The 57671-nt window shown below is 37.4% G+C and carries 34 protein-coding genes (1 of these 34 running past the window's edge); 11 read left to right on the top strand and 23 right to left on the bottom strand.

What is annotated here, in order from left to right; all coding sequences use genetic code 11:
- The 18 genes from R0J88_RS11600 to R0J88_RS11515 form a co-directional block, all read right to left on the bottom strand.
- Window positions 1-1962 carry the 5' portion of a TonB-dependent receptor gene (locus tag R0J88_RS11600; protein WP_410899974.1) on the bottom strand. 1146 nt of this gene lie to the left of the window's left edge, so the window shows 1962 of its 3108 coding nt (coding positions 1-1962); it begins with the start codon at window positions 1960-1962; its stop codon lies off the left edge, out of view.
- Between the two features lie 387 nt (window positions 1963-2349).
- Window positions 2350-2922, bottom strand: coding sequence for a gluconate 2-dehydrogenase subunit 3 family protein (locus R0J88_RS11595; protein WP_410899973.1), 573 nt, complete (start codon window positions 2920-2922; stop codon window positions 2350-2352).
- A gap of 10 nt (window positions 2923-2932) precedes the next feature.
- Window positions 2933-4639, bottom strand: a complete 1707-nt coding sequence (locus tag R0J88_RS11590) for a GMC oxidoreductase (RefSeq protein ID WP_410899972.1) — start codon at window positions 4637-4639, stop codon at window positions 2933-2935.
- Between the two features lie 22 nt (window positions 4640-4661).
- The gene (locus R0J88_RS11585) at window positions 4662-5357 is read right to left on the bottom strand and encodes a DUF1080 domain-containing protein (RefSeq protein ID WP_410899971.1); all 696 of its coding nucleotides are present in this window, start codon (window positions 5355-5357) and stop codon (window positions 4662-4664) included.
- 136 nt (window positions 5358-5493) lie between these two features.
- Entirely contained in the window at window positions 5494-8661 is a 3168-nt protein-coding gene (locus R0J88_RS11580) for a BNR-4 repeat-containing protein (RefSeq protein ID WP_410899970.1), read from the bottom strand.
- A gap of 383 nt (window positions 8662-9044) precedes the next feature.
- Complete coding sequence (locus R0J88_RS11575) at window positions 9045-11144, bottom strand: multiheme c-type cytochrome (protein WP_410899969.1); 2100 nt, start codon at window positions 11142-11144, stop codon at window positions 9045-9047.
- A 23-nt stretch (window positions 11145-11167) separates the two neighbouring features.
- On the bottom strand, window positions 11168-12919 hold the full coding sequence (locus R0J88_RS11570; protein WP_410899968.1) for a sulfatase-like hydrolase/transferase: 1752 nt from the start codon (window positions 12917-12919) through the stop codon (window positions 11168-11170).
- A 52-nt stretch (window positions 12920-12971) separates the two neighbouring features.
- Window positions 12972-14162: a hypothetical protein gene (locus R0J88_RS11565; RefSeq protein ID WP_410899967.1), complete on the bottom strand. Its 1191-nt coding sequence runs from the start codon at window positions 14160-14162 to the stop codon at window positions 12972-12974.
- A gap of 4 nt (window positions 14163-14166) precedes the next feature.
- Window positions 14167-15099 carry a hypothetical protein gene (locus tag R0J88_RS11560; protein ID WP_410899966.1) on the bottom strand — a complete coding sequence of 311 codons (933 nt, stop codon included), beginning with the start codon at window positions 15097-15099 and terminating at the stop codon, window positions 14167-14169.
- Window positions 15100-15520: 421 nt separating this feature from the next.
- On the bottom strand, window positions 15521-16159 hold the full coding sequence (locus tag R0J88_RS11555; RefSeq protein WP_410899965.1) for an RpiB/LacA/LacB family sugar-phosphate isomerase: 639 nt from the start codon (window positions 16157-16159) through the stop codon (window positions 15521-15523).
- Window positions 16160-16878: 719 nt separating this feature from the next.
- Window positions 16879-18342 (bottom strand): sulfatase, encoded by a 1464-nt coding sequence (locus tag R0J88_RS11550; RefSeq protein ID WP_410899964.1) that lies wholly within the window; start codon window positions 18340-18342, stop codon window positions 16879-16881.
- Between the two features lie 16 nt (window positions 18343-18358).
- Window positions 18359-19237: a DUF1961 family protein gene (locus R0J88_RS11545; RefSeq protein ID WP_410899963.1), complete on the bottom strand. Its 879-nt coding sequence runs from the start codon at window positions 19235-19237 to the stop codon at window positions 18359-18361.
- Between the two features lie 348 nt (window positions 19238-19585).
- Window positions 19586-21280 carry a hypothetical protein gene (locus tag R0J88_RS11540; RefSeq protein WP_410899962.1) on the bottom strand — a complete coding sequence of 565 codons (1695 nt, stop codon included), beginning with the start codon at window positions 21278-21280 and terminating at the stop codon, window positions 19586-19588.
- A gap of 109 nt (window positions 21281-21389) precedes the next feature.
- Window positions 21390-23951: a heparinase II/III family protein gene (locus R0J88_RS11535; protein WP_410899961.1), complete on the bottom strand. Its 2562-nt coding sequence runs from the start codon at window positions 23949-23951 to the stop codon at window positions 21390-21392.
- A 53-nt stretch (window positions 23952-24004) separates the two neighbouring features.
- Window positions 24005-25222, bottom strand: coding sequence for a glycoside hydrolase family 88 protein (locus R0J88_RS11530; protein ID WP_410899960.1), 1218 nt, complete (start codon window positions 25220-25222; stop codon window positions 24005-24007).
- Between the two features lie 373 nt (window positions 25223-25595).
- On the bottom strand, window positions 25596-28430 hold the full coding sequence (locus R0J88_RS11525) for a family 78 glycoside hydrolase catalytic domain (protein WP_410899959.1): 2835 nt from the start codon (window positions 28428-28430) through the stop codon (window positions 25596-25598).
- Between the two features lie 144 nt (window positions 28431-28574).
- The gene (locus tag R0J88_RS11520) at window positions 28575-29807 is read right to left on the bottom strand and encodes a glycoside hydrolase family 105 protein (RefSeq protein ID WP_410899958.1); all 1233 of its coding nucleotides are present in this window, start codon (window positions 29805-29807) and stop codon (window positions 28575-28577) included.
- Window positions 29808-30129: 322 nt separating this feature from the next.
- Window positions 30130-31491, bottom strand: a complete 1362-nt coding sequence (locus tag R0J88_RS11515; protein ID WP_410899957.1) for a sulfatase-like hydrolase/transferase — start codon at window positions 31489-31491, stop codon at window positions 30130-30132.
- Between the two features lie 539 nt (window positions 31492-32030).
- Here R0J88_RS11515 and R0J88_RS11510 point away from each other — a divergent pair.
- The 4 genes from R0J88_RS11510 to R0J88_RS11495 all read left to right on the top strand — a co-directional run bounded on the left by R0J88_RS11510 (window position 32031) and on the right by R0J88_RS11495 (window position 38710).
- Window positions 32031-33821 (top strand): glycoside hydrolase 43 family protein, encoded by a 1791-nt coding sequence (locus tag R0J88_RS11510; protein ID WP_410899956.1) that lies wholly within the window; start codon window positions 32031-32033, stop codon window positions 33819-33821.
- 439 nt (window positions 33822-34260) lie between these two features.
- Window positions 34261-34782, top strand: a complete 522-nt coding sequence (locus R0J88_RS11505; protein ID WP_410899955.1) for an RNA polymerase sigma factor — start codon at window positions 34261-34263, stop codon at window positions 34780-34782.
- 64 nt (window positions 34783-34846) lie between these two features.
- Complete coding sequence (locus tag R0J88_RS11500) at window positions 34847-35827, top strand: FecR family protein (RefSeq protein WP_410899954.1); 981 nt, start codon at window positions 34847-34849, stop codon at window positions 35825-35827.
- Complete coding sequence (locus R0J88_RS11495; RefSeq protein WP_410899953.1) at window positions 35828-38710, top strand: TonB-dependent receptor; 2883 nt, start codon at window positions 35828-35830, stop codon at window positions 38708-38710. It begins immediately after the preceding gene.
- On the opposite strand, the gene R0J88_RS11490 is transcribed toward R0J88_RS11495, so the two are convergent.
- The gene (locus R0J88_RS11490) at window positions 38707-40497 is read right to left on the bottom strand and encodes a metallophosphoesterase family protein (protein ID WP_410899952.1); all 1791 of its coding nucleotides are present in this window, start codon (window positions 40495-40497) and stop codon (window positions 38707-38709) included. The genes R0J88_RS11495 and R0J88_RS11490 overlap by 4 nt on opposite strands.
- A gap of 175 nt (window positions 40498-40672) precedes the next feature.
- On the opposite strand from R0J88_RS11490, the gene R0J88_RS11485 reads away from it, so the two are divergent.
- Together R0J88_RS11485 and R0J88_RS11480 are read left to right on the top strand one after the other, a co-directional pair.
- Window positions 40673-41734, top strand: a complete 1062-nt coding sequence (locus R0J88_RS11485) for a Ca2+-dependent phosphoinositide-specific phospholipase C (protein WP_410899951.1) — start codon at window positions 40673-40675, stop codon at window positions 41732-41734.
- A gap of 21 nt (window positions 41735-41755) precedes the next feature.
- Window positions 41756-44479, top strand: a complete 2724-nt coding sequence (locus R0J88_RS11480) for a TonB-dependent receptor (protein ID WP_410899950.1) — start codon at window positions 41756-41758, stop codon at window positions 44477-44479.
- Between the two features lie 190 nt (window positions 44480-44669).
- Here R0J88_RS11480 and R0J88_RS11475 read toward each other — a convergent pair whose 3' ends face one another.
- The 4 genes from R0J88_RS11475 to R0J88_RS11460 form a co-directional block, all read right to left on the bottom strand.
- On the bottom strand, window positions 44670-45812 hold the full coding sequence (locus tag R0J88_RS11475; protein WP_410899949.1) for a replication protein A: 1143 nt from the start codon (window positions 45810-45812) through the stop codon (window positions 44670-44672).
- A 3956-nt stretch (window positions 45813-49768) separates the two neighbouring features.
- Window positions 49769-50764: a hypothetical protein gene (locus tag R0J88_RS11470; RefSeq protein WP_410899948.1), complete on the bottom strand. Its 996-nt coding sequence runs from the start codon at window positions 50762-50764 to the stop codon at window positions 49769-49771.
- A gap of 6 nt (window positions 50765-50770) precedes the next feature.
- Entirely contained in the window at window positions 50771-51967 is a 1197-nt protein-coding gene (locus R0J88_RS11465; RefSeq protein ID WP_410899947.1) for an AAA family ATPase, read from the bottom strand.
- A gap of 359 nt (window positions 51968-52326) precedes the next feature.
- Window positions 52327-53391, bottom strand: coding sequence for a replication initiation protein (locus tag R0J88_RS11460; protein WP_273606471.1), 1065 nt, complete (start codon window positions 53389-53391; stop codon window positions 52327-52329).
- Between the two features lie 777 nt (window positions 53392-54168).
- Between R0J88_RS11460 and R0J88_RS11455 the strand changes: the two genes are divergently transcribed.
- The 5 genes from R0J88_RS11455 to R0J88_RS11435 all read left to right on the top strand — a co-directional run.
- The gene (locus R0J88_RS11455) at window positions 54169-54639 is read left to right on the top strand and encodes a hypothetical protein (RefSeq protein ID WP_410899946.1); all 471 of its coding nucleotides are present in this window, start codon (window positions 54169-54171) and stop codon (window positions 54637-54639) included.
- Window positions 54640-54725: 86 nt separating this feature from the next.
- Window positions 54726-55205, top strand: coding sequence for a DUF6438 domain-containing protein (locus R0J88_RS11450; protein ID WP_305401881.1), 480 nt, complete (start codon window positions 54726-54728; stop codon window positions 55203-55205).
- A gap of 750 nt (window positions 55206-55955) precedes the next feature.
- On the top strand, window positions 55956-56348 hold the full coding sequence (locus tag R0J88_RS11445) for a hypothetical protein (protein ID WP_410899945.1): 393 nt from the start codon (window positions 55956-55958) through the stop codon (window positions 56346-56348).
- Window positions 56349-56473: 125 nt separating this feature from the next.
- Window positions 56474-56764 (top strand): hypothetical protein, encoded by a 291-nt coding sequence (locus R0J88_RS11440; protein ID WP_410899944.1) that lies wholly within the window; start codon window positions 56474-56476, stop codon window positions 56762-56764.
- Between the two features lie 706 nt (window positions 56765-57470).
- On the top strand, window positions 57471-57671 hold a 201-nt coding region (locus R0J88_RS11435), incomplete at its 3' end, for a replication initiation protein (protein WP_410899943.1).

The raw sequence follows: 57671 nt of genomic DNA, 5'->3' as shown, positions 1-57671 counted from the left end.
TTCATATAAGCCCGAATCACCAGCTTTAATACCACCTTCAAGTTCTGCTATTCCATCAGTCAAATTTGCAATGTGAGATAAGTTATCAAACGTTCTCCAGCCGGTATTAGCACCAAATGTGCCTGGGAAATTGCCGTTGAAAAATTCACTTTGTCCATCAGACAAAAGTGAATCACTAATCGCAGAGTTTCCTACTGCGCTAGCATTTACGCCAGCCGCGCCAATTTGTTGGTCATAGTTTTCAAGTATTTCACGGCTGTATCTTGCGCCAAATTTTAATGCGCCAACTTTGAGGGTATCTCCTAACCCAAAATCTACATAACGCTTAGCATCAAACTCACCGCTAGTCATTTTACGAATGGGGTTATCTATCCTACCGGTAATGTAATGACTTAGTCGTCTGTTGCCATTTAATGGATCAGCTGTTGTTAAAGATAACGCATTCAAAGCTGTAGGGCTTTGCCAATTTACGTCATAGTTGTAATTGTCCCAGCCTGTTGCATTAATAAATGCACGATCTAAGTTACCTTCGCCTGAATCTAATTGGATGTCGATTCCTGTTGGAACAGTGGTAACATTTACACCATTAACTTTAGTTTTAGCTTTGTGATGACCTGTATGTCTAAAATCTAAACCAATATTTTGAAAGTTATTCTCTGACTCGGAATGAGTAAGCATTGCATTGAAAGTCCAGTCATCTACGATGTAATCACCATATAAAAATAAACCTTTAGCTTCTTCAAAAAACGTAGTTTCACGATTTGTAAACAGATACTCGCCATCAGTAATCGCTGTTTTGCTTACAGCATAAACTGGAGTCCCATCTTCAAGCGTGTCGTAAATAAATGGAGCCGTATTAATATCGGGCTCAATCATGTAAAACCGGTCACTGTTTTGAGGTTTGTTTTGGTTATAGCCTGCGCTAAATTGCGCATCTTGTTTTGTACCGCTGTCTAAGTCACGCTTTGTATATAATAAATGAGCACCCACAGTCATGTCGCTAGTAGGGCGCCATTCAATATTACCTGTAAATGAAAACCGATCACCTTCGCTGTACTCAGATACATTTCTTAATGAAGAAGGGCTTCGTAGTGCAGCGTCTTCAGGAATACCGTATTTAGCACGATAGGCGTCCACAGTTTGTGAATTTACACGTAATTTATCATCAAGCCCAGCATCGGCAGCACCTATAAGTGGTGCATAATTTGTAAAGTTTGCAGTATCACGGCGAAAAGTTTGACCTGAGCCTGCGGCTTTAAATGCAATAGCAAGCTCATTTTCAATAAGGTGTTTGCTCATTGAAAACTTAACAGATTCATCCCACTTTTGGGTTAACTCTTCGTAACGCCCACCGACACTAACATTATATTTACCATCAGGTTTTGCAAGCGCTCGTTGAAGTTGCTTATCTACAACACCGGCTATACCACCTGCTTGCATATCTGCAGTGGCGGCTTTAACAACAGTTACACCATCAAATACACTGGCTTCAAATGCTGAAAATGGGTTGCTTGAACCGACATCACTAAAACTACGGCTAGGGGTCGCAAAGCTTTGACCTGCGGCAGTCGTTTTAACAAAACCACCACCTAAGCCACGTAAACTAATTTCAGACTGACGGCCTTCGCCTGAGCGTTCAATTTGAACACCTGGTACAGCCTGAAGCGCTTCACCTAAATCTAACGCAGGTAAAGCATTTATGTCAGATGCAGAAATAGCATCAACAATAGAGGACGCATCTCGCTTGGTGTTTAGTGCATTTTCCAATGCCCCACGGATACCTTGTACTTCAATCACTTCAAAGTCAGCTTTAGCTTTTTCAACTTTAGCGTCTTGGTTTTCGTTTATAGCTTGCTTAACTTCTTGAGCCAAAATTGAAGGAGCAAATAAAGTTAAAGCTATACCTAACGAGCCACCAATTAATTTCGTCGAGGCGAGTTTTTTATTTTCTTTATTAAACATTGTTATCCCCATTTACATTGTGTGTGTCTGCTATTTTTACAAATTAGCTTGTTGCGTGTATGTCAAATTAACAGCCGAGACTTGCTAATTAACAATACGGTAACACAATAAATAACACTTTCAAATCAAAAATAATCAAATTCAATCTTTTTAAGGTTAAACCCATTTAAATCAATATATTAATAGATACCCACTAATTAATAACTTATACATAAAGCCACATAATTAAAATTTATGGCGAATATAAAAGCAATTGATTTAAATAAGACAACACAAATGAGCGGGATTGATTGATTATGATCAATCATGGTTAAGCGCATTGAAAAGAGAGAAGCACGACTTAATAGTGATAAAAGTGTAAAGCCGTTTATTAAATGGCTTTACAAGTTAAGAAACTCTTTTTTTAAGATTATACAACTCCATTTGATTCTTAGTAATATCTCCCTTATAGGTGCCAGGAACTAACATAAAATAGGGATTGGCCTCTTCTGAAGTGTAGAAAATATGAAATATCATCTCTTTAAGCTTACGGTAGCTTTTTGACAACTCAGTCGAGCGTTCAGCAAAAGAACGCTGATCAAGCTCATTGAGCAAAAGCTCTCTATCTGCTTTCGATGCACTTTGGTAATTAACTTTAAAACTTGATTGGGCAATTAAATCTATCTGTTTAATAATAAACTTATACTGTTGCTTAGTTTCATTTCCAGCCCAACTGAGCATGAGCGCATCGAGAACATCTATAACCTTTGCATCAGTAGCTCCTGGGGTATCTGTTCTGGGTATCATTATTTCAGCCGCATCGCTCAAAATAGTCATTTCTTTTGCAGTAAAGAAACGCCCATTTTGAGAAAAAACAGATAATGAATTTACAGTATTGAAAATAGATGCCCATACAGGGGTAGCTACAAAATATACTGATGCTCCGATAAACAAACGACGACTTATATTAACTTTAGACATAATCCCCCCTTTACACTCGGTCTTTAAAAATTAGTTTTGCTGCATAATCGACAGCTCGAGCGGTAATAGCCATATAAGTCAATGAAGGGTTTTGAGTTGCACAAGATGACATGCAGGCACCATCAGTCACAAACAAGTTATGAACATCGTGGCTTTGCGCCCATTTATTTAAAACGGATGTTTTAGGGTCTTCGCCCATACAGGCACCTCCCATTTCATGCACTCGATCGCCAACAGCAATTGGCTTTGTTTCAGGAAATTCATTTACTTTAATATCCACGCAGCCGCCTGCAGTCAGTATTTCTTTAATATCTATAGCTGCTTGCTTGATCATCTTGCGTTCGTTTTCTCTTATTCGCGCATCAATATGTAATATAGGAATACCCCATTGATCTTTTTCTGTAGGGTGCAACCGCGCATGATTTTCAAACCTTGGCAGCATCTCACCGTACATTATTGCTCTAAAGCGCCAAGGACCTGGCCGGTTACTATTCATTTTAACCTCAGCGCCAATACCTACTTTTTTTGCAGTGGTACCAGTATTGCTGCGGTGCTGGGCTGTACCTTGAAAACCAAATCCCCTAATAAAATCGGCATCTTCTTTTTGTTCGTGTCGATAATTTGGGATATAGGTAGCAATAGGTCTGCGTCCAACTGAATATTTGTCATCAAAACCTGGTACTTTTGCATCCGCTATAACACCAGAAAAATGATCCATAATATAATGCCCAACAGCACCACTCGAATTAGCGATTCCATTAGGGAACGTTTTAGACTTAGAGTTAAGGAGTACTTGCACAGAACCTAATGCTGAGGCGCATAAGAAAATAACCTTTGAGCGATATTGACGTTTTTCTTTAGTATGGGCGTCAACAACCGTAACACCCGATGCTTTGCCTGATTTATCATCGTAATCAACTGTTTCAACTATTGAGTCTGTTACAACAGTTAAATTACCTGTCTTTTTGGCTGCAGGTAATGTTGCTGAAAGCGAGCTAAAATATCCACCAAATGTACACCCTCTATTACAATATGAGCGAGCTTGACACTGTCCACGCCCTAGTTCGGTTTGCTCTTTAGTAGGCTCTGTAATATTAGCTGAACGACCTACAATTAAATGCCTGTCTGAATAAGCCTTCTCTAAGTTCTCAGCTATAAACTTCTCAGCACAACTCATCTCCCACGGCTTTTGAAATATACCATCGGGTAACGTATCTAACCCATCTTTATTCGCAGATACACCAATAAAAGACTCTACATAATCATACCAAGGCGCCAAATCGTCGTAGCCTATAGGCCAAGGGACACCATTACCATCTTTGGCATTGGCTTGGAAATCCTTCACCCCCCACCGAAGGGATTGTCTACCCCAAGTTAATGAACGGCCACCTAATTGGTAGCCTCTAATCCATTTAAACGGACTCTCTTTTGGATATGAGATAGGATGCTCTTTGTCATCAATAAAAAACTGTTTAGTGGCATTTTTGAAATAGCCTTTTCGCTCAATCATAGAGTATCGGCCTTCTTCACTAAGAATTTCAGGGACTTTGTTCCGGTTCTCAATTTGCCAAGGCATTTGCATATCAGTATATTCTGGGCCTTGATGTTGAATATTACGCCCTCGCTCTATTACAAGTGTTTTAAAGCCTTTTTCACAGAACTCTTTTGCCGCCCAACCACCTGTAATACCTGAGCCCACTACAATCACGTCATACATATAGTATGCTCCATTTTATTTATTATTTTAGCTCTTGAATGAATATATTTTTGAACCTAACCACATTATCCCTAAGGCCCGACTCTTTATAAGACTTGCTTCCGTGATGCTGAAGACCTATCACACCTTCATCATCTTTAATGTCCTCTACATGGGTAGTAAGTATTCCATTGAGAAAAATTTTTATTGACGAGCCATCGCAAACGACTCGTAATGAATTCCATTCATCTGGCTTATAAGCTCCGGCTTGCAGCTCTGACCAAGCGGGTAAGTGACTTTTTATAAAGTCATCGTCTTTGTGTGATCTTTGAGGGTGTTCGGGGTAGAGCCATTTTCGTCGGCCTTGATCAAATAATCCTCCGCTCCAGCGGCGTGGGCTCGGATCTATTTCAGCTTGATAGCCAACAACGCGTTTACCGTCTTTATCCTGCTCAATTTGGCCTCTAAAAATAATACCCGAATTACTATACTCATCAACATTCGGCATTTTTATATCGGCAGTCAAAATAAAGTTGCTGTAACGCTGCTTTGTAGTTAAAAACCAATTGTTAGGTGAAATTAAATGCAACTCACCACCTATGAAGCGTGCTTGCCCAAACGAGTAAACATTATCAAAACGGCTAAGCTGAGGGTCTAGCAAATCAACTCTTTGCGTTGTTGTACATGCTGTAACCGAAAAAACAAAAAATATAGCTAAATATGATTTAATACCAGTCAACGTGTTCTCCTTACTAACACTTTGTCGCGATATACTTAAAAGCAGATGTAAATAACCTGCATTAAAAGTACTTTTTTGGAAAATCGCTTTGCACTAAAGTCCAATCGTTTAGTGAAAAGCGATGCTTAACCTGATGTTAGTTTTCAAACAATACATTAAACTCTGATATATCAGGCCAGTTACCAATCGCTTTTAATTTAACAAAACGTCCTTCTCTATAAAAAGTAGTTGTACTTGGCTGATTGTTAACGTCTCTGCCCTTATGCTTTGCAACTTTTTTATATCGACCATCAATCGTTTCTGATACATAAATTTGATACTTAATTGCTTTATCGTTTGCAGTCCAAAGTTGGGTCCCTGTAATAGATTTTAACTCTCCTAAATCAATAACTATTGATTGAGTTCCATTTTTGTCCGCACGCCAACTTGAGCTATCAGAAAGGTCACCGTCTAACACATTAGACGCCGGGTATTGCTTCTCCTCAGATGATACATAGACAAGGTTAGGGTTTACTATTAAGCGTTTTTCTGCGCTTGAAGATTTCCCTTTACTATCAGTTGTTACCGCTTTTAGAGCGTACTCACCTGCGGCTAAACCAAGGAGCTCAGTTGAATACTCTTCGTTACCCCAGGTAAAAGGAGGCTGCCAAATATCACGCACTAAGGTGTCGTTCAAATAAAGCTCTACCCGCTCTATATCAATGCTACTTAATGCAGACTCACTATGAACCGATACACTTAGAGACTCATACCCTACTGGCACTTCTATCTCGGGTTCTAAAAAATAAACATTTGGAGCCGGTGTTTCTTCTACGATAAGTGTAATACTCGCTTCCCCTTCTAAACCTTGGGTATCTCGCGCAATTGCAGTGATAGTATGGCTTCCTACCCCCAAAGGCGACGGATTTGGCTCGTGCCTGTCTAACCAACCCATTGCACCTAGTTCATAAGGTGCATATGAATGGCCAAAATTCCAGACAGGCTTGGTATCGGTACGCACAAACTCACCATTAACATATAAAGTTACAGATTGAATATCACGATTGTCGGGAGATACTGCATCTATTGTCACACCTAACTTTTCGTATCCTTCAAAAACAGTAATGGTTTCATTAGGGAAAGAAACCACTGGCGGTTTAGGCTCACCTTCAACGTTAAGAGTCATTGTCGCTATGCTTTGAGCGCCTTCACTATCTATGGCAACGGCTTTAAAAGTATAAATTCCTGCACCGAGTGGTAAGGGGTTGGGAGAGTGTGTTTCTAACCACCCCATAGCACCTGTTTCGTGCGGTTTAAACTTATGGCCAAAGTTAAAAGGAGCTTTGTCGTCTGTCCGTATTAAATTATCGTTAATGTATAAAGTAACAGATTCAATTGTTCTATCAGCAACAGGACTTGATGCTTGCAACGTAAATGTCAGCTGCTCAAAGCCCTCTTTTACAGTTAGTTCGTTATCAGGAAAACTAATGATTGGCGAATCGGATTGAACAAGCAACTGCATTGTGGAAGAGCCAGTGACACCTTCACTATCAGTTGCAACTGCTTCAAAGGTATGATTTCCAGCCCCTAAGCCTAGTAGCTCTAATGGCTTGTTTTTATGACCCCATACAAAAGGGTCTGCATTGTCTGAACGAATTAGCGTGCCATCAACAAATAAATCAACTTTGCTGATACTGCGATCAGCTACTGGACTTACAGCCGTTACTTTAAACGACAATTCGCTGTAACCTTCCTCTACAGTAATGCTTGTCTTAGGAAAAGAGACGCTAGGTGAGTTAGTTTCACTTTCTATATCTAAATCTATTACTTGCAAATGAAGTGGTAACGCGCTCCCTGCCCCACGTTCCATTAGGTAGTAGTAAACTTTGCCATCTTTGATGTAAATAGTGCCATGATCAAATACTGGCCCATCAGTTGCTTCGTATACGCGCGTAAAGTTATTTGTGCCACCTTGCGCTTTTTCAACGTAAGGCCGTCCATTGTTTAAACCAATAATATATACGTTATCACCAGCCGTATAAATTTCACTTGCGCCAACAAAATCTGTTGACGTAATAAACTCTGTTGCGCCAGCTGGCTTATAGGAGTGTAAATAAACTTCCTGATAATCAGGACGGTTTCTATCGGTTGAGCGTACTTTACTTATAAAATGCACATCTCCCTTTTTAGTCACTGTCCAGTCAAAGCTACCTACAATATAAACAGAGTTAGCTTCTTGATGATCTATGTAGTCACCCGGTTCCAGTACTTTTATCTCATCTGAATTTACAAGCGGCCATGTCATTGGCTCGCCTTGATGGTTTTTCCATTCACCTATACCATCTGGGTGGTCTGAATAGGCGTAAAAAACACCATTTTGATATTTATATCTATCGTTATTATCGTTGCTTCGCTGCTGGTAGCCTACTCGAAGTTTGCCATTAACATACTTCATATTGCCATAGAGGCCCCAGTTATAAGCATTACCATAACTTTTTTGGTTATTGTGATTAAATTTAGTGAAGCTTGACCACTTTTTTGTTTGAGCGTCATAGCGATTAAATACATAGGCACCGTTATTGTTACCGCCCAAGCGCATATAAAGCAGCAATGTACCATCTGTATTTGTAAAAAACTTGGGATAAGTTAAACGCGCAAAATTTGCTTTATCGGCTAAATTACCTGTCATTGTTAAATGCTTATAGTCATCAGCCCCTTGGCTGACACTACTGGTATCTTTAACAAACCTATTAAGAGTAAACTGCTCATCGGGTAAGTCAGCAACCCCTGCTTCGCTAAAAGAATAACGGAAGAAGTCATCTTTGAATTTACCGCCATGATTATTATCGTCGTAGGCGTGCATATCGTACACCATATGAATAGTGCCATCGATAGGACTCACTGCTAAGCCAATTGTATTATGCGACTCCCCAACTAAAGGGTCTCCCCTAAAACCGGTATGGCGATGTGGAAATTCTATAGTTGCCAATGTTCCCGTTAATGTATTGTAGCGGCTCAACATAACATTTCGCTCTTCCTTGCCGCCTTTATACCAAGTCATAAATACATAATGTTTATATGCTTTAACGGCATCGCCATGTGCAGAGATATTTCGACCAAAAAAGAAGTCGTATTGCGTCCCCGTGTCTGGGTTAGCTACATTACTAAAATCTAAATCTTGTCCATCAAAGTGTAAGCCTGTATCTGAAATTTTAACTTGTTGCTCTAATTCAACCACTGCGTGCCCTGAGGCAGCATAAAATGCAGAAGTTAACAAAAGCAGAGATGAAAGCGTGTGTTTCGCTTTTATTGTGTGTTTTTTCATATTGATCTCTGTGTATTAATGTTGTCGTTATAAATCATTTTAATTCAATTATTTGTACTGATTTTAACTTTGAGTTTTGCGCATAAAGCAACCTACATTGTTTTATTTTTGTTAATAAAAACTACATTAAAAACCAAATACAATCAATAAAAATCAATAGCAGTCAAATTAAGCACAAAGAAAAGATCCAATCTGATATAAATTTGATTAGTAAATGAAAGTGATTGGGATGGAATATAAGTGACTATGGGTACAATTCTATATCATTAAGATAATTTTTAGCCCCAACATCTTATGATTAAATAAGTGTAGATAAAGCCTTGCACATACTAAATAGCGCTTGTTTAGCAAGCGCTATTTAGTGAAGTTAACAACGAAATGAGTTACCTTAATTTACCTTCAAAACTATTTGCAAGCTCCATAAGTTGACGGGCGTTACTATATTTTCTTAGATTTTGTTTTAACTCATCAAGCGCTTTGGCAGTTAAACCGGCATTATCTAAGGCTAGGTAATATAAATATGCGTATTGCATATTGTTAGGTTCAAGCTCCATCGACTTTTTAAAATACTCTATTGCTTCAACTTTTTTATTACTTCTTATTTTTGCCATTCCATTTGCATAATTTAATGCAGCAGAATTAGGTATTGCAGCCAACCCTTGATCAAGCACAGCCTGCATTTTTTCTTGACTCCCTTGACGAAAATAAATATCAGACAAATTTACATAGTTAGGATCAAAATATGGGTCTACATCAATACCTTTTTTTAAATACCTAATTGCCGATGTAACATCTCGCTTATTTAATGCGAGCATACTTTGATTAATATGACCTTCTCCACGCCAAGAGTTAACTTTATTGGACTGTGCCAGCTCAACAATAGCCCCGCTGAGCTCGCCCGACGGATTATTTTGATAACTCAGATTTTGTGCGGCGGCAACCCTAACCGCCTTAAATTTATCTGTTAACAACTTGCTGTAACTTTTAAAACGTTCACTTTCAGGCAGCATATAGCCTATTTTAGCAATCGCTAATCGTATAAGTGGCAGTGGCGAGTTTACCCACCTAGATATAATTGCATCATCTATTACTGAACCAGTGCTTGCCAAATAAGTAATTGCACTTGCTCTATCAATTTCACTCAATGAAGTATCATTAATCAATCCAAGGTGAATATTTAACGGCACACTATTGGCCGATCGAAGTGCTAACATTGCATGCTCTTTGTTAGACAACGGAGCGGCCTTGCCATGCCAGCTTTCTAGCGCAGTGTTAGCCCATTCATTTGTTTTATCATCGTGACACTGAGTACACGCATTAGGCGTATCATAAATGATAGAAATATCAGGGCGCGGGATTTTAAAACTATGATCTCTTCTATCATCTACCCCCATATACCTATTAGTAGGCATATGACAATTTACACATTGGCTACCTTGCGACGCTTGCTTATGCCGGTGGTGCTTGGGCACATCATATTCACTACTTTTATGACATTGAAGGCAAAGGCCATTCGTTTGTGATTTAATTTTCATCGTGTGTTTGTCATGACAATCCAGGCAATTTACACCGGCTTCATACATTTTACTTTGCTTAAAAGAGCCAAATACATAAACCTCTTCCTTTATTTGGCCATCAGCATGATACAAATTTGGCTCTAAGAAAGAGGGGCTGAATTGATCTAAAAAATGCTTATCACTACTAAACCCGTCTGTTAGTGGACTGCGCAATGAATGACAGGCATAACAGGCTTCCATAAAGCTGTTATCACGTTTAGCACCCTGCCAAGTAGCAATGTTGCTTTTATCCGTTATTTTCCAACCAGACATATTGGTCGGTTTCACCTTATTTGTTTTTGGTAACGGGTTAGTTTTGTGATCTTTTGATAGGTCAGCATGGCAAGAAGCACATCCCACATTTATATTTGAAAAGTGCGTATCAAACACATCTTTTTCTACATCATAATTACGCTGTAAATTATCAGAATGACAATCTGCACACATCCCATTCCAATTTTGTAAAGGCTGTAACCAATGCAAACGATCATTTGGTTTTACATCTTCAGTTTCATAATTTGCATACCAGCGCTGCCCACCATCTTTGGTATCGCGACTATCCCAAGCAAAAGGGAACACTTGGTATTTCCCCTGCTCTACTTCAATAAGGTATTGCTGAAGTGGGGTAAAACCAAATACATAACTTACTTTATAAGTCTGCTTAGTATTGTTCTCAGTTAAATCGATTAAAAACTCATTATCTTTAGTGTAAAACAATGCTTTTTGAGAGAAATGTTCAACAATTACACTATTAAAGTCACCTAATACTTTATCTGATGTTGCTTGGGCCATTGCACCTGCATGGTGAGACTGCTGCCAATCAGACACCTCCTTGCTATGACATGAAGAACACTCCTCATTAGCAATAGAAAAAAAGCTGCTCATCAAAAGCGTTACAACTACTATAATCTTGAATATTTTTATCATTATTTTTCTGCTTTAAAACGCTACTAGTATTGTGAGTAATTAATTTTATCAGGGTCGTAAATAACGCTATCGCTTTCACTAAAACCAATTCTATGAGCAACGGCTTTCACCGATGTTGCTTGATCTAATTTAAAGGGCCCTTTGTATAATTGCCATAATTCAGGAGGGGTGATGTTACCTAATTGATAAGAAATCACCGCACCAGGCGTTGGGCTACTTATGTGTATTATGCCATTACTGATTTTAAATTGTGGCTTTGCGGTTACTGGCTGTAATTCACTTCCCGCCCACAATTGTTTAATAAGTTGGGATTCCGCAAGCCGTGGTTCATCGTTAATTTCTCTTAACCAACGGTCCATTTCTGCACTAAGCTCAGCGACCACTTTTTTATAGCTGGGGTCGGTAATAATATTATTTAACTCATGAGGATCATTGGCTAAATCAAAGAATTCTTCAGGGTCTTTTTTACCTCTAAACCATAAAGCTTGTGCCGGTGTAAGTTGCTCTGCATCTCGTAAACGTAATAGCTCCTGCATGGTAGGTATTTTTTCTCGATAGACTACTGGCAAATAATAACCTTGTTCTGGACGGTAATTTCTAATGTATTTAAAGCGCTTATTTTTAACAGCCCTTATTACATCTGTAAAACCATCAAACCTATCTGCTGCAGCATGGATGTATTCACGTTTTGCAGTTTGTTGTTTACCTAAAAAGCTTCTCCCATGCATATGCACGGGCTTATCTATACCAGCTAGGTTCAAAAGCGTTGGGGCAAAATCAACAAAGCTAACCAGCTCGTCATTTTTTTTGCCTGCATGCTTTGCATTGGGGTAACGAACTATAAAAGGGACCTTGAGGCCGCTATCGTAAATTAACCGCTTTTGCCTTGGTAAAGGTCCGCCGTGGTCTGAGTAAAACATAATAATAGTATTATCGTATAAGCCATCGTCTTTTAATTGCTGTAATACCGCAGCAATCTGTTTATCGGCTTCTGCAAGATTATTATACATTTTCCATAGGTCGCGCCTAACAAGAGGAGTATCAGGCAAATATGGCGGAATAGGGAAATCAAGATCTTTAGGCACATGCTCAGGTGTATTCGCCTCAGATGATTTTTCAGCATGATGTTGTGGTAGTTTTGCAATTTTCTTTCTATTGTCAGAAAAGTAGTGCCGAGATTCTATTTTTCTAAACCCATAAGGTTCAAATAATCCAGATTCGTGTGTGGTGGTAAAGTTAACAACGGCATAAAAGGGCTGCCCGGGCTTTCTATTACGCCAATGAGCGAAAGGCCCACTTTCATCCCATGCTGCTTTTGGCGCTTTGAATTGGTAATCAGTTTTTAAGTTATTTGTTGTGTAGTAGCCTTCCTCGCGAAGGTATTGACTAAGCATTTTCGCATTTTCAGGGGGTACAGCCTCATATTTTGGCAAACCTGTTTGCTCAGTATTAGAGGTTGTTCGCATATTATTTGCACCAACCGAAGAAGGATACATTCCCAGCGCTATAGCTGCTCTGCTTGGCGAACACACACCTGAAGTTGAATACACATTCGTATAAGTCACCCCTTCATTTGCAAGTTGAGTAATGGAGGGAGTTTTTATAGTATTATCACCATAGGGCTCAATAATAGGGCTCATATCCTCAACTACTAGCCATAAAATATTGGGTTTGTTAGACACGTCATGCTTTGCAATCCCGCCTTCCACTGCCTGTGAACTACAAGCGCAACATAACAATATCCACATCCAAACTTGCTTGTAACCAAAACTCATACAACACATATGCCACCTCTTTGTATTTTTGTATGGTCAGAATAGCGATTCATTAATCATTTCTGCTAAACACCAGCGCTCGCCATCGTCCTCTGGCAAATGCGGTACCTCCGTTCTCAGGAATTTTGCCATTTGTGACTGCTTTAGAGGAAACTCGTATAATATCGTCTTTAGCGAGTTCAACACTCTTCATGCTAAAGTATATTTCTTCGTAATCATCACTCGTTTCTGGATTAGTAAACTCGCCAATTTTTTTATTATTTATTGAAACAATATAAGTCGATTCACCGTCTGTTTCTGCTAGTGTGACCAAGTCAAGAGTATGGCTGCCAACGTCTTTGGCCTGCACAATATATTCTGCGTGTGCAAACTTATTACGGTAAGTAGTGTTCACCGCATTTATTGCCAAGGCATTCTCTGCTTTATGCTGGTAATAGGGAATTTCGCCCGTATTTTCAATGGTAAAATCGTCCACTGCGTATAGAATCCGGGTGTAGTCCGTTACCTTTAATAACTGAGTTTTTTCTTGTAATTGTTTAGGTTTATTCAGTGTTTCTGGCTTATCTTTACCTACAGGTATATAGCCCTTTTCTTTCGTTAGGAGTAATTTATCAAGCTCAAAGCCATCCTCACGCATTGATACCATAATGGTATGAACACCTTTGCGTGGTATCTCGATATAAATGGTGTTGGGAGTACCACAATGATTCGTGTTTACTCGTTGAGCAGAAGACCATGTCCATGCATGTTTACCCTCACATAGTTGCAAGCGCTGTGCAGATTCTGGCCATTGCCCATTTATACCTAAATGCAGGCCATTATCTTCACTTCCGGTGCTGTATGCTCTTGCCCAAACGTAATATTTCCCAGGCGTTTCAAAGTAAACCGGATAGCTAAGCACAGCCATTGTGCCGGCTTTATTTGTGAAGTTCTCATGTCTAACTAACGCTTCGTGATGGTTACTGCGGGTATCAGGTAGTATTTCAATATAAGACCCGTTGCTAGCGTCATGATAATGGGCTTGGTCTGCATCAGCGAAATTATGAACTGGCGTATTTTTTGAAAACACCAACCATCGCCTCTTAGCATCTAAGTGCTGAGTTGAAAATTTTTCTGCTTCTATAACCACGAAGCCTGAATCTTCATAATAATTCTGCATCGCATTAATATTGGTTGTTGAAGCTGCAAAGCTGGCTACAATAATCGGTAGATAAAGGGCTAATTTCGTGTTTAATAGTCTCAAATTTTTAGCCCCTATTTACCGCATTAAGCAGTAAAACTTCTTTTATCTCTTTTGGTGTTGAGTGCTTATTACCGCCATTATCAGCGCCCGTTATCCACCAATAAATCATTCCTGCATCAGAGCAATCAAATTTATTAGTTTGAAATGGAACAACACCGTCTTTCTCAGCATAGGCCATCATTTCCCAAATAAATGCAATACCGCTATCTGAATGGTTTTTGGCCCAGTCCCAATCAGCTATTGGCCCCTGAAGCCCCACATTCTGATCTCCTATTTGATGCTCTCTTACACCAAAGTCTAGAATTTGCTGCCAAGTAAAAAAGTCACCGCTATTGTCATTTGCAGGGTGATGAGACACCACGTGAACATGTTGCACCTTATTTTTTTGTGCAGCTTCCAATGCATAGCCTATAAGGTCGGGCTCACCTGCTTCAACTATCCAAAGCGGATTATCAATAGATGATGCGTTGATTGCATCGACTAAATCTTGTGTTGCTCCTGCTTGATCAACTCGGCAATTATAAAAATCACGTAAATTGTTAAATGGTCCAAATAAATCGATACCTCTAGCACTTAATTCATCTAGTTTATTTTGCCGACGCATTTCATTTTCGGCATCAATTTGATACCGCGCTTTGTTTCTAAAAGGGTCTAAATCGCAAGAGTGAGATAAATGAACAAGTCGGCTAGATAACCCAGTGTTTTGTATAAGCGCCAACATAACAGGTGTAGCACCAATATCATCGGGATCAGGGGAATTACCATCTATGACTACGGCCAAACGACCTATAGGCGGGTTAAGAGCTTCAAATTTGCCTTTTATTGATTGATTTGAGGCACTCTCTTTCGTTTTACCTTCAATACGTGTTGTGCTTTGACTACAAGCTACACTCAAAAAAGTGCTTAAAATAATCAAAGGCAGTAATAGTTTTTTCATTATTTGTTTCTCTATCTTGATAAAGTCGGTAATTTGTAATCGCTACTTTCTATTAAGGGATTTTTGAACACCCTGTTCGTCTCTGTAAATCATCAAGATAAGAACAATTATGCATAACGACTTAATATGAGTAAAAATGATTGTAAATGAAATTTAATAAACTAACAAACTATCAACATTAATCTTTGAAAATAGATTTAACTCTATTTCACTTAGAAGTACGTGACTGTTAAACAAACGGTAAAAAGAGAGAAAATAAACAAGGTAGTTTCAATTAACGCAAAGGTATTCTGAGGGATAGCACCAGCTAAAATCGGCAGCAAGTGGTTGTGATGTTCAAACTTTATAAGTAATAACCCTTAAGTTAATAGTAACTCAAGGGATATTACTTACTGACAATTCTCCGAATGCGAGTCAGTTATTAAGCTAATAATGACTTAACATAATCAATAAGGTCTTGATCTAGGCCGTTTTCAAATAAACATGCATGAAAACGCTCACCCGAAACTGCGGTTTTAACTAATTCTTGATCAAGGTTTTTTAATGAATCAACATAGCTGCGACTAACTAAGGCTGACTTTACTTGCGTTAAAATTGATGCGTTTCTCACCTGAGGCTCCCTGCGCTCAACAGGGTAACCCGCACCGCGCTCACCGGTAAGTGCTTTTTCAAAAATATAACGCGCGTTTAACTCAGCACCCCAACCAAATCCTTTAGCAAACGGCAGTGCTAATGCGTTACCGTTATTCACTTGGTTAAACAAAAAGGCATCTGAAGGGTCAATACAATAGCCGCAGAAAACACCATCATGAGCATTTAACGACATCATCGCACCTTGGCCAGTGCCACATCCTGCAAATACAAAATCAACGGCTTTAGCGTTCAGTAAAATCCCCGCCATAATGCCTAAATGAACATACGTCAGGTGATGATCGTTTTCGCTATTCATACCCACGTTAAACACACTGTGTTCCAACGGTAAGGCAACACTTTCAAGTTCGTTTAAAATAATTGGATTTTTAGCCGCTTGGCTATTTTCAAACATTAATGCTATTTTCATGATTGGTTTTACACCTTGGTGAGTGAATTTGACTTTAGTGTATCATTTGTTTAAGTAGAAATTAACATATAAAGAGCGAAGAAAAGCTCATTAAACCGTTTATGTTACTTCAACTAGAATTTTTGAAATAATAGAGCAGTTTTAAAGCGCTAAGTAAAATAAGAAATCAGTTAGCGGCGATTAGACTTCCTAGCTGGGTGCAAATAGTTGTTAATTTTATAGATAATAACTACAAAACCTGAATAACCGAGCATAGTAATTTCCGAAATAAAAGATCCACCTTATAATGAACTGGTTTAATTGAATAGGGCACTTTAATAATGGAAAATGTTCTAATATTGAGGTGTTAAATGACAAAACGAAAAAACAAAACTTGTACAACCGAATTTAAACAAGAAGCAGTTGTTTCGGCCGGTTTACCGTGATTTTCAGGTTTCTTTTTATTCATGAGACAAGGTCACTTTCTCCAACTTGGAAAGGACCTTGCCACTGTTTTGTATTGTAGTTATACGCTGCTACATAAGGGTAAGTAAACAGTACTAGGTAAGCAGCTAGATGTTGAACAATGGCTAGAGGCTCACTAAGCGCATTGTCAGCAAAGTATTCAAACGGCCTCAGGGGGAGTACTTTGACAGCAACTTAGAAGATAAAGCAGCGACAGTGCCAATACAGGCTTTGATATTTGTTTTTTCATTCTCAATATCTATATACAAATTTTATTATTGCGTTTGGCACTGCTCTTGCTCCATACATACCGCTAATTTAGCCCTCAACTCCGCCACTTGTGCTTGATATTCGGCTTGATTAACCACATTAACAGTTTCATGAGGATCTTTTTTCAAGTCAAACAGCATCTCTTCTATTTGACTGTTTTCAGCTTGATACGAAGTAAAAATAAAATCCTCAGTGACGACTGAATCCCCCGCTTTAAATCGGCTATATATGTGCCTTTTATGGTTAAGTGAAGGCGTTTTAAGTACCGCAGTAAAGCTTTTTCCAGCTATATTAACTGGTGGGGTAACCTGAGTAATCTCAGCAACAGTCGGGAAGATATCGAGTAACTCAACTAACGCATCAGTGTTCATATTTTCCTTGATGCTGGGTCCTGCAATAATTAGTGGGACACGTAATGCGGTATCGAGCATAGTGTGCTTTGTCCAAAAATTATGCTCACCTAAATGGAAGCCATGATCACTGGTAAAAATAATCGTGGTGTTATCTCGCAAGCCCAATTGGTCTATCTGTTTAACGAGATCGCCCACTAATGCGTCAATATAACTTACTGAAGCGTAATAACCTCGCAGTGAAGCTGTATGAAATTTATCACTATTGTACTCGTACTCTTTAAAGTGATAACTATGGATCTCACCTGAACCTTTCAGTGATTTAGGAGCATTTTTAGGGTACTCCTGATGAAAAAATGGCTCAAATTTAGTTTCAGGGTGTAAGTCGTAGTATTTTTTTGGGGCATAAAAAGGTAAGTGGGGACGAATAAAACCAACACTTAAGAAAAACGGCTGTTTTCTATTGGCTAATTTTTCAAGTGCGGTTAGTGCTTTTTGCTTTACTTTACCATCAGGGTAATCTTCATCTGCTACATCGGCAATTTCATACCAAGGACCCTTAGGCTGCTTAGGGTTTTTCTTATTGGCTTTTAAAAATATTTCTGATTCAGGATTTAAGCGGGTTGCGTGCGGTAAACCAGAGGATTGCAACTTTTCACTCCAACTCTCTTCGACTAAATCTTTACCATTGTGGAAAATTTTTCCAATTCCCATTGTGTAATAGCCCGACTCTTTGAGTACTTGAGGTAGGGACTTTGCGCCTGGGGCATCTTCTTCAGCTTTAGCTTTGTAATCAATAAAGCGATTTTTAGTGGGCCTAAGGCCAGTTAACATGCTTGCACGCGAGGCGCCACATACGGGCACGTTGGCATAAGCCTGCTTAAATGTGATCCCTTGTTTTGCTAAAGCATCAATATTAGGACTATAGGCATTTTTATCGCCATAGGCACCTAATACTGGACGTAAATCATCAACAATGATCATCACGATATTATGTTGATCAGGCTTGGCAGTATTAATGCTTTCGCTTTGTATTGTGTTAGTCGCTTTTTGAGAATAACAAGCGGAGAGTAGACCTGTTAACACAATTGGCCATAAAAGCTTTTTGATTGTGAACATAAACATTTCCTTAAGATTATTTTTCAGTCAAGGTTGAAATAGTAAAGTTTTTATAGATGGCACTACGAGTAAACATATGACGTAACCCAATATGGCCTTCGGTAATTTCAGGGTGACTAGTTGTATCCCAGTAGTAAACTTTGCTTTGCTCGTCATTCGCCAACTTCATCCACAAATCATCACCCTTTTTAATGACCGTGATGTGATGAGGGACACTGACTTTAAAAAAGCCAGTATTAAAGTCATCGCCAGCTAGCGCTGTGCCTTTTAAGCCTTTATTCTCAAGCGGTGTATAACGACGGGCACGAACATAATCATTATCAGCGTCGCTGTTATTCATACCAAAAGCGGCATAACTAATATGGTAAGCGTTCATATTATCAAAATAGTGGCGCATATATGGCTCTTGCCGATAATCAGCCCAGTTCGTAATATCTTTGTCAAAGCCTTCAGTACCTTCACCTGTCGCGAGTAAATATAAAATGCTGACGTAACGTACTTGGTTATCAGTGCGGGTGTATTCATAATCAATTTTGATATCGCCAGAGAAACTTTTTTTTGTCCAAACCACAAGGTGGTGAGAGTGATTTTTCGCTTCTGGTCCAGCTTTTACATGCATGCCTTCAGGTGTGTTTTCAATAGTGCCAACTAAGCCGTCTACCAGCCAATGTTCTCTCCAGTCTTTATCACCGCGATCGAATAAAAGTTGTTGCCATGCTGCGTTATTCATTTTTTTGAATTGGCTTTCTTTACTTGTTGGTTCGCTTTTTTTCTCTGTGGCTGTGATAGGTGCTGATATTTGGGATTGTTCCCTTGCCGCCACAGAGCGGCTGATGAGCAGCAAAATTAGGCTTACTTTTATTAATGAACTAAAACAGGTCAATAATACTTTCATCGTTATTCTCTTATTTTTACTTTGCTTGGTATTAGCTGCTTTACCAAGCAGCTAAACCTGTCAGCACAATGCACACGACTTGAGCTGTTTTAGGACATCAATCCATCAACTTTTATGGATTTATGTTGGCTATTTCTGTGACGGTAAGGGAAATATCAATTAGCTAAACCAATACATTGGTTTACACAACGCGCTCATTATCAGTATAAAACTGTAAACTAGCTTGCTGTTTTTAATAATATTTTTCATTGTTATTATCCTGTATTTTTTAATGCACAACACTGTCGTCTTATACAAACAAAGAGGATGAATACAACTTATACATCCTCTGTAAATAAAGAGTCGTAATTAGTGTGGACGGAACTTACCTTCACTCCATAGGTATAAACGTTGCGATGAACCTTTTTTAACATTGAGTAAAACAGCGATGGCGTTACCCTGCTCTTTTTTTACAACGTTCATTTCGATTCTTGATTTTGCAGAGCTTAAATGAGTTTTATCAATACGCCAATTTTGACCATCGTTACTTTTTGCTGTAGCAAAAATAGATTGGCCTTTGGCGTCTTTAAAACTAACTGCGGCTGTGTATTGGTTTTGCTCTTGGCTTAATACTTCAAGCTTTAAAATATTGGTGATCGTGATGTTTTTATTATCGGTCAAGGTTCTGTTAGCTGCACCAGGCATAGGTTGGCTGTGTTTCCATTGGCCGTTTTCAAACGACGTGACACGCCACTCTCTGTAACTTTTAGTGCGCGCTTGATACGCAACCGCAGGGGCATTATTTTCTAACACCACAGGAACGGTACTAAAAGGTGTTTCTTCTCGTTGTGTGGAGTCAAAAGCCAGTGTTTTTTCGTTTGCTTTCGCTAACGTTATAGGTAACGCTAACTTTTCATTTTGTGCGTTATAAAACGTATCTGTAGTGGTATCTAGCTTCATGTAATATGAGTTAATACGCCCGTAATTAGTTTTGTTGTGCTCCTCAAGAAAGTTGCATTCATGCCACAATGAACTAATAGCGATTTCAGTATCAGACACTTTCTTTGGGGTAATATAAAACGTATCGACGTTTATTGGATTGTGCTCTTGCGGTGTGGGTGCTGTAATGATGACCGGTTTATCAAACGTTTGTGCACCACTTGGCATTTTGTAATATACCCAAGGTGATTTATGCGTTCCTGTGCGGGTAAATAGGTAAATGTCGCCGTTGGCCATTTTTTCACTGGCGGTATACGATGCAAACGGAGTTATGTCGTTTACATAAACAAACTTGCTCATGTCATTTGGTTTCTCTGACATAACATGAAGCATTCTTCCACCGGCATGAGGGGTGTCGATTGAAAGCGGATTTAAACCGTCTTCACGTTCTCCGCCGTGGCCGCCATAAATAATATGAAAGTGACCTTTACTGTCTTGTTCTAGTATTGGCCGCCCGTGGCTATCTATTTTTCTATCACCTTTTGAAAGCGTGCTTTCAGCGGCTTTATAAGGCCCTTCCCATTGATGATTTTTAAGATCGTAACTGGCTATGTAAGGGTCGGTTAAATGCCCTTGATACGTAATAAATACTTTATCACCAATGACATCGTGCCAGCCGGTGTGTGGGTTTCCTTGAAGGTTGTCGGTAAAATAACCTTCAGGTAGTTTTGGTAACGATGCTGGTAGAGCCTTTTTAGGGCCTAGGTTTTCAGGTGGTAGGTTGTAAATTTGGTGAAACGATTTTCCTTTTGTGTATTTATCATAAATAGCTTGATAATCAGGGTAAGAACCATATAAGTATTGATCAATTCTCCAACGCCAATATTCACTGCTTTGCGGATCATTTGGGTCGACTTGATTTTGCAGAGTTGAAAATACGTTATCTGTTGCTGAATATTTTTTTATTAATGCAGCGCGCTCATCCAAAAACGCGGTGTTTTGTTTGACTGGCGTATTTGTAGAGCAAGCACTATTTAACAATCCGGTGGCAATAACTAAATTTAAAACGACTGCTTTTTTAATGCGATTTGCGACTGAGGCTTTAAGGGGTATGAATAATGGCATAGTGTGTCTCGGTGTGATGTGTAAGTAAATATCGAGTGTAAGTGAGCATGGTTTATATTGTTGGTTTATAAACCACACTCAATTTAAATTGAGGATGAAACCTCTATTATTACATTTTCATGTAGGCTGAATTTTTATAAAAGGTTGTAAGCGTCTGTTTTTTAAATTGTAGATTAGTACCCTTGCCTATATACATATCTACCAATTTGTTTTGCTCATCGACAGTTATAACGGCAAATTGACCTTCAAAGTAAATACCTAACTCTTTGTCTTCGTATTTATCATTACTATTTTCTTGCACAATGATGTATTGCGTTAGTGACTTTCCATCGACCGTGGCGCTGACTTTTACACCTTTAAATAGATCTTTTTCGTAAAGCCTTTCTACAGCAGTTAACGCATAGTCTTCACCTTCGGTTACTGATTCGTAAGCCACTGTAAATGGGTTACTCCACGTTTCGCCTTGGTGGCGCATTAAAAACGTGGGCAGTGGCTTTTTGTTGTATGGCGCAGACGCGCCATAAGCTTTTGGCGCGTTTACAGTTGTAAGCTCAATATCAAGCCCTGCAGGAATTAATGCTCGCATGGCGATTGATTTATCGCCCAATTTAGATGCCGTAAACGTTGCCTCGAATTGCTGTGATGAAACTGACGCCGTTTTAACATCTTCAAAATAGTGCCAGCCTGGGTGCTGATAATCTTTATGTTTAACCCACGGGGTTTTAGCTGCCGCTTGGTAGCGCTGCGCATCTGCTTTTAATTTTACTTTTTTTGAGTTTGTCGTTATATCAACTTTGTCACCTATGTTGTGGTAAACATAATCGTGAAACTCTTGCTCATAATCACTTTTAGCTTTAAAGATATCTAGGTAGTAGCCTTTAGTATCAGAGAGTTTGATCAATGCTAATGTACGCTGATGATTAGCTGGGGTAACTTTATTAAATTCATCATAAAAAGATGAAATATTAAACGAGTATTTATCTGAGACACCAGTTTCACCGGCTGCAGGCTCCATAGCGATAGACTGCACGCGATTAATACCTAAGTTTATCCAATCACCGCTAGAGGCAGATGCTCCATTACTTATCACTGAGTTATGTGCGGCAAATAAACGATAATAATTTTCATGAATCGGTGTTCTGTAAGTGCCCTTACCTCCGTCAATGCCAAGAACATGGCCTTGACCATATAGTTCCATGTCCATACCAGAAGCATGACCATGAATATAAGAGCCCCCTGCCACAAATGCCATTAAACTGTTTTTAACGGGATCTTGTTTACTAACATTACGTTGAATATTCATTCCCGCATATTCTAAACGTTTGGTTCTAGGACGAGGTGGCGCTACGTCGACCTCTTGGCTGCTTTGTATTTCCTTTACAGACCATAGCAGTTGTAGGGGCGTATAATATGGGCTTGGGCCGTAAGAACGGTTATGAAGGTGTCCTCGATCATATACGCCAGCATTAATGCTTGAGGCTAAATAATTACTAAAGTCATTTATTTGTTTTTCGTTACTATTTAATTTAGCTAATAACAATGACATTTCTAAAGCCGAATACTCTGGTTTATAAGTACGATGGCCATCACCAATGTAAGGATATTCGTTGTTTGGGTATTGTAGGTCGTAGTACGAGGTAAATGCCGCAGGAATATTAGTATATTTTTTACCTAGTTTAAGCGTTGGATCGTAACGGTCGAGCAACGTCATTAGATAAACCGAAAAAGCGGCTACGTGCTTAGAGTACTGAAAAGACTCTGGCCAGATATCGCCTTCGTTTTCAAACTTTTTTGCTACCGTTTTTAGTGAAGCCTGATGCTTAGTATCTAAGTGTGTATAGTACGGTAAATACTTAGCGATTTCCTCTGGGTCATTTAACGCCAAAATATTGTGTACAAGGCTTGATGACTCTAATACTGGCCAGTTTGAGTCTAGTAAACCTTTATTAAGCGCTAACCAAATATAGGTTTTAAAAACCTGTTGCGCCTGGTCAAAATCAAACGCGACTAAGCTGTTTGATTGCAAGTCGTAAACCTTGCCACCAGACTTTAAATAAGGATAAACAAAATCATAAATAATAGGTAATTGAGCACCTATCACACGGGCTTCGTATAGGTGGTCACCCGGGAACATCCAACTTGAGTTCATGGCGCCTTCTTTATGAACCTTCATTAGCATTAATGCGTTGGTATAGGTGTTCAGAATGTCAGCACCACAGGCGGCGTATTTATCTTCCTGAGTTAAATAATACATCACGCCACAATCCACACCGTCTTGCAAAGCTTTAATAACTTGCGTTAACTGCTCTTTACTACCGCCGCCTTTTACTCTAAATAGAGGTAACGTAGGTGCTTGTAACTTATCTTCATTCCAAACTAAGGGCAGCTCTTCAAGCGGTTTCAAACGCTTTTCTTTATTAAGTGCAGCGATTGGTTCAACACGGTGTTTAAGCTCTTCAAATAATAACTTTGCCCAAGGCTCTGTTTTAATTTTATTTAAAATCTCTGGACGTTCAGATTTTTTTACCCAAATCGAAGGGCGCTCTACCTCTGCCGACGCTCTAAATGCGATGAGTGTTATTAAAAGAATAAAACAAGGCGTGACTAAGCTGGAGTGCAAGAAATTGCGCACTGGTATTTCCCGTTTTATTTTACTGGTGATTACAGACATTGTCGGGTGTTCCTAAATTATTGTGTGTTTATTGTTGCAAGCGGTATTCATAGTTAAATTGTGCTTTTACAGCGATTAAGCGCTTCTAAATAATAATAATCGCCATAATTAAGCGCCGCATTTAGCTCTTTACCAGCAGGATAATTGCCCGTTGCTTGTTTAAGTAAAAAGTGGCCATTGTCGCCTTTTTCAGCGAGATATTCTGGTGAGCTTAAGCTTCTTAACATCGTCAAAGCAGCTTTGCGGTAACGTGCTGCCTCTTCTTTTTCAACATAGCTTGCCAACTCAAATAGTCCACTAGCAAGAAGTGATGCTGCTGACGAGTCTCGATAGTTTTTAATTTCCGGATCATCAGGCGCGTTATAATCAAAATACGGAACTAGATCTTCAGGCATGTTTTTGTGAGTAAGGATGTAATTCACAATATTACGTGCATGGTTTAAAAACTTTTCATCTTTTGTGTAGCGATAAACCATTGTATAGCCATAAGCCCCCCATGCTTGGCCTCGTGACCAAGATGAGTCATCTGTAATACCTTGGAAGGTTTGTTTTGATAGTGGCAGTCCAGTATTTCGGCTGTAATTAACTAAGTGGTATGAACTAAAATCACCCCTGAAGTGATGCTTCATAGTTACTGTCGCATGACTAACAGCGGCGTCATAATAAGTTTGATCCCCTGTCGCAATTGACGCATTGAATAACAACTCTAAATTCATCATGTTATCAATAATGACTGGAAACTCCCATACACCCCAACTCCATGAGAATGTAGCACCAATTTTGGGATTGTAACGCTCCATTAATGTTTGAGCCGTGCTTACTAAAATAGGGGTATAACTTTTATCACCGGTTAGCCTTACACCATTACCAAAGCTGTTATTCATAATAAAACCCACATCATGAGTTTTACGATTAAAACGCATATCTTCTAATGCACTAGTCCATTCAACTGCGGTATTTAACCAGCTTTTATCTTGATTGTGCTCATACATATACCAAAAGCTGCCAGCGACAAAACCACTCGTCCACCCCATTGGGGTAATGAAATTGACTTTACCGTCACTAAAAGAAGTCGGTATTTTATTTGGGTTTGTATAAGCTTTTCTGAAATCGTCCAATTGTAATTGGGCTTTATCAAGTGTGGCACTACAAAACATAGCATCTTCATTTAAAAGAGTACCTTGCTTACTATTCGTTTCAACCGCATCACATGCCGGTAACGCCAGTAATACAGCAACAGCCAAAGCACTTTTAGTAATTATTTTGCTCATTAATACCTCTTTTAAAATCAGCCACTACTTAATACTGAGCAGACATGCCTTACAATTACGCCTGTACACCTGTTGAATATCGACTGAACACAACACTCTTATTGACTGATATTGACTCATTTTGATTGATAATGTCAAACTAAAAATATCTTCGCTACATTTTACTTACATTAATAAGGGTGAGGTTAGTTTGCTTATCAGGAATAATTACGCGGATCAGAGCTCGAACTTAAGAATACTTGGCACCATATAGTTGCAAAAGTTACCTATAGAATTTCATTAGCACTTTGCATGTACAAGCTCGCACTCTGCTTAATGCTTTATTTAACTTAGTGGGCTTAACTAAAAACCCACATAAGCAAACTATTCAATATCAATGTGAACCAGTATCTACAATATTTTTAATTTCAAAGGAGTAGACACCTGCTTTGTAGAGTTTTTTTGGTTCATTTGGAATAGTTACGTAAGCGCTACTGTTATTGGGTATTTGTATATCCCATTTAACAACGCCATTTTTTTGCGCCCAGCTACTTTTGATTTTTCCGTAACCCGTTTGATAGGTAACATCAACCCATTCGAGTTCTTTTGGAAAGACAGGGCGAAGTTCAAACTCCTGAAAGCCAGCTTTATCATCTAACGGGCGGATCCCACCAAGCCCTTCGTAAAACCATCCATCGTAACCGCTATGAAATGGATGGTTTAATGAACGACCTGGGGCGTTTCTCCGCTCTGGATCAAGATCTGGGTCTAAAACCCCTTTTCGCTCCCAAAGGGTTGTCGCGTTAAGTTTTTCAAATTGAAATGAGTAGCCAGGGTAACCATCTGCAGTAAAAATATTAAAAGCAGTGTCCGCATAGCCGTAATCGCTTAATGCTAAATACAAATAGGTTTGACCAAGTGCACCTACAGAGCCATGACCGCCCCACTTCTCGACCACATCTTTATTTAAGGCAGCTGCGATTGATTGGCGTAAATCAGCTGGCGCAATCCCAAAGCGTAGCGCCATTGCATCCGCGGTTTGACTACCATAATGTCCGGTCTGCGGGTTATAAAACTCTTTATTGAACTGCGCACTGATTGCTTGGAATAAGTCAGTAAATTGTTGTGATTTATCTGCCTCATTGAGTAAAGCAGCTATTTTACTCATTAGATCGGCGCCATGAGCAAGTAAAGCTGAACTCGTAATTGTTGGCGAAGTGTGCTGTGGATTACAGCGTTTTCGACCCATACCCGGTTTTAAAACGGGATCACACCAATCACCGTAGCCTATACGTAATAAGCCATTATCTAATTTACTTTCGGCTAGCTGCATATACTCCAGTAAACTATCAAATTGTCTCTGTAGTACTTGTAAGTCACCGTGATGACGGTAATGTTCCCAAGCAATAATTATCTCAGCAACGGCCCAATCAAAATTGCCACCGTGTGTACGCTTACCTGGAACCACGGCAGGGGCTTGGAATGTTGCCGTACTAAAGTCACCTAAATACTTTTGCCAAAAGTTGTCCATATTATAATTATAGTTACCAGTGATAAGCGCAGCATGTGCATCACCAGTCCAGCCCGCACGCTCTCTGATAGGGCAATCCATTGGTACAGCCATTAAATTACTTTCATAACTCCATAACGCCATATCATGAATGCGGTTAATTAAATCATTAGAGCTTTTAAAAGTACCCGCAATTTCAACATCGCTTCTTACTAAATGCGCTTTAATGGCATCAATAGCTGGTGCTTGTTTAAGTCCTGTTATTTCTAAATAACGAAAGCCATGCCAAGAAAATTCTGGTGTCCACGTTGATGCATCATTACCAGAAGCAATATAACCATCCACTTGTTTTAATAGTGGTGCTCCACCGCCTGTTTTTTGGCTAATGTTACCATCTATATCAGCCCATTCAGCATAACGAAGATACACTGGACTTCCCTTTTCTAAGTTCAACTTATCAAGATTTAGAGTAGGTACACCAGTAAAGTTCTGTCCAAAATCCAATACCCAGACACCTGGTTTAGGTTGAAATATTTTTTGTACAGTCATTTCTTTTACAGCCCGAATAGGCGGTAATAATTGTGGCTCTAGTTCTTCTGTAGGCCACTGGCTAAGTACTTCTACAGGCTGCCAGTTGTCAAGATTACTCGTGTTGAGATTCCAATCAGCTAGCACTTTATTAGCATCAAACAATTCACCAGAAAAGATACCTTCTTTTATTATTGCAGACGGATGACTGAGCCACTGTTTATTTGAAGTGATTAATTGCGTAGAGCCATCATCAAATGCTAACTCTAATTGAGCAATAAATTTAGGTTGGCCATAAGAAAGAGTTTTGGATGGCTTATCTTCTGAACCATCAGGATTTTTCCATCGACTAAATGCAATGTTTTCGTCATACCAGCCACTTCCTAAGTGAACGGCAATAGTGTTTTCACCCGGTAAAAGAAAATTAGACACTTCATCAGTGTTGTAAAGAATACGCTTATCAAAATCAGTTTGTCCTGGGTCCATAATACGATCTGAAACCCTCTGCCCATTAAGATACACTTCGTAATACCCACCGGCAGTACTGTGAAGCTTAGCTTTAACTATTTTTTTACCACTTTCAGCTTTAAAAGTATGGCGAAATAAACTGGCTGTAGGTTGTACTTTAACTTGTTCAATAACCAGCTCTTGGGTTTTAGTTTTATCCTTGGTTAAAGTTGATAAATCTTCAGGGTTCAGACCAGTTGCATAGAGCGCCCACTGTTCTACACTCGGTGTAACAGGTGTAATCTCTTGCTTTTCAACTTGTAGCCACTGAGCTTGCCAATCATCTTTGGTTAACAATCCCATTTCCCATGAGCTAATACGACTCCACTCACTCACTTGTTCTGATTGCCAGACGCGTACCCGCCAAAAAGCAGTATCATTTGCTGCAAGTGCTGGGCCTGAATATGCAATATTAAGTGATTGCTTTGCTTTCACCTTACCGCTATCCCATAGTAAGGAATTTAAATTGAACTGACTGTCTCGGCTTACCTGAACTTGATAATAAGATTGGCTTTTAATATTTGAATGCCAAGATAGCTTCGGCCGAAGGTTATGAACATTTAAAGGGCGTTCTTTACCTTCAACTAATAAGTTACTGGGTTGAACAAGCAAGCTTTCTTGGTCTTGCTGGGCATTACATGCTGATAATAGTGTTACAAAGAAAAGCGCTATAACTTTTTTCATTAATCCGTACTCCTAATAGAGCTTTCTTCAACTCACCTACGGCCTATGGATAAAAAAATTCCTATTAATAAAGCTTATTAATAGGAATAAAAACTTAATCCTCAGCTGAGGTAAATTGAAGGGAAATAAATTTTACAAAAAGACTTAGCCTTCCCATTTGACCATTTCTGATGCAGCTAAAAGAACTGCACCAACGCCGTATAATTGTGAATCTGTCTTTTTAACAGGATCTGGAGATTTACCAACATGCTGAACCCAATTAACACGACCACTTGGCTCTACAGCGTCTTCAATAGCATGCCAGCCTTTTTCTACTATTTCTTTTGATTTTTCATCAGTTAAAATACCGTTATTAACGCCCCACGCTAAACCAAAAGTAATAAAACCTGTTGCACTCACCTCTGGTGTTTTAACTATATCAGGGTCCATAAGCGATGCGGGCCAATAACCGTTTTCACGTTGCAATTTCATCAAGCCCGCAGCGTTCTTTTTATATAACTCGATATAGCGGTCTCTTGACGGGTGCCCTTCAGGTAAATCATCTATAATCAACGGGATTGCAGCAAATACCCAGCCGTTTCCTCGCCCCCAAAATACTGGATTACCATTTTTATTTTTCATATCGAAATAGCGACTATCTCTAAAGAACAGACCATATTCATCAGAAAATAGGTAATCTGCACTTGCCCAAAATTCCTTATCGGCATATTCAAAGTATTTTGGATCACCCGTTACATTACTTAACTTTAACCACGTTCTTGGCGCCATATATAACGCATCAGCCCAACACCAACGATCTTGGCAATTACCTTCAAAGTGAGCGCCGTTTTGAGTAGTACTGGTTTCATCTAACATTTCTAAGCCAACTTTAGGTGGGTTAGCTAAGATTTTGTCGAATAATTCTTGGGTAGGCTTATAAGCGTCTTTATTACCTGTTTGCTCTGTTAACCATAAATAAGTTTGACCAATTGTGTGATCGTCAGCATGGTAAGGGCGGTCTAGCAGCAACTCATAGTCTTGCTCTTTTGCCATCTCTTGAATGTAGCGTAAATAGTCTTTGTTATCTGTTGTTTCAGCCCAACGTGTTAAACCAATATAAAATGATGCTTGAATCCAAAACTTAGGGTTTTCTGATTTAGCACGATGAGATTCTGGAATATACGACAAATCATCGAGGTGAGATAATTGCCACTCAGCAGTGCTGTTAGCCAAGCTAATCACTGAATTAGCTTTAATGCTTTTGTCGGTGATTTCAACTGACTGAACACCTGACTCTACTTTATCTACCGTTTTTGCCGTCGTATTTGATTCTGAGCACCCTGTAAGTAAAAGACTTACAGCAAAAGGTACCAGTGCTAGTTTAAATTTTTTGTTCATCAAAAAAATCCTAATTATTGTGTGTATTCTGAAGACCGTTAAACTTTTAGTTCACTTATGTGTAGACAATATAAGTAAATTTGAAACTGAGAGTTATTATTAACTATCAGTTGCCGTATTAACCTTTTAAATAATATTTAATAAAAATTTTACTAATCTGAAACACAATAAATCAGCATGATAACAATTGCAATGATATGATTAAAAAAGATTGAATGTGAGCATTTATTGAGTGGGGGATTTCGGAAGTGCTGAGGATACTACACATATTATTAATTTTAATAGATAAGTGATGGCATACCCATCACTTATCTTAAGCTTCTTAGTCTTTATATTTCTCAAATAAGTCAAAAAACTCTTTTGCGAGTGACTCTTTATGTGAAGCCAGGTTATTAGTTTCACCTGGATCTTGAGTGATATTATAAAGCTCAACAGGTGATTCAATGCCATATCTGACCGCTTTAAAGTCGCCTTTACGAGCAGCTTGAAAAGTATCACCTATAACACCAGAGTTTGGGTCACCTACTTGCTTAGCAAATTCCCAGTACAATACTCTATCAGCTTGCGGCTCTGGTGAGTCTTTCAATAAACCCTTTATTGAAACACCATTTGTTTTAACACGAGGAATAAGGTTTAAGTCCACCCCTGTAATATCGGCTAATGTTGGCAACACATCGGCAAACAACCAAGGTGTTTCGTCAACACGTGACTTTTTGATTTTATCTGGCCATTGAATCAACATAGGCACATGTATGCCGCCATCATAAAGGTCACGTTTTTGCCCTTTATAAGGTGTCGCAGCTTTAAGGTATTTAGGGTCTGCTCCACCTTCATCATGAGGGCCGTTATCAGATGTAAACACAATAATTGTATTATCTAAAATACCTTTTTCATCTAGTGCTTTTGTAATCTGGCCAACATAATCGTCAAGCGCGCTTACCATACCAGCTAATGTAGCGTTAGGCTTTTTTACTGGCTCTGGATAATAAGCTGCGTATTTATCGCTTGGCGTACCAGTGGACATTCCTGAATAAGGTTTTTCATCAAAAGAATACTGCTTACTGTATTTTTCAGGCACCGCTAGTTCCGCGTGCGGAGAAGAAAACGTTAGCATTACAAAAAATGGGTTTTCGCGCTCTTGTTCAATGTAATCAATGGCTTCATTAGCAAATAACTCTTGGGCATATGCGCCTTTTTTACCACCTTCGTTTTCAGTAATACGTATTTTTTTACCATCACGCCATAATATCTGAGGGTACTGTCTGTGCCCCTCCAAAATAGAATACATACCGTACCAAGTATCAAATCCCATTGCTAACGGATCGGTTACACCCATTTGAGAGCCAATTGAGTACTTACCAAATAGTGCAGTGTCATAGCCTGCGTACTTAAGAACGTGCGCAACAGTGATATCACTTTCAACTAACTGAACCGTATTTGAGTTATTAGTCATGTAACGACCATCACGACCTGTAAAAAGCGAAACTCGAGAAGGTGAACATACCGTATTGCCAGCATAAGCTTGGTTAAACCTTATCCCTTTATTGGCAATATCATCTAAGTTAGGCGTTTTAATTGGTGTGTTACCATATGCACCTACCTGATTGAAACCAAGGTCGTCAGTCAAAATAAATATGACATTCGGCTTTTCTGATGCAATAACTGGTTTTGTTAAACTTAACATCAGAAAACCAAGGGCTCCTGCTATCTTATGTGTGTTTTTTATCATTTATCCTCTTCCTTTGTTGCAAAGATTGAATGTAACCAAAGAAGAACTTTCCTATTCTTCTTTTTACTTTTAAATGTGTCGGTTTAACCGCTGTATTAACTGAACTAATTAAACTGCAGCGCTTTAATAATTATTAAATCACCAATAGTCACCCTATTACACGAGCGTATTAAGTAAATTGGAGGTATGTATACCTGCTAAAAGCAGCAAAAGATTAATATTGAGCGATTTTGACGATTTTCACACAAAAGATACATTACTGACAAGTAATATTAACTAATTCCAATATTGCTTTTATATGTGCTTTGTGAGGTTTTTTTGAATAACCTCTATTCAGCCAACAAAATTATTAGCTCAGCATGTCGAACTTCTTACTTCGTTCCTACAGTAAATAATCTTGGGATAGCCTGAAAAACGTACAGGTTGACTTAAAATAAAATCAAACATAATCTTATGCAATCAAATTAACTCAAACTAAAGCAATAAGAACGTTTATGAAACTGACACTACACACACTTAAACTCACTACATTAAGTATCTCTTTGACAGCAATTTTAGCTGGCTGTAACTCTAAAGTAACTTCCGACCAAATAACAATTTCTACAGAGTCAACAACGCCTACAAATATAGGCAGCTTTGGTGATCAAGGTGATGGGACATATATAAACCCTATTTTAAACGCTGATTATCCCGACTCTGATATAGAGCAAGTGGGTGATACTTATTACATGATTACTTCTAAACAACATATGTCTCCAGGGATGCCAATTTTAAAATCTAAGGATATGGTGAACTGGACCAACGTGGGTCACGCATTCCCAAAGTTATCTTGGGCTCCAGAGTATAACTGGGACCGTATGAATGGTTATTCATTTGGTACTTGGGCGGGTGATATCGCATATCACGAAGGGAAATGGTATGTATATCAAATAGATTATCAGCACGGATTAATGGTAACAATGGCTGATGATATAGCTGGCCCGTGGAGTGAGCCAATTATGATGTTACCCAAAGCTGATGTACTTGATGACCCTGCTGTTTTTTGGGATCAAGAAACTAAAAAAGCATATGTAATCATTAATACGGGTGCAAAACAAAAGTCTCCTGATAATAAAATTGAAGGAAATGAAAATCGCATTTATGAAATGAGTTGGGATGGGACAAAAATATTAGATGAAGGGAAACTAGTTTATACAGGCATGGGAGCTGAAGCTGCTAAAATTTACAAAATAGACGGTACTTGGTACATCTTCATGGCACAATGGACTATGGGGGATAAATCAACAAAGCCTGGTGTAAAAAACCCTAAAAATGATAGAAAACAGCTAGTACTTCGCTCTAAAGAAAGTATTTATGGGCCTTATGAAGTCAAAACGGTTTTAGAGAAAGGATCTGAATTTAATAATCGAAGTGCTAGTCAAGGTGGCCTAATGAAAGCACCTGATGGTTCTTGGTGGTACATGCATCAACTTATCCAAAATGACGATATACCTTTTCAAGGTCGTCCTCAAGTACTTGAACCAGTTACATGGGTTGACGGATGGCCAATTATAGGGGTTGATGAAGATAATGATGGAATTGGCGAACCTGTTAAAAGATACAAAAAACCTATAAATGGTTATCCAATCACAGCGCCAAAAAGCGATGATGACTTTTCATCAGCAAAATTAGGCCCGCAATGGGAGTGGAACCATAACCCTAGAGATAGTCACTGGTCGTTAACTGAACGCCCAGGGTGGTTACGCCTAAAAGCAAGTAAGGTGCTACCAAATAAAGAAGGACATGGCCCGAAAATCAATGAGTGGACCAACAACGATGGTTCAGATGGAGATTTTTGGAGAGCAAGTAACACGTTGAGTCAGAGAATGATGGGGGTAACCACCGGTACAGCAGTTGCAAAATTTGATGTATCGGGTATGCAACCCAACCAACTAGCGGGCTTTGTTCGTTATGGGGGGGTGTTTAATCTTCTAGGGGTTGAAATGGATAAAAAGGGTAAAAAGCATTTATTTTATATGAATGGAATGAGCGAAAAGACCCTTGGCCCAGAGTTAAATGGTGACACACTATTTGTAAGAACTTCAAATGCTCGGAATCAAGCGACCTACGAATATAGCTTTGATGGAAAAAGCTTTAAAGCATTTGGCCCTACATTCACCATCGCTTTTGGTAAATGGACAGGCGATCGTTTAGGGTTTTTCTCGTGGAATGAAAAAAAGGATGCTGGCTACATCGATGTTGACTGGTTCACATACGATTATGATGGGCCTAAAGCGGCACGTTAATTAGCTACATTAGTTAACGTTATAAAATTTACTTATGCCTGCCTATTATTATTTTTCTGTATTAAATAATAATAGGCAGTGTGTTAACCGATGCATACCCCTTGCCCTACTTTAAATTTATAGCTGTCAGGGCAATTGAAAGTTGTATCACTAAGTCAACCAAAACACCTGAAATATAAACAAATCCCCTCTATATTTAGAAAAATTCCACAATGTGGAACACATTTTACTTAAGGTTTTAGTTGTACATTAATATAAAATGAAATTTAGTAAAGCTACGCTGACAAGCTCTTTTCAATAGCTGTATTAAACCGTTAGTTTTCCTCTTTTTATACCTCCCAACCTACTTTAATAGGCCTAATAGTTCCACAAGACCGCTGTAATACTTAAGTCATATAATTCATTTAATATCTCTGTAAACGGAATAAACGACAGAGTAATGAAAACTTTTAAGAGCCCTTTAGACTTACAGCCTTTATCTGAAGAAAGTGAAGTTAAAAATATCATTCGCCATATACGGAAATATATAACCCGTCGAACTTCTAATGCAGATAATGTAGATGACCTAGTGCAGGAAGCTTTAATAAGGACAATAAACAGGAATAAATCCACTAAAATTGATAACTTTCCAGCCTATCTCAATCAGGTAGCAAAATCTGTCATTTATCATGATTGGCAAAAAAATAAGAATCAACACAATAATGATGACGAAATGGAGCTGGTTGCACCAAAAAGTAACGACCCCGAGTCTAAAATAATCACAGAACAAAAACTAAAACTCGTTAAACAAGCACTTGATGAACTTCCCCCATTGCGGAGAAAAGTTTTTGAACTTAGACGCTTAGAAGGTTTAAGCCGGGAAGAAATTTGCTTAAAACTAGATATGAGCCAAGAGTCTGTAAAAAAACATATCACTCGAGCTATGACCCAAATAACATTGCACATAGAAAAACATCAGTAGAGATGTCCCCTTTTTTGTTTTATTACACTCTATAATATTAATACATGCTGGTAAGAATTTTTGAATGAATGAACAAACACTAGAGCAAGCCGCTGACTGGGTAGATCGGGTAAACGATTTAAACGAAGATGAATCAGCAGAACTTTCCCTGTGGCTAAAACAGCCGGAAAATAAAGCTGCATTTGATAGAGTTGCTAAAATATTTGGCGATCCTTCAATTGATAAAGCTCTACATAATTTGCATATCTACCATAATGATACGTCTATTACTCCATTAAAGAAAAATGCAAACAAGCAAAAGAGTTTTCATAAAATAGCCATTGCAGCTAGCTTTAGTGCTATTGCCTTTATGGCGTACTGGTTTTCTTTGCCACAACAAGAAGCATCAATTACACCGACCATTGCTTCTAATGATAAGTTTGAGCCAGCAAAAGCTATTAGCGCGCCTATAGGTAAGCGTGTTTCAAAGTTACTAACTGACGGTACCTATCTGCACTTAAATGCAGGGAGTGAGCTAACAGCGAAATTACAGCCCAATGTAAGAAAAGTAGTACTAAATAAAGGGCAAGTTTTTTTTGATGTAGCAAAAGACAAAAAACGCCCATTTATTATCGACTCTGGAGAAACTAACATTACCGTGTTAGGGACCTCATTTGATGTACAGCATAATGAAAATAAAGTAGTAGTGACTGTTTATGAAGGGAAGGTAAAAGTTAATGCAAATGACACAGTAACATTAATTCCTCCTCAAAAAGCAGTCGTGGTGGATGGTCGTATTACTGTAACTACTGATAAATCATTAGAGCAACTTCCCCTTTGGAGAACCGGCTGGATTGAAGCAGAAAAAGAAACTTTAGACAGCATAGTTGAACAACTACAACGATATAGTAACGATAAAATTAAATTAGATAGTAAGCTTAGGAATACGATTATTAGTGGTCGATTCAATCTAGAAACACCAAAACAGAGCTTGATGTTAATAGCTGATGCCTATAATTTAAAACTTGAAGAAAGACAAAATATACTGCTCATTTCGAGAATTTAAGTGTTCGATTTATTTAAATTCATTGATATGAACAAGCTACATTGTTTAAGACATAAAATTTTATACCTTACGCATGCTCTAATTTGTTTAAGCATATTAATTTCTACCCCTATTCAAGCAGCACAAACAAAAAGTAAATTTGTTCAGGTGCCAGCGAGTTCACTTAGCGACAGTTTACGCCAGATTGCAATTGCATATCAGGTTTCCTATAGCAGCGACCCTACACTACTCAATAATAAAAAAAGCCCAACTATTAGTGGTTCTTACACCTTATCTCAAGCGCTTAAATTACTTTTAGATGATACTACTTTGTCTTTTAAAATAAAAAATAATGGATTTGTAATTTATAAAAGTCCAAGCCAAAACAATATTAAACCAATAGAAGAGATTACAGTTAAAGGTATTCGTTATTCTCAAGCCCGCTCGCGTAATTTAAAGCACAACACAAAGGCAATTAGTGAAGCAATTTCATCACAAGACATCACAGATATTCCAAATACAAATTTAGCAGAGGCGCTACAATATATACCCGGGGTAGCTATAACTCGCGAGGCAGGTGAAGGCCGACAAGTATCTATCCGTGGCAGTTACCCTGATTTTAGCCTGGTTACACTTAATGATATGCCAGTATTGGCAAATAATGATTCACCTATGGATAGTAGAGTGCAAAAGCAGCGCGATCGCTCTTTTGATTTTAACATTTTACCAGCTGAACTATTTAAGCAAATACAAGTATTCAAAAGTTATTCTTCTGACCAGATCGCCGGCGGAATATCAGGTACGATGGCCTTAAAAACAATAAGTCCACTAGATAAGAAAGGGTTTAACTTTGTTATTACCCCCGAAATTGGCTATAACGATTATGTTGACTCGGGGTCTAAACGTTACTCTACCCTTTTGTCAAATACGTGGGGGAACTGGGGGGCGCTTGCAAGTGTAGCCTATACGAGCAGAGAATCATTAGAACAAGGTGCTAATACATTTAGATGGCGTAACATAGCCATTAATAATGCCGACTTATCCTCATTAAGTAAATTACAATCAGAAAATTTAGCACAAGGGAATTACATCATCCCTCGGGGAAATAGGTATTCTGTTTGGCAAGGAACTCAGCAACGCTTTGGGACAAACTTGTCTTTAGAATATAAAAACTCTACCTCCCATTTAGATGTAGATGTGCTCTCAGGTTTCTTAAAAGGAAATCGATCAGAGTCTCATTTATATCCTCGGGGTGACCAATCTACACCTGTTATAAAAGAGCAAACAGCAATAACAAGTATCAAAACAAATAAAGACAATGAGTTAGTTTATGCTCACTATGTTGATGCCAGAGCAGCAACAGAAAGTAGAGTTCAAAAAATAAATACATCCTACCACCAAGGCCAGTTCTCAATTGTAAAAAAGCTCAATAAACGGTGGGATATACATGCCATATTAGGTATCCAGCAATCAAAGTACGAAATACCGTATAGTAATAAAATTTATACCCAAGGGGTCAGTGATGTAACTATTGATTATACACAAGACCCATTTTACGCCGATATTGACTATAGCCAAAACTTACAAGACATTAGTATGTGGGATTTATACCACGGAGATTTAGAATACTATCAATCAGATAATAAATATCTATTTGCAAAGATAGACCTACAGCATCGTTTTAATGGCACTTTCTCTATGAAATTTGGTGGGGACTGGATCTCATTTACAAATAAAATGAATAACCTTCAACAAAACGATATTTTTTTCAATGAAATAAGTAACTCCCCACAACAATTAATTGAGTTACCCGAAACACTAATAACCCCCCAAAATAAACATAAAAACCAGCACTGGTTGAGCATAAACACTAATGATGCACTTGCACTTTATAAAATAGCGCCATTTAACATAAAGCAGAATAACGCTTCTTTTATAAGAAAGTATGAACATATAAAAGAAAACAGTCGAGGTGTGTATACATTATTAGCACTTGAGAGAGATAAATGGGAGGTCGATTTTGGATTACGTTATCAGTTTGATTCTATAACAACTTATACTCAGGACTTATCAACCTTAAGCTATGATTTATGGCTACCTAGCCTAAATAGTACACTCTTCATCGATGAGCATTGGCGCTTTCGTTTTGGGGCTTCTAAAAATTATTCTAAACCGTTATTAAGTTCTCTAAATTTTGCCGACTCTAACAATACTCTAAATAATATTGAATATATTTTTAACCCAAATCTTAAGCCTTACATATCCTTTAATACTGATGTATCTCTGGAGGGTGACTTTAGTGGTCATAGTTCATTTGATTTATCTTTGTATTATAAAAATTTAAACGATTACATTGTTACTACTCAAGCTCTATTACCCCACCCTATTAAAGCTGCCAACGATAAAATAGCTGTATGGCAAAGCAATGCAGAAACAGCTTATCAATGGGGCATCGAATTAAATTTAAATTACTTAATACCCAACTCTTTCTGGGGTATTAACCTACAAAGTACGTATAACGAAGGTAAGGTAACTTATTACAACTCCAATGATGGCTTAGCATTATTTAAAAAGAACTTGCCGTTTTTATCTAATATTACAGCATCTAGTATGATTTTTTACGATCGTCCCAACCTAAACTTTAAACTTGGTGCTATTTTTAGAGGTAGATATTTGGTACGCGCTGGAGGATTAATAAATGATGAAAATGAAACCGGCTTTATGCCAACAACATATTGGGACGCAAGCTTAAACTACAGTTTTACTAAAAACTGGAAGTTAAAATTAAGTGCTTTTAACCTTAGTAATGAACAAGAACGCCAGTATAGTGACTCATCGCTGAGAGCTTACAATTCTACAACAAGTGGCCGCACTTTTTACCTGGGCTTGAATTATCAATATTAAAAAACCTTACCCGTTTTTAAGTCAACGCTAAAATTTTCTCCCTGGGTATTTTTACTAAACTTTGCCATTACTTGTGTAAGTGAAGCTAAATATTGCTGTATCTGTGTTTGAGTTTTGCAATTTGATTGTTCTAATAAGGTGCTTAACTGTTGGTAAAAGATACGCCTTTTATCGGGTATATCAGCTGTTACATCACCATTTCTTAATAAATAGAAGTCTTTCACCCAAGATTTTGTTGATATCAATTTCAATTGAACTAACATTTCAGGGCTAGCACTATCAATACATTGCATTGCCGTAAACCAGTTCTCTAAATAAAGGTTTTTATCTAGCCACGATACTAACTCGTTAGGCCAATCACGCTTTAAAAATCGTTGCTCAATCAACCCAATAAGGTGACGCTTAGTAAACTCTGCATAACTTTTAGAATTTAAAATAGTGCGATCAAAATTATCTTGTTTATTATCATTTCTGTATAGCCACTCTCTATCATAAAAACTAAAGAGCCTATTAAAATCTGCCACATCGTTAAGTGTATAGGTATTTATATGGGCGGTTTGCTTTTGTAGATTTAATTCAGCAACTTTATAAGCAGCCTTATAGGCAGCAAGGCTTGGCACTTGAACATTAACTAATTGAGAGCTCTTATTATTAGTAATTAATGCAGTATCGTTTAAATGCATATGGCCGGCAAAATGTAATGTTAGGCCTGTCTGTGCAAGTGTTTTTGCGGTTTGTGCAGTGGGGACTCGTGGTAATGAAAAGTCTCCGTTATTAAATACCTTATGTAATTCCTTATTAGCATTATCGTAAAAATCTCCCATCGGAAAATGGCTAAATGCGACAAGTGTTTTATCCTGCTCCTTAGCTCTTTTAACCACAGATTTTATCCACTGGATTAGTAAAGGCTTAGCTTTTATTAAAGCATTGTAGCCAGCTCCTGATGAACCTTTAAACGTAATAGGTGTATTTTTCCATTGAGGTGCATATACATTGGCATCAATTGCTAAGAGCCAAACCCCTTGTTTTGGCTCAACCAAGTAGCTGGCATCAGGCATCATAATACAGCGAGTCGCATTATTCGGATCACACCATGAAAACTCTCTATTTTTATATGGTGTTTCATATAGTAAGTCGGATTCGTGTTTACTAAAGCCAAAGTCATTAAGTGTACTTAGAATTTCTGAGTAACCCCAATGCTTAACTCCATCATCGCAAAGGGAGTGATTATGTGCACATTTTGTATGCCCGTGGCTATAAAGGCCAAATTCATTACCGTCAGAAGTTAAAAAGTCCGCTTTTCCCGCAGGAGATGAAAATGGTTTTACGGGGTCATGATTACCAGGAATTGCAAAAAATCTCATACCGTATTTTTTTTGATACCGTCTTAATATTTCAGCTAAAGCCCGAACGTTAATTGGCTGGCCATCATCTGTAAAGTCACCTGGTAATGCTATTAGCTTAATGTTTTTTAGAGCTAGCTCATCCAACACATGAATAAAAGCAAAGTAGTTCTCATTAAATAAGCGAGTCGAATGAAGTTGAGCATACATACTACGGATTAGAAGAGGTTGTCGTGTTTTAGGGTCTTTAGGTAACGCAGTGTTCACAGCCTTAGCTGTGGTTGCAAAGATATCATGCAGATGAATATCTGCTAGAAAAGCCACTTTTACAGTACCTGGCTGATCCTCACTTTTCATATCAAAATATTCAATACCTGCAGCATTCAATGAATTAAAAGCGCTAAATGTTATAAATAACCACGTTAACCTTTGCCCCACCGCCATTACACACCTTAGTAAATGCTTGCATTATTGATATAGAGTTAAGTTATGAGAAATAGGGGACAAATTTTTTAAAAACACGACTTTAATTATGAAGCTTTTATTAAATCAAAACTTTTGTGTCCCCTAATTTAAAAATGAGCGCTCTTAGGTAGCAAACTCATAATTGAGATGCGCTATGCGTTTTATTATTTTTATTGCTGCTATAACGTGGCTAACAGGTGCTTTAGCAACCCCTTTGAATCAATTCCAAGTTATTGGCTCACATAATAGTTATAAAAAAGTACTTAACCTTGAAGTTAAGAAAGAGTTAAGCAAGCTTAACCCCAAGCTTGCTGCACAAATTGATTATGGCCATATTAATATTGTTGAACAGCTCAATAGTGGTATCAGGCATTTAGAAATCGATGTGTTAAAAGATCCAAATGGTGGTTTATACCTCAGGCCGTGGGCTGAGCGTTTCTCAAGTGAAGCATTGTTTAGTGAACATGAAATAGAGCAGCTATCAATTCCTGGTTTTAAAGTCATGCATATACCTGGTGTTGACGTGCAAAGTCACTGCGTATTATTTAGTGACTGTTTAAACAATCTCAAAAAATGGTCACAGGCAAATCCGCTCCATTATCCTATCGTTGTCATGATTAATGTTAAGGAAACGGGTACATCTATAGACCCTCAACCCCCTACATTAAAATTCAAAGCCAGTGATTACCATTCTCTTGATGCCGTAATAAAGCAAACCTTATCAGACTCGTTATTTACACCCGATAATTTACGTAAAAGCACCCTATCGTTAAATGAAACAGTGACCCAATTTGGCTGGCCAAATGTAGATCTGCTTAAGCAAAAATTTATCTTTTTATTTGATGGGAAGAAATCACAAACCTCCTTGTATAAAAAAAACCGTCCTTCGCTGAGAGGAGCCAGTATGTTTGCACATTATGAAGCAGACCAACCAGAAGCTGCTTTCATGATAGTGAATAACCCCATAAAGCATTTCGAAAAAATTCAAAAATTAATAGCTTCAGGCTACATGGTGCGTACCCGCGCAGATGCAAATTTAAGTGCCACTAATTCGCAACGAACAATGCAGTTTAATGCTGCAAAAAATAGCGGCGCACAAGTAATTTCAACCGATTTTATACCCGGCTCGCCACAGCAGGCGCGCTTTAACTATGTGGTGCAATTTGACGAAGGTCATTTAGTGCGCACAAACCCTTTTATTAATAATCAACTTTAAATTAAAAACCAAGGAAGCATTATGTTGAACAAACCATCTCGTACGCTTTTAGCAACGGCTATAATGAGTTCATTAGGCGTGTCTAATTATGTGTATGCAGAACAATCTGCGCAAACAGAAGTGGAAGAAATTGTTGTACAGGGTTATCGCAACAGTTTGTTAAAAGCAAAAGATTTAAAACGAAATGCTGTGGGCGCACAAGATTCTATTGTGGCTGAAGATATTGCAGATTTTCCCGATCTAAATCTAGCAGACTCATTACAACGTGTTCCCGGCATTGCTATTACACGTGAAGGTGGTGAAGGCCGACAAATTTCGTTACGTGGTTTAGGTCCAAACTTTACACAAGTACAACTCAACGGTATGGAAGCTTTAGGTACATCGTCTTCAGCAATGGACAGTCGAGGTTCTGTAAGCCGCTCTCGCGCTTTTGATTTTAATATATTTGCTTCTGAGTTATTTCAACGCGTTGATGTGAAAAAATCATTTTCAGCCGAAATGGATGAAGGCGGCATAGGCGGCACTGTTGGGCTTCATACAGCTAAACCATTTGATTTTGATGGTTTTAATACTGCTCTATCAGGTCAACTTGGCGACAACTCACAAACCGATGATGTTAGCCCACGAGTTGCAGCGCTTATCTCAAATACATGGGATGATAAATTTGGTGCATTATTTTCAATTGCATACAGCAAACGTGATGTAAATGAGCAAGGTTACAATACTTACCGCTGGCGCAAAAAAAATGCATCAGGCTCAGATATATCTGAACTATCAGATGAATTACAAGATAAAATTAACAACGGAGAAGTGAGCTTTTCACGTGGTAGCCGCTATTCATTATTTGAAAATGAACAGGAACGTTTAGGGACGACCCTTGCTCTGCAATATCGCCCAAATAATAACCTTGAATTTAGTTTTGATGCTTTATATGGTGAACTGAATAATGATCGCAGTGAATTCCACTTGCAAAACCGAGGCTCAAGCTCAACAGCTCTTGGCTGTACAGGGCCTGCTTATAACAACGAACAGGTATGCTCAAAGCTCACAGCACTTGAAATAAATGAAAATAACGACGCTATCTACTCAGTATATGAAGATGCCGCAATACACTCAGAAAGCCGCAGCCAATATGCAGACACTAAAATAAGCCAATTTGTATTAAAAAGTGACTGGCAAATTACAAACGATTTAAATATGACCGCTCTCGTGGGGCGCTCAGAAACCAAATTTAATACAGGAAGTGTTAAAGTTTATCTAGAAACATTTGGCGATGAAACAATTGATTACCGCCAAGATGCTTATTATGGGGAGAACACATACGGGTTTGAGCCTACAGACAGTAGTTTATTTCGTTATCACGAAATTGATTTATCAGAAGAGGAAATAACTAATACATTCGACTCTGTAAAATTAGATTTTAATTACACACTAAACAATGCTTCAAATATAAAGTTTGGTGTATCTAATAAAAAGTTTGAAAGTGAAAACGGTGAAACTAAATCTGATAATATTAATCGCAGTGATTGGGAAGATGGCGTACTGGATGACACGGTAGATTCAAGCCTTACATTTACCAATACCGCGCATAATAAACAACAATGGGTAAGTGTTGATGTACTCGGCACTCTAGCGAGTATGAATATCGACCCTAATTTAGATAACCCTGATTTTACCGATAACGTACAAGAAAAAACCTTTGGTGCTTATTTGCAGTACGAAGCTGAATGGGAACTAGGCTCAGGTTACTTAATGGGTAATGCGGGCGTGCGTCATTACGATACGACTACCAATGCTATAGGGTTAATAAATGGCGAAGTAGTTGACGTTGAAAATACCTATTCAGGGTTACTACCCGCTATAAATTTAGTGTGGGATAGTAATAACAGTTTAGTGCTACGTGCTAGTTATGGCGAAAATCTCACCCGCCCTTCACTCGCTGCATTAGTGCCAACAGGTGTGGTGCAAAATGATGCCACATCAACCAATGGCCTAAGTATCAGTTCAGGAAACCCAAACCTTAAACCATACGAGTCAGTTAATTTCGACTTTTCAGTTGAATATTACTTTGAAAATATAGGGTATGCAGCCGTAAGTTACTTTCATAAATCTATCGATAATTTCATTATCACCGAAACATATGATATTCCATACAGCCAAACTGGCTACCCTGTTAGTTTATTAGGCGACGTAGACGAAAACGGCAACCCACAAACAGCAAATACTGTTTTTACCGTCATTCAGCCACAAAACTTAGATGAAAGTGATATTAGTGGCTGGGAACTGGCTTTTCAACGAGATCTCGACTTTTTACCTGCTCCTTTTAATAACCTAGGTATTATTGCGAATTATACATTTGCTGATGGTGAAGCGCTGTACCGTAATGTGGGTAACTCAGGTATTGATCAATATAAATCGTTCCCAGGGCTTTCAGAACACTCTGGTAACTTTACAATATATTACGATTCTGACTCATGGGGCGCACGTGTTGCAGCCGCTTATAGAAGTGACTATATTGCAGCGGTACAAGCGGGTAACGGCGATGAAGACGAAAACGGTTTTCATGCCAGCACATACATAGATGCATCCGCTTTTTATCAAGTAAATGAAAAGTTAAAGCTCACTATAGAAGCCAGTAATTTAACTAATGAACGAGAAGAGCAATATTCAGACTCAAATGATCGTCTATACAATACAACAATTAACGGCCGTACTGTCTATTTAGGTGCGAGTTACCGCTTTTAAGATATTTCTAATCGGATAAATCTATTATAGAGCCATACTGCAGTGTGGCTCTATGTAACTCACTACCATATGTAATACACTTCTTAATGCCGCTAAATTAGTACTTACTGAAAGATTTACATTTATTAACGGTTACAAAACAACCGCTACAGTTTACTGAGAGTGAGTATCACGATAAAAAAGCTTACTTTTAAGACTCAGTAAAATTTGCTTGGAGCTCTTGCTCATCTAGTACCTTGGCTTTTTCCGTTATTTTTTTATTGTGCTTATTCAAGGATAAGATTTCAGCACAGAATGAATCTGAGGGGCAAAGCTCGTATTTATAGTCAACAATATTACCTTCATCATCCTTTATATTATCGATTTCATAGCTATCTAAAATATCGGCCTCAATCAGGTCCTTCATCGTATTAGCCATATCTCGACGAATAGCTGTAAGTCGTGATTTATTTATATCTTCATTGTCGATGGAGCCAAACTTTATCATGGTTTTTTTTAGTAAAAAGTGATGCGTTTTGCCAACACTTGCATAGCGAAACATATGATAAAGCCTCAAGGTTAGCCATCTGGATAAAGTTCTTTTAAACGATTGAGCACGATTAAAATAAAATCCTCTATAACCAATAGACTCTATCTGCTGCGACATAAACTCATTTAAAACAGCAAGACATTTAACCGTTGATTTCCCTTGCTGACCACTAAAATGAATAGAGCTTAAATAGTTCATTTTAGACTCACTATAATGCTGCTCTCCGGCTTGATTGGTCACTTGGTATTTAAAGTTGAGTTCACTGCCCTTGAGTATTTGAAGTGCTTGCTTTATTTCTGCAAATGAAAGGGTTTGATTAACAGACTTGAGCTCGTTAGCTATTTCTTTAATAGAAAAGTATACCGCATATCTATCGCCCATTTTTCCGGAGATTTTTGCTATTTTACCTTGGCTAGCTAAACGAATAAGTGCCCTTTCCACTTTTTCTTCTCTATCAGAGGGCCAAGCAAAATAATCTTCGTCTTTTCCCACAATCAGCGCAGGGGCTATTTCCAGTTTACCTTCATACGTAACCCCTTCTAACTTATCAGAAATACTTCGTGACACAACAACGCGATTAGGCGCTTCACTAATTTTTACCAGTTTACGCTGATTACGTATAAAACGAGACCACAAGTCATACGCATTAAAAGTGTTTGAAATAGAGTTTTCAAAGCCCGACAACGTACTTTGATTATCAATGAAAAGTGACAATTGCTCGACTTGATTTGCATTTTGAATTGTCTTAATTTCGTTTTTAATAGTATCAGGAAGATTACTCAACGAAATGTACTTTGTAGCCATTAAGCAAAACCCTGCTTATTATTATATTTATCCCCTAGGTTCTCATAACCCATAGATTACGGCAACTATGAAACATAGAGGAAAATTGATCTGAGTGTAATAAAAATCTAAATGCAATTTAACAAAATGAGTTTATAAGTTATCAATATATGTTTTTATATTTGTAAGCTACTTTTTAATTCCAAGTTTCAGAGGTCTACTTGTTAAATTCAGTAAGCATTTATAGCACTTACATAGAGGAAAACTGATCTATACTGCATAATAGAAACTTGAAGCTTCTTCTGTTACTGGTTCTTACACAATAAACAATGATGTGTTTAATTTAAGACATCTACTTCATATGTAATTAAAGAACATAGAGGAAATCTGAACCTCTTTACTCAAGCACATCCCTATACCAAGCGTTCAGAATTAACTTGCTTAACCTTCCCTCTTTCGCAATCAGTTTTATACATAGAGGAATATTGATCTGTAACTCTTTTAAAAAATAATATTAGGAAACTTAAGCTAATAAAATAATATCCATAGTGCGCTACGACTACTTCTATGGGAGTATCAAACATAGAGGAAAATCGATCTGGATTAATTATCATCGAACACCTAACATAGAGGAAAAGTGATCTAAGCTGATTTTGTAACCCTCAAATTTATCACCTAACTTAACCGTTTAAATATAAATCGATGATTTTTGCTAACTAGACCTAAATTTAAGCATAGAGGAAAATTGATCTGTGATAATTTGGCTGATAACAAATTACATAGAGGTAAAGTGATCTGAGGCTAATTTATTTAAGCAAAATAACTTCACTCCATAATGCTGTATTGACTATCTACGGTAATGAAATAGCTATAAATAGTTGATGAAAGCCTACCTTCGTAATAAATTTATATGATTATGGAAAAACTCAATAAAAACATTGATAACGGGTAAATTAAAAAATTCTTGTGGATAAGCGTTATTTTACCTAGTTAAATAATGATCTCAGCATAATGGAGATCAGATCTACATCATGTTTTTAGGTCAAAAGAAGTTGGCTTATGGGGATAACATCGAATACAAACATAATGGAAATCTGATCTAAAACACATATTTGGGGGTAAGTGTGTTTGTAACTTGTGAGTAACTATATAGTTTTAAAGAATACATAGAGGAAACCGGATCTAAAACATAGTGTAAACATGATCCATACATAGAGGTTTGTTGATCTACAAATATAAACAAACTTTTTTATATTCAATAAGTTATCGATATAACTTACCCTTTAACCTTATACCTATTACTTAACCATATTAACCTTAATATTATCCTTAAGAGCAAGCAAGTTATAATCAAACACTATTTTCAAACAACTCTATTAATAATGAGAAAATTAACAAGTGTATATAATGACAAACTTTACCTAGAGAAAGCGCTCTGCAAATACCTTATCTGTAAGTATACTCGTAAAATGAAAAATATCTCGATAACGCCCTAACCCACTAACTTTATTAGCTCACACTAATAAAGATTTTTAATATAATGTAATTTACTATCTGAGTCAGATAAATTGCTTAATTTATTTTTCTAAAAAACGTATTCATATTAATCTTCTATAATACATATATCATATGTAAAACCATCTAGTTGCACATTGCTAAAAGCGAAGTATCTCTCTTATAATAAAATACTACTACAAGCCCCCCTGAACGCTTAGAACGTATTAAAGGCAATGATGCAAGGTCTAGTAGTATAATACCTAAGGGAAGCTCCTAGACCCAAATAGAGGCGCTTAAGTGTTGATGAATAGTCAGTTAAATAAACAAACTCTTTCAGTTATCTAAGGACTATTTATTATTTAGGCAGCTTTGTAAGTTCAACGATGAAGTATTAGAAGCACTCAAATAAATAGTTTCCACATTGTGGAAACTAACTACATCAAATTCTATGTCTTATACATATATTAATAAATTTGTTTATTTGACTCAGACTTCCTATAGTTTACAGAACTTCGAATAGTTCATCTTGTTGATTTTTATTAAAGTTGTTTAATGTGCAAAGGTAAACAAGTACTAATTTACAATTATGTACTGTTCAACATGGATATCTAATTATCAGAACAATCTAAATGTGCTAAATAATCCGAAGAAAAATGAAAACTTCTGATATTAGAAGCTGAGTTAAATCATATTAATAAGTAATAAATATTTTAAATATGATCACATCACTTTGCCGGAAAGTTGAGTAAAGTACGGCTTCATTTATAGTTACCAGAAAAAAATATCCAGAACCATGATGCCTCCGTTATTATAAAATAACAAAAGCATCATGGTTTAGTGTGAATATACGGGCATGTCGATTCAACCAATAAGAACTAAATTAAACAGTAGTCAGATCTCTTCAGGTGAAAGTACTTATCAATAACGTGTTGCTGACTAACTATGAATGGGCAAAGTTTTAATAAATGGATACTTTTATAGTACATACACTATTTGGGCATCCTTTAATTTCATCGCAACAGCAATTTCGAATTTACCTGTTTATAAAACGTATTTAGACAAGTTTCTAATATTTCTGGTGTATGCTGAACTAGGGTAAAACAAGGCTCTCCATTTTAAAGCTTCATATTTGTATTTACCCAATATAAACTTACGTGTGCTGTAAATTGGTATAAAAATCCTCCGTCCTGTTTAAAAATATTGATACTTATTTAAGATTCTTCGAAAGAAAAACTCCCCAGCATAATGTGTATACTCTAAGTGTCGTTAGCGAGTTATAGAGCACTTACTGTGATCAATATAAAAGGGGTGGTCATCAAATGATTTCGTTTATTATCCATAGCCCATAAACAGATATCCTAAACCACTTTTAAGTATACTTATTAGGTGTGAATAGCGTTCTTTTGAATTGTGTAAAATTAAAGATCCCAGCTTTCGCATCTTCTCGTATCGAGTATATCTTAAGCTTAACTATTCACTTTTTAAGCTTTGTAAAAACTTTCAGCAACCGCATTATTATGGCAATTTCACACTCGGCTAACCGGTAGCACAAATTTATACCTCTTCATTAATGCAAGCTAAATAGTGTTACCACATTAACTACCACGATCACGCACCAATACCTCAGCTTTAGGTTAATGTTGATATACAGTCATTAAGAGTACATTTATAAAAATAGTTATCCATATTATATTCAGTGACTAACTTACAATCCGCCGAAAGAATAAATTCATGACTGTTACCACATATAAAAACTTTCGTAAGTGCTTAGGTAATATCGCTCAGCCATGATTTGTTTAGCGCAGGCGGGTTAAATTGACGCACTAAGAGTTGTCTTCAATCCGTGATGCTTTAACGCCTTTAATTTGGCCAAGCTTATACCCAATTTACACTTTAAGCTTATGTTTTCGTATGATCTTAGCAACACTATTAAACGCTGCATTCCTCATCGGCTACATAAAATTCTTTAATGAGTTTTATGTAGTGTTTATCCTCAAGCGTTCTATCGCTTAAAGGCATTTTTAACCACGCATAAAAACTATTACGATGGCTCAAAAATATGGCACGTCATTGTGATGGAAAACTAATCATGGTGATACACAGTTTTTCATTGGGTGATAGAAAGAGTTTAGGTTATCTGATAATTGGCTTCGCCAACAATATAGAGTTTTAGTGCAAATACTAAATCATTCAGCGACCTCTACAACTTGATACCCACACTCCGTAATTCTTTATAGCTTAAATATATAGGTATCTAGCGTATTGTGGGAAGTCTAATCAGGTTTGAAAACTAGTGTAAATTAAATATATGACTCTACAACTATAGGCCAAGTGTATTTGAGCCAATTAAAATTATGAGTAAGAAGGTTGTGATAGGTATGCGTTTAAAAAATTATAGATAATAAGTAGTTTGTTTGTAATAAAAAAGCCTATTCCACAATGTGGAATAGGCTTTTTAAATAAAGGTTATATTGGTAAAACTAAGATTTAAAGCTGGTTAAAAGCATTTCTAAAATATCGGGACTCACTTTGGACTCATCTATAGAAATATTTACACCATTTTTTGTCGTCGTAAATTTTACACCACTTACGTTGCTTTTTATAAGCTCTTTAAATTTACCGTTATAAACAGTTTCACCTTCAGTTTTATCATTTTTAATTTTATTTAAAATATCGCGTTGTAACTTTTTAGATTCCTTTTCTAAAAATTCGTCTATCTCTAATAATTCTTCTTTGGACTCTTTACCCGTGAGGGATGATGTTTCGATTGCTTTAAAATGCGAAGCTAAATGATCTAAATAACCGTCCTTATTGTATTTTACTAATTCTCGTAGAAATGGAGTAGATATAAACTTTAGGGCAGGGAACAGTTTTATAATGTCGTTAGGTATATTTGAAAAGCTTAACGCGTAGTACACGTTGCTTTTTTTCATGCCCAAAATTTCGCAAAGTTTTGTCCCTGTTAGCTCCATACCATTTCTTTTTTCCAGTTTATCCTTTAACTCACTAATGGACCGAGCTTTATCCATATAGCTAGGCTCTGAGTATTCATCCATTACTAAGGCGAAATGAGCGCGTTCTTCTTCCGTTAAATTTTTGGCAACAATTAGGGTTAATTTTGTATCTGGTAAAAGAGAAACAGTGTAAGCACGGCGCAGACCGCCTAGGATTTCATACTTACCATCAACAATTTCAGCTCTAACGGCTTCGGTATTACCACCTGTAGATTTTATCGAATGATAAATATCGAGCACAGATGCTAAAGACAAATCTTTAAAAGATCGTTTATTATAAATCGACTTTGTACATTTATTTAAAACATCCTGGCTTTCAATTTCGACGCGTTCCCATTCGATGTCTCGTTCCGAAATAGGTGAACGTTCAACTATATTATTTCCACTATTTTTTGTAATAAGCTCATCTAGATTAGTAGTTGTAACCTTACGCCCGATCACGGCTCTTTTTCTTGTGTTCATAGTGGTCTAGCCTTTGTTTTTTCTATTAAACGTAATTGTGTCAAATACTGAACGTGTAAATTCTTCTGCCTTTAAACGCGCTTTTTTCAACGCATCTCTATCACCTGGATAAAATTTTGGATTAGTTGAAAAAACAGTACCAAAACTCTCACCACAACGTTCAAATGCTGTTGATAACGGTAAAGACGTATCCAGCATATCTGCACCGCAAACCTCACGAAGCAGGCTTTGAGCATCAGCGTGATCAGATTTCCTCGCAATCTTAGCCATATATCCGAATATTGAACTAAGTTTAATTTCGCTGCCTGCCGTTTCGGTCATATCGAAAAGCTCAGGGAGTCTTTGCATAAATTTCAATGTCGAGTGAAAATCAACCTGAGCAGGGGGGACTGGTATTAAAAATGTATCGGCTGCAACAAATGAGTTTAATAAAAATGCATCCAAGTGAGGCCCTGAATCAATAAAAATAAAATCATAATCGTACTTTAGTTTGTTAATTATATTCTCTTGCAGAACATCATATATATTTTGCCCAGGTAAATGCTCATTTGCTAACTTTTCGAATTGAGAGGCTATAAATGCGTCCTCAATAGAGGCAGGTATAATATCTACGCCAGATACGTTAGTTGGTTTAACAAACTCATCCAATAACTCTTCACGGCTTACATTTTGTAGCATTGCTTGGGCAACAGTTTCATCTACAACGCCAATAGAAAGGTCGTGTTTCATAAACATTGTTGCACTGGCCTGTGGATCTAGGTCGAGCACTAATATTCTTAAATCATGGTGAAGTAGGGCAGGGGTGCACCTTAGGCCGTGAGCGAGAGTTACGCTGGAGACCGTTTTTGCAACGCCTCCTTTAAGGTTTGTAAGAAAAATTGTATGGGCTTCTTTAAATTTATCACGGTATTTAGGAACACCTCTGTGTTCATAAATCGCAGTAATATCTTTATGGCCCATACTATAAACATTATTTAAACCGGCCTGCTTTTTTTGGAATTGATATCCTTTTTGCTCCATCTCAGCTACAGCCTTATCAACTTTTGCCTTAGCTAGCTCTGGTAAATTTGCGACTGCAGACTTTGAGTATGTAGGTTCATACTTTTCAGCATTAAATTCTATCTGAGAATTAGTAATTTTCTCTGACAATGCCTCCAGGGTTAGTTTCGCCCTAGTGGCTATTTTTAGTATTCTGTCATCCATCAGCTTACCTTGAAATATGCAGCATTTTATAAAGTTGACATATAATGCTGCATATTAATTAGTTTGTAAACATTAAATGGAATATTTAGTTTCTTGTCTAATTGCTATGTATTTCAACGTTATGCACTTATACACAGACACTATAAATTATATTATTTCTATTAAAGAATATAGAGACTATTAATATATAGACTCCTTATCTAATTGAAAAATAATGGTTTTTAAGTTGTTTTAGATCAGTTTAATGGTGTTTAAGATCACTTTAATGGTATTGATGATCATATTGATGGTATTAGTGATCACATTACTGGTATTAGTGATCACATTACTGGTGTTGTGATTACACATTTATGGTGTGCTTAGTAGTCGATATCCTTTGTTAACTCTATTAAAGAATTAACTTCATCCCTTAGCTGCTTCTCTTTTTCATTTACTGTATTTTTATTTAGAGCCATGCTTCTATTTAGAGCTTTTTCAACTTTATCCGCCTCATCATCCTGGCCAAGATAGCGATAAGCAAACATTAGCTGCGTTAGTTCTGCAGGAGATAGCTTTTCCTTTTGAATTAATTGCTTAGAAATTAGTTCTTTCACTGTATTTAGCGCATCATGAGTATTTAATTCTTCAGTAGTACCTTTATTTAGCCATCTAATAAGAAATTTTATTTCAGAAATTTTCTTACCTTGTGTTTTTAATTCATAACCAATATCGTTATTTTCGCTTTCTAGAAATAAAAATTCTTTACGAGCAATAGGGTGTCCACGTAAGATTTCTATGCTATCTCTAACGCACCGTTTCATGAATACGCCGTTGTTTTTAAAGGAGCTTTTATTTTTTTTCAGCCGCCCACTTTCATCGAGTAAACCAAAGAGCCCTTTCAGCTCATCAATTGCAATGTAATGCATTTCATAACCGTCTTTCTTAAATCGGCTTAAAATTTCGTACAATCTTTTTGCGTATTCTTGTTTTATATCTAAATATGTTCTTGTTGTTATTAATGCAAACCCTTGTTTATATTCAATATATTCACTTTCAAGCATGTCGTTAGGCACCATTGTTAACACGCCTCGTTTATACTTAATATTTTTAAATAGAGGTTTGTAATCAAATTCAAAGTCGCCAGAGGTCCCCTCTACTTTTATACCTATTTTGTAGCTTGCCAGTCGTTCAGCAGCAGGAGATAAAATACTGCCAACATGCTTAGAGCTGATATTCAGCCATTCTGATAGCTGGCTTGCTGTATATGTATACTGTGGTGTGCTTTTTTCCCAATCGGAATCTTTCATCTGAGCCATCATCAGTGCAAATAAATCCGCTTCTCTTTGCGACAAGTCCTTGCGGCTGAATACAAGTTTATGCCCTTGTTTTATATGTTTAGGTAAATTTGAACGAGAAATTGGGTTTGGGTTTAGTTTTTTTTCCACTTGCACACCAGAAAGCTGTAATCAATAAACTTAAAATACACAATACTGGTCAACAACACCAGTTTTGTGTATTCGAATCGATTGTTTTACATAAAACTGGTATTTTTTACCAGCTTTATGTAATCAATAAAATTAATTGTCTATTAAAGTGCTTATATTTAAATGGCTTGTCATTTTTTTGTTTTTATAAATAACATAATAATGGTGTTTTTATACCACTATTATGTTATCTAAGATTATTGAACACCATTTGTTAGTAGCTAATATTAGTCATTTCATGAAAAACACCATAATTATGTTATCTCAATATGGTTGTTAAGCCTTTGAACTAAGTCTTGTATGAATATAGAGTACAAAATAATGGTGTTTTTAGTTTTAGTACCATAATTATGTAAAGTTCATAGCTTTAAATTACATATTTATGGTGTATTAATCGGAGGATTCATCAATGAATACATATTTCTGGTGTATTTAGCCAGAATTATGTATTGATAACCCTGTTTCCACAATGTGGAACGCATTTCCATATCTACTATTTATATGGGAGGCGGCTTAGAGCGAGAAGCGGTCGATCAGGTGAGTTGTTTTTAACTTAGTAAGAATAAGAGGACACTTTCCTCTTTTTACATATTTATATAAGTTTCATAAAGCAGAATATATATAGCTAGCAATAACTTATGCTTTTTGCTATTAATACAAACTCATAAAATAAGGACGTTTTCGCGCTAAAAAAGGGAAAGTGTCCTCTGATAAAGTTGTTATCCACAAAGGAGAGTTATGAGGTTACTCACAATTTTTTTTGTTTTTCTCTCATTTGGAGCAAATGCTGCAGATTGGAAGGGCGTTTATGAGGGGATTGAACGTTATAAAAATAAAGAGGTTAAAGGACTGTCATATCAATTTCTAGATTTGCGAACAACAGAGGGTGTTTTTCTATACGACTCTGATATAGGCGACGATGAAAGAGGACTCTCTTGTAAAATTGAAACTAAAAATATTGTTTGGTCTACTTCTCTCGGCAGAACAATGTTACTAGATTGTGGAACCGATACTATTCAGTTTGAGCTCGTTTTGTTACTAGATTATTCTTCTTCGGGAGATACTCAATACGCATTAAAGAGTGATGTAAAAGCATCATTGATAACACACTCAAACGGCATAGCAGTCGAAACATCGTCAATGTGGCTTCAGCGAACAGACGACAAAAGTCTACTAGACCAACTCAAACAAACTGTTACTTATAAGTAAATTTGTGGATAACAAAACCATCAACCGGATTTGCGGAAGAGCGCACAAACCGTTTATGGTAAGTGTTATGTGCTAAGGATGAAACTATGAAATACGTTATTTTTTTATTGTCCTTTATATCTACCGGATTACTGGCTAATCCTAGTCCAACAGATGTTTTTAGCATGGAAACTACTGCTTGTTTTGGCACATGCCCAGCTTATAGAGTTAACGTCTTTTCTGATGGCGTAATTGTTTATAGCGGGGATGCTCATACTGAATTAGAGGGGACATATCGACTTCCCGATAATCCTGAACTTTTTCAAAAAATTCTGCGACTTCTCGATGAGAACAGCTTTTATAAATTCCGCGATGACTATGGATGGACCGGAGAAGGAGAAGAAAACCCTTGTAGAGAAGAATGGACCGATCATCCAAGCACAGTGTTATCTATACAATTTGCAGGCAATATGAAAACAGTGCATCACTATCATGGTTGCAAAGGTTTTGATCGGGAGCAAGAACTAGAAGCTCTAGAGAAAACTCTTTTTGAACTCATTGGTCTCAGTGGCTATGTTGGCACATAACAAAAAAATCAAGTTCGCCCGCTTCGCGGGCTGGGACGCATACACGCAGGGCGGCTTCGCCATTATGCCCCACGTGCCTGCGCCCCTTATTTAAAAGTTACGAACGTCCGGAAATGGCACAGAGCAGACCGCCGATAATTATTGGGTGCAGAAATCCACGGCAATAAATGGCCATTAATACAAGTTCTTTATGTAATGAAAAATAAAGATGCGATGTAGATACTCTGGAAAGCGTCGGCTTAAATAAACTCTACCTCGAAGTAAACCTGATTAGGTTTCGTATAATAGATAGCCAAATTATCACTTCAAAGCACTTACTTTAATAGACGCTTAAAACAATTTTTCGTTGTGTTTGAAATTTACCTAATAAAAAAACATAATTATTTTTAGATCGTAATTACGATAATAAATTTCAATAGGGCGCTGTATTTAATTATAAATCAGTAACTTATAAATATTTTGGGAATTCTCAATTTGAGTGAATGGCGCTGTTCAAGTAAAGGCTAGAAAGACCATAAATTTAACCTTCTTTATAGTGTCTCAGTATAATTTTTATAACAATTAACGTCAGTACTATCGCTGGTATTATCCAAATAAAATCAGTCATATTGTTCATTCTCGAGGTTGTAGAGTCATATTAACCTTAATGATTTTTATTATTTTTGCAAATTTAGCCAACAAAAACGCAACTCTTCATTTTACCCATCGCATGGCCCTAGTTAATTTCAGGACAATTAACGAGGACAAATCATGAAAAACACTAAATCTCAATTTATTCGCCAATATGTTCGAGCCAGTAAATCGCCTTGGGATGACTGCTCTACAATTTTATTGCTAGCAGATGTAGTTGACGAACAAAGTTTGGAGTTAAATTTCAATAATTACATCTATCTACATAGAGATAGCGTTGGAAATGTACTTGGAATTAGTATTTCAAATAGTATGTTGGAAAAAAATCCGAGTTTTGAGAATAGATATTTAGAAGGACAAGACATGACGCTTTTTTTACTTATCTACATAGAGCAAATAACGCAGTTTTGTGAGTTTTTCTCTGAGGAGTTTCAGCAAATATTTATGCAAACGCCAACTACATTTTTTGCAGCAGCAGAGAGTGATTGGGTCGATATTATCGACAATGCATAACCCCCTAAGCGAACATTTGTTCGCTTTTTTTTATAATTTTTTCGTAAATAGATTTAAATTCCCATGCATGATTATTACCTAATAATGAGTTATCGATTTTGATAACAAACCACACAAGGATAGTTATGAACATGCAAAATAGATATGTATCAACATTGGATTTTTTAAATTTATTACAAACATTTAGCCGAGTAATCTCCGCTAATGACCATCAGATAAACTTATTAGAATTACGCAGTGATAATGCGAATTTAGATGAGCTGTGGGAGGTTATTGGCCCTGAAATTACAGCAAATAGAGCGCTCAACCAGTATGCTATGCGAAAACTCACCTACGAGATTATGCATGCTCTAATTAGCGACCCTGTAGAGCGTGTGGAGCTGCCGTGCGACTTTGAAGATGATGTTTTTGCTTAGTGTGAAATTGGAAATAATTAGCAGTTGAACTAGGTCATAATGGTTATTTTCAAATTAAAAAGTAACAGCCTGATCATGTCTCCCAAAATATGCCGTGAATCATTATTTGCTGATTCGTTGCCCTAACTGCAATAGCGTTTAATAGGGCATTTTACTCAGTTACTGAGTATCAAACCTGGGAGGAGGTCCTGCGCAAATACAGGATTTCGTTACGGTGGCTCAAAAGCGCAGTCATTGTAATCATGTTTGGCAGGGCGCATAGGTCAAATGCAAAGGGGAGGTAGATACGTCTACCTCCCTTTTGCGTATTTCAGTAAGTCAGTTAGTTCACTCAGTAGCCTCATTACAAATCATAGTGGCGTGGTCAAAAAAATAAAAAATAATTAATTTATTTTTTTAACCGCCAGAAATGAATTAATAAATCTATAAAAGTGCCAAATGAGCCTTTATTTTATCTTTTTCTATTTTAATACTTTTAGAGGGTCATAAGCTTGTGTAATGAAATGAAATATTTAAGTGTTTGGTGGGCAATTTATATGTTTATTGTGGCACTTTATACGAAATGAGTAGGCAATTTATACGGTTTAGGGGGACACCTTTACCGTGAATAAATAAAAATTTTATTTACCAAAAAACTTACCGAAATTTCTTTTATTGGTTGGGTCGCGGTTAGCATAACACCATCAATTAGAAATGAGGTAGAGAGATGAGCAGTAAAAATTCTCCAAAAATTGTTTTCGCTAATAAATTACTACATGCGGGTTATTCGCTCGATATTAATGAGCAGCGATTAATAAATCTAGCGCTGTCTAAAGTAAATTCAAAAAAGCCTAACCCAGGAAAAATTGTGATTTATCCAACGGAATATGCCAAGTGTTTCGGCCTCAATAAAAGCAGTGTCTATGAG

The sequence above is a fragment of the Pseudoalteromonas sp. SIMBA_162 genome, from assembly GCF_046535955.1.
Lineage (GTDB): Bacteria > Pseudomonadota > Gammaproteobacteria > Enterobacterales > Alteromonadaceae > Pseudoalteromonas > Pseudoalteromonas marina.
This window is presented reverse-complemented; position numbering and strand designations above follow the sequence as displayed.

What these genes read in the sequence shown, in the direction of transcription:
- R0J88_RS11575 (WP_410899969.1), bottom strand. Translation starts at nt 11,144, where the DNA reads ATGATAAAAATATTCAAGATTATAGTAGTTGTAACGCTTTTGATGAGC.
- R0J88_RS11450 (WP_305401881.1), top strand. Translation starts at nt 54,726, where the DNA reads ATGAAATACGTTATTTTTTTATTGTCCTTTATATCTACCGGATTACTG.
- R0J88_RS11440 (WP_410899944.1), top strand. Translation starts at nt 56,474, where the DNA reads ATGAACATGCAAAATAGATATGTATCAACATTGGATTTTTTAAATTTA.
- R0J88_RS11490 (WP_410899952.1), bottom strand. Translation starts at nt 40,497, where the DNA reads ATGGCGGTGGGGCAAAGGTTAACGTGGTTATTTATAACATTTAGCGCT.
- R0J88_RS11445 (WP_410899945.1), top strand. Translation starts at nt 55,956, where the DNA reads ATGAAAAACACTAAATCTCAATTTATTCGCCAATATGTTCGAGCCAGT.
- R0J88_RS11570 (WP_410899968.1), bottom strand. Translation starts at nt 12,919, where the DNA reads ATGAGTTTTGGTTACAAGCAAGTTTGGATGTGGATATTGTTATGTTGC.
- R0J88_RS11480 (WP_410899950.1), top strand. Translation starts at nt 41,756, where the DNA reads ATGTTGAACAAACCATCTCGTACGCTTTTAGCAACGGCTATAATGAGT.
- R0J88_RS11550 (WP_410899964.1), bottom strand. Translation starts at nt 18,342, where the DNA reads ATGTTCACAATCAAAAAGCTTTTATGGCCAATTGTGTTAACAGGTCTA.
- R0J88_RS11515 (WP_410899957.1), bottom strand. Translation starts at nt 31,491, where the DNA reads ATGTTAAGTTTAACAAAACCAGTTATTGCATCAGAAAAGCCGAATGTC.
- R0J88_RS11530 (WP_410899960.1), bottom strand. Translation starts at nt 25,222, where the DNA reads ATGAGCAAAATAATTACTAAAAGTGCTTTGGCTGTTGCTGTATTACTG.
- R0J88_RS11540 (WP_410899962.1), bottom strand. Translation starts at nt 21,280, where the DNA reads ATGCCATTATTCATACCCCTTAAAGCCTCAGTCGCAAATCGCATTAAA.
- R0J88_RS11525 (WP_410899959.1), bottom strand. Translation starts at nt 28,430, where the DNA reads ATGAAAAAAGTTATAGCGCTTTTCTTTGTAACACTATTATCAGCATGT.
- R0J88_RS11510 (WP_410899956.1), top strand. Translation starts at nt 32,031, where the DNA reads ATGAAACTGACACTACACACACTTAAACTCACTACATTAAGTATCTCT.
- R0J88_RS11470 (WP_410899948.1), bottom strand. Translation starts at nt 50,764, where the DNA reads ATGAACACAAGAAAAAGAGCCGTGATCGGGCGTAAGGTTACAACTACT.
- R0J88_RS11505 (WP_410899955.1), top strand. Translation starts at nt 34,261, where the DNA reads ATGAAAACTTTTAAGAGCCCTTTAGACTTACAGCCTTTATCTGAAGAA.
- R0J88_RS11555 (WP_410899965.1), bottom strand. Translation starts at nt 16,159, where the DNA reads ATGAAAATAGCATTAATGTTTGAAAATAGCCAAGCGGCTAAAAATCCA.
- R0J88_RS11545 (WP_410899963.1), bottom strand. Translation starts at nt 19,237, where the DNA reads ATGAAAGTATTATTGACCTGTTTTAGTTCATTAATAAAAGTAAGCCTA.
- R0J88_RS11535 (WP_410899961.1), bottom strand. Translation starts at nt 23,951, where the DNA reads ATGTCTGTAATCACCAGTAAAATAAAACGGGAAATACCAGTGCGCAAT.
- R0J88_RS11455 (WP_410899946.1), top strand. Translation starts at nt 54,169, where the DNA reads ATGAGGTTACTCACAATTTTTTTTGTTTTTCTCTCATTTGGAGCAAAT.
- R0J88_RS11485 (WP_410899951.1), top strand. Translation starts at nt 40,673, where the DNA reads ATGCGTTTTATTATTTTTATTGCTGCTATAACGTGGCTAACAGGTGCT.
- R0J88_RS11475 (WP_410899949.1), bottom strand. Translation starts at nt 45,812, where the DNA reads ATGGCTACAAAGTACATTTCGTTGAGTAATCTTCCTGATACTATTAAA.
- R0J88_RS11465 (WP_410899947.1), bottom strand. Translation starts at nt 51,967, where the DNA reads ATGGATGACAGAATACTAAAAATAGCCACTAGGGCGAAACTAACCCTG.
- R0J88_RS11590 (WP_410899972.1), bottom strand. Translation starts at nt 4,639, where the DNA reads ATGTATGACGTGATTGTAGTGGGCTCAGGTATTACAGGTGGTTGGGCG.
- R0J88_RS11560 (WP_410899966.1), bottom strand. Translation starts at nt 15,099, where the DNA reads ATGAAAAAACTATTACTGCCTTTGATTATTTTAAGCACTTTTTTGAGT.
- R0J88_RS11520 (WP_410899958.1), bottom strand. Translation starts at nt 29,807, where the DNA reads ATGAACAAAAAATTTAAACTAGCACTGGTACCTTTTGCTGTAAGTCTT.
- R0J88_RS11580 (WP_410899970.1), bottom strand. Translation starts at nt 8,661, where the DNA reads ATGAAAAAACACACAATAAAAGCGAAACACACGCTTTCATCTCTGCTT.
- R0J88_RS11595 (WP_410899973.1), bottom strand. Translation starts at nt 2,922, where the DNA reads ATGTCTAAAGTTAATATAAGTCGTCGTTTGTTTATCGGAGCATCAGTA.
- R0J88_RS11500 (WP_410899954.1), top strand. Translation starts at nt 34,847, where the DNA reads ATGAATGAACAAACACTAGAGCAAGCCGCTGACTGGGTAGATCGGGTA.